We start from the raw sequence: 57,138 nt of genomic DNA on the forward strand, positions 1-57,138 counted from the left end.
GCCCCCCCCCCCCCATCACCGCGGGGGTTGGTGTCTGGGCGTTGTTTTCAACCCCCCCCCCCCCCCCCCCCCCCCGCCCCGCGGGGGGGGGGGGGGGGGGGGGGGGGGGGGCCCCCCCCCCCCCCCCCCCACGCTCGCGTGACCGGCGGCCACGCTCCACCCAGTGGGCGGCCTGGGCGTTCCTCGCCCCGGTGGCCACCTACCTGATCGCCTTCTACCTCTATCCGCTCTACCGCAACATCGACCTCAGCCTCCGCGACTACACGGTCCGCTCGTTCGTGCAGGGCGGGGCGGAGTTCAGCGGCCTGGACAACCTGCGCGAAGTGCTCGACGACCCGACCTTCGGGCCCGCACTGACCCACACCGTGGTGTTCACCCTGGTGTCGCTGGCCTTCCAGTTCGCCATCGGCCTGGCCCTGGCGGTGTTCTTCAGCCAGAACTTCAAGCTCTCGGCCACACTGCGCGCGCTGTTCCTGGTGCCGTGGCTGCTGCCCCTGATCGTGTCCGCCTCGACCTGGTCGTGGATGCTCAACAGCGACTCGGGCATCGTGAACGTGGCCCTGGGCTACGTGGGCCTGGGACCGGTCAACTGGCTCACCTCCCCCGACTGGTCGCTGGTCTCGGTGACCATCGCGAACATCTGGATCGGTATCCCCTTCAACCTGGTCGTGCTCTACAGCGGCCTGCAGGCGATCTCGCGCGACGTCCACGAGGCCGCCGAACTGGACGGAGCGGGCGGCTGGCAGAAGTTCTGGCGGGTGACCTTCCCTCTGCTGCGGCCGGTGTCGGCGATCACGCTGCTGCTGGGCCTGGTCTACACGCTGAAGGTGTTCGACATCATCTGGATCATGACCAAGGGAGGGCCGGCGGACTCCTCGACGACCTTCGCCACCTGGTCCTACCGGCTGGGGTTCGGCAACCTGCTGCCCGCCTTCGGGCCGGGCGCGGCGGTGGGCAACCTGCTCATCCTGATGGCCCTCGTCTTCGGCCTGATCTACATCCGCGTACAGCGAAGGCAGTCGCAATCATGACCGGCAAGAGGGTGTGGTGGAAGAGCGTCCTGGGAGTGGTCCTGACCGGGCTGATGCTGTTCCCGGTCTACTGGATGGTCAATGTCTCCTTCACCCAAGACCGGGACATGCGCAAGAGCCCGCCGCCCTGGTTCCCGTTCGACGGCACGCTGGACGGCTACCGGGCGGTCCTCGACCAGCAGATGCCCTACCTGGCGACCAGCCTGATCGTGGGCCTGGCCACGGTGGTGCTGACCGTGGCCATCGCCGCGCCCGCGGGCTACTCGCTGGCGAAGCTGCGTCCCAGGGGCGGCGGCGCGCTGAGCTTCGCGCTGCTGATCGCGCAGATGATCCCCGGAATCATCATGGCGATGGGCTTCTACGCGATCTATCTGAACCTGGGGGTCCTCAACTCGCTGCCCGGCCTCATCGTCGCCGACACCACGATCGCCGTCCCGTTCGCCGTGCTGGTCTTCACCGCGTTCATGTCCGGAATACCCCGGGAGATGCTCCAGGCGGCCACGGCCGACGGGGCGGGGCCGGTGCGTGTCTTCTGGTCGATCGTCCTGCCGGTCAGCCGCAACGCCGTCGTCACGGTCTCCCTGTTCGCCTTCCTCTGGGCGTGGTCGGACTTCGTGTTCGCCGGCACGCTCGACGGCGGTGGCACCCTGCGACCGATCACCCTGGGCATCTACCACTACATCGGTAACAACAACCAGCAGTGGAACGCCATCATGGCGACCGCGGTCGTGGCCTCCCTGCCCGCCACGGTGCTGTTGATCATCGCGCAACGCTATGTCGCCGCGGGCGTCACCGCCGGAGCGGTGAAGGACTGACCGCTCCTCGCCCTTTCCCGCAGGGACCACCAGACCCGGCCGACCGACACGGGCCGCAGGCGTCGCCGCCACGCGGAACCCACATCGAGAAAGAGAGCTGAGTTCATGACCGTCGCCGCACCGGGCCCGGAGTTCTCCGTCCAGGAGATCCCCTTCAGCTTCCGAGGGTCCTGGTTCAACTTCTCACCCGTTATAGCGGAGAAGACCTACGCGGATGACGTGCATCTCGTGTCGCACCAGACGGGACTGCACCCGATCCTGCGGCTGATACCGACCACCGGGGGAGTACGCGCCGAGACGACCGTCGTGGCCACACCGCACCGGCTCACCTGGGCCCATGACCGCGGGCAGATGGAACTCGCCTACGAGCGGCCGGACACGGCGCGGCTGCGCGGGCGAGGGCTCGGTCTGCGTCTCATCGCGGCGAATGCCGACCTGACCCCGTTCAGCGGGCCGTACCTCTATCGGGATCCGGTCGACGGGGCCCATGTCTTCACGGTCTACGAGACCGGGCGGCGCTACCGGGTCACCGTGTTGCGCGGTGACATGACCGACTGCCCGGGGGTGCAGGCGCTGGGCTCGGGGGAGCGCGGCGTCGTGCTGTCCGGTGACGGCGAGCCGTGGGAGGTCGCGATCGAGGAGTACGGGACCTCCCGTCCGCCGTACCTGTCGGCGGGCACCTTCGAGCAGGCGGTCAAGTCGGTGAGGGCCGATTTCGAGTCCTTCGCCGAGGCGCTCGCGCCGTGGCGCGGCGCCGAGACGCCCGCCGCGGATCTGGCGGCCTACGTGCTGTGGTCGGCCACGGTGCGGCCGACCGGGTTCATCACCCGTCCCGCGGTGTTGATGTCCAAGCACTGGATGGACAAGGTCTGGAGCTGGGACCACTGCTTCAACGCGATCGCGCTGGCCGAAGGGGTGCCCGACCTGGCGTGGGACCAGTTCCGGCTCGTTTTCGACCATCAGGACGAGGGCGGTGCGCTGCCCGACTCCATCACCCACTCCGAGGTGCTCTACAACTTCGTCAAGCCGCCCATCCACGGCTGGGCGCTGCGCCACCTGCGAGAGCGCATGCCCCGGCTGCCCGCGGCCGAGCTGGCCGAGACGTACCGGAAGCTGGAGAGCTGGACCGGGTTCTGGCTGACCGCGCGCCGTGTTCCCGGGCAGGAGTTGCCGCACTACCAGCACGGCAACGACAGCGGCTGGGACAACGCGACCACCTTCGACCCGGAGCGGGTCGTCGAGACCGCCGACCTGGCGGCCTTCCTCGTGCTCCAGATGCGGGAACTCGCCCACCTCGCGGGAGAACTCGGGCTCGCCGAGAAGTCCGCCATGTGGTCCCATGCCGCCGACCGGATCCGTGAGGCGCTCCTCGAAGAGCTCTGGGCCGGCGACCGGTTCGTCTCGCGTGGCGCGCACTCCAGGCGGACCTGGTCCAGCGGCAGCCTGCTGGACCTGATGCCGATCGTGCTGGGAGCGGAGCTGCCGGAGCCGGTGCGCGCCACGCTGGCCAGGAGGATCGAGACGCACCTCACCGCTTACGGGCCCGCCACCGAGCTGCCGACCTCCGAGCACTATCGAGACGACGGCTACTGGCGGGGACCGATCTGGGCGCCCTCGACCGTCCTGATCGAGGACGGCCTGCGCCGCGCCGGTTTCGCCGAACTGGCCGACAAGATCAGCACGCGGTTCCGCGCACTGTGCGAGAAGTCCGGCTTCGCGGAGAACTTCGACGCCCGAAGCGGTGCCGGGCTGCGCGACCGTGCCTACACCTGGACGGCGAGCGGCTACCTGATCCTGGCCGCCGCACACGAACGACGCCGGTCCGGCGCTCTGCTCCCGGACGTGCCCCCGGCCGTCGGGTAGCCCTGGGGCGGTTCGTGTTCCCGCAGTCCCACTCCGGCTGCCCACGGACGGTCGCTGGGGTCACAGGGCACGCAGGAAGCCTTCGAGGATCTCGTTGAAGACGTCGGGGCGCTCCATGTTGGGGTAGTGGGCGGTCCCTTCGACCGGGATCACCCGGCCGTTGGCGACGGTGTGGGCGAGGCGTTCGGCCATGCCGATGTGGTCGGGTGAGTCGACGGTGCCGTTCACCGCCAGCAGGGGAACGTCGATCGTGGCGGCGCGCTCCCAGGTGTCGCGTACCTGGACGAGCAGGTTGGGCTCGTCGGCGGTGTGCTTGGACATGGTGTCCCCGGTCATCCGGCGCAGACGGGCGACGACATCGGAGTCGAGGTCGTCGAGGGTGCGGTACGGACCGGCGGCGAAGAGCGTGAACGCCTCGATCGAGGCGTCCAGGTCGCCGGCCGCCATCGCCGAGTGCCACGCGGTCATGGTCTGGAGGGTCCAGGGGTCGGTGAAGTACGGCTCGCTGGTTCCGGCGCCGCTGACGACCACGGCGCTGACCAGTTCCGGGTGCTCAAGCGCTGTGTCGACCGCGATGCCCGCCCCCATGGAGACCCCCACCAGGATCGCGGGGCCGGTGCCCAGACGGCGCAGCAGGCCGGCCAGGTCGTCGGTGGGCCGGAACGGTTCGGTGGCGTTGGCGGACCGGCCGTGACCGCGGGCATCGGGTGCGATGACGCGGTAGCGAGAGGCGAGGAACGGAATCTGCTCCTCCCACATGCCGTGGTCCAGGAAGCCGCCGTGCAGCAGGACGAGGGGCCGGCCGGTGCCGGTGTCGAGCCAGAACAGGTCACTCATGACACCTAGGTTGTCATTATTGGTCAATAATGACAACCTAGGTGTCATGATGGTGGGGTGAAGGAAAAAGACCGCACCCCCGCGTCCGATGAACGGGCCGACCGGCTCGCCGAGGTGTTCGACCTGGTGGGGCCGTTGTACCGGCGCGCCCATCGAAAGGTGGAGCAGGACGCGCCCATCGAGGGGTTGTCCGTCGGAGTGCGGGCGGTGCTCACCATGCTCTGCGAGCACGGGCCGATGACCGTCCCCCAGATGGGCCGGGCTCAGGCGCTGAGCCGCCAGTTCGTACAGCGCATGATCAACGAGGCCGCCGCCCGGAACCTGGTTGAGTCCGTCCCCAACCCGGCGCACAAGAGGTCCTCTCTCATCCGGCTGACCGAGGAGGGGCGGGTCGCCGTCACCGCCCTGATCGACCGCGAGCGCGCGCTTCTCCGCCAGGCGGGCGGAGATCTGAGCGATGCCGAGGTCGCCGCCTGCATCCGGGTGCTCTCACACCTCCTCCGCTTCCTCGACCACGTCGAGGTGGACTAAGCCTGTACGAGATGCGGTCGCGTCGAAGCCGTCCGATCGAAGGTGCCGGTCACTTCGGCGGCCGGTTCGAAGCACTCGATTTTCCGTCCGCACGGTGCCCGTCGCGTCTAAGGGCGTACCGGAGCGGGGCCGGTGCTGGCCCGCAGCGAGATCGACGGCTGCAGCAGAACCTGGCGCGGGGGAGCGTCCGGTGACGAGATCCGTTCCACGAGAAGCTCCACGGCCTGGGTGGCCATGGTCGCGACAGGCACGTCGGCTGAGGTCAGCGGCGGGTGGAAGTCCTCCGCCCATTGCCGGGCCACCACGCCGGTGATCGAGAAGTCGTCGGGCACCGCGAGTCGCCTGCCTCGCAGAGCCCGATCCACACCTGGCAGGGCGGCTTCGTTGAGCGTGACGACGGCGCTGACGGCCGGATTCAGGCGAAGAAGGTCCTCGACGCGTTCCTCGCCGGTCGTCGCCTCGTCCGGGCAGCACACCGCGGTGGCGCTCAGGCCGCGTTCGGTCGCTGCCGCGGTGAAACCGTCAAGAGCCCGGCGGGCGGGACCATAACCGGCGGCCAGCAACTCCTGCGGCCGGTTGAGGAGCGCGACGGCGCGGTGTCCGAGGTCGGCCAGGTGGTGGACACAGCGGGAGGTCAACGCCTCGTAGTCCACGTCCACCCAGCAGTCGGCCTGGGAGTCCGCGGTATGGCCGATCGTCACGAACGGCAGGCCGGACCGGCGTAGCCGGTGCGCTCGCGGATCCTCCAGCCGGACCTCCATCAAGACGACACCGTCGACCCGGCGGCTGCTCACCATCCGTTCGAACGACCTGTCGTGCTCGTCACCACTGGGTGAGAGCAGCACGTCGAGTCCGTGACGGCCCGCGGCCTCCACCACGCTCGCGACGAAGCCCAACTGCATGAAGGTGAGGTTCCGGCCGGCGGGCGGGACCACCAGCCCGAGCGTACGAGTGCGCCCCTCCGCCAGTGCCCGGGCGCTGGCGTTGGGACGGTAGCGCGCCTCCGCGATCACTTGCTCGATCCGCCGACGGGTCGCCTCGGACACCGCCCGCTTGCCGCTCAGCGCGTACGAGACCGTGCTACGTGACACGCCGGCGCGCCTGGCGATCTCCCCGATGTTCACTGTGGCCTCCCCGTGGCACCGGATCGAGCCCGCGCCTTGTGACACCTGGTTCGAATCGATTCGATGCGAGGCTATGGGCCTAGAAGGGGGGTGTCAAAGCAGCTCAGCGTGCTGCGGCGAGGATGTGCCGCCTCTGGGAGGGAGGGGGAGTGGGGTAGTGCGTCGTCGGCGACCTGGGCTCTCCGTCAAACGCGTCTCGCCATTGGCCGGTCGGTCATCCAGCCTTGGGGTGCCACCTCCCGGAGGGGGCAGATGCCCACCCGGATCGATTTCTCGAGCCGGTCGACAGAGGACTTGCCCTCGGAGTCGGCGGGCGTCAACTCCTGTCGTGACGATGACGGCTTCCGAGACGATTATAAATCTACATTGTAAAGGGCGTGAGCTCGTTAAAAATCACTTCAAGATCAAAAATCCATCCCAGCTAGGAAGGAGCGCGGCGGGTTTCACCCCCGGCTCAGTCGTCGATACCTCTCATGATTGAAGGACGGCCGCCAGGTTCACCACGCGTATCGCGTCGCCCTGCTTCCGGAGGATGACACCACTGCCTGCCGCCGCCCGCCACCGGGGGTCCTCGACGGTCACGGTCGTCTTCGGATGGCCGGGTGGGTTCAGGTCGTCGGGGGAGGTCGGCCACGCAGGGCGGCAGGCCGTCGGGCTGGGGCGGTTGGGGGTCGTCATGCGCACTTGTCGAGGACGTCCGTCCGGTTCAGCAGGCCGAGTAGGCGGCGTATGCCGGATGGCCGAGAACAGTCCCGATCAGCCTTCGTCCTCTGGACTTTCCTGACCCATCACGCTCGGGTGCTGCTGGAGATCGCCCGCGACCCGCAGGTGCGGCTGCGTGACATCGCGGCCGTCATCGGTATCACCGAGCGCGCGGCACAGGGCATTGTGACCGATCTGCACAATGCGGGCTATCTGACCCGCTCCAAGGTGGGCCGCCGCAACCACTACACGATCAATCCCGACCGGCATTTCCGCTATCCCACCGAGGCTGATGTGCCCATCGGTGTGTTGCTGGACATCTTCGCCCGTCACGACCAGGCCCTGCAGGTGGGTCGGCACGGTTAGAGGGAAGATCGGATGTCGGCGTTGGGCCGGTCGGCTCCGGCGGGCTTCACTTGGTCGAGGGCGGGGACGGCCTGGTGTCGGTCCAGCCGGACTCCAGCACCACCCTGCCCCCGTCGCCTTTCTCCTTCGGCATGCCGATGGTGGCGACGGTCAGCACCTTGGAGGTGTCGGGGTCGATGATCAGCCTGGTCTGGGCGGGTTGACCCGCCTGTATCGGGAAGGTCACGGCGATGCCCGGCCGCCCCTGCGGGTCGGTGGTCGGGCCTTCGACCCGTACCGCGGGTAGCGTCGCCAGCGCCTGGTAGGCGGCGCTGCGAACCTGGGGGGAGGCGGGTAGTTCGTACAGGAGCGAGGCAAGGGTGTCCGGTAGGCCGGCCTCCACCGAACCGGTGAAGTCTCGATCTCTGCGGATCGCCTTGGCGGCCCGCTTCTTCAGTGCTTCAGGGTCGGCGGGTAGCGCCTCGATCTCCTTCAAGGTCATGGGCGTGGCGCTCCAGTAGAGTCTGTGCTTTTTCTTGTTCTGGAAGAACATGGGCTTGCCGGGCGAGGTGGAGTAGGCGCCGCCGTCCCTTCCTATCGGCCATTCGGTCGGCGAGCCGTCCCGGCGCCATGCCTTCGTGTCCAGGGGGCGTGTGGGCAGTTGCCTGTGGCCGATCCAGGTGCGGCCGTCCTTTGCCACCCATCTCTCCGAGAGTGTGGAGGTTTCCAGGCGGTAGGTGATGTTGTTCTCGCTGTAGGGCCAGAGCGGCTGATGGGTGTACAGCTCCTTGAGGTGCCAGTAGGCCCCGTGTGGGGCGGCTTCTGCCTTGGCGGCGGCGGCCAGCAGGATCGAGGCGCTTGACAGGGTGGTGCCGCTGGATGTGGCTGTGGGAGAGGGCGTCGCGCTGGGGGTGACCTGGCCGAGGAGGAATGTCGCCGCGACCACGCTTGCACCACCCAGTCCGGCGGCGCTGGCCAGCCATGGCAGGTGCCGCCGGACTGGGTGGTGCGGGCGTGTTCCTGTCTGGGGTGTCATGGTCTGGGTTGCCATGATCGCCTCACGCAGTTCGCGTGCGCCAGGCCCCTGATCCGGCGCGTGCGGTGCGGGGTCGATGGCCTTGATCAGGTTGTCGATGTCACTCATGCTTCCTCCATCGCGATTGTCAAGGACGCCTGTCGTTCCAGCGCCGCCGTCAGCCGCTTGCGCGCCCGACGTAGCCGGGTCCGGGCTGCGATGGCCGTACATCCCACGACTTTGGCGATTCGATCGCTGGTCAGATCCTCCCAGCAGGCCAGTGCCAACACCTCGCGGTCACGTTCGGGTAATCCGTTGAAGGCGAGGCGGACGTGATCCAGGTCGACCGGCTTGACCGGCCGGTCGGCAGCCAGTTCCGCACGCAGCCGTTCGGCGAGTACCGCCCTGCGGACCTCGCCTCGATGCTGGTTGGCCAGCACGCGGCGGGCCACCCCGTACAGCCACAGCAGCGCCTCCTCTCCTTCGGGCACGTCGTCGATGCGCCGCCACGCGGTGAGGAACGTCTCGGAGATGACGTCGGCCGTGTCGTCGGAGGAGCTGGTACGGCGGGTGGCGTACTGATGTATCACGGGGTAGTACGCGTCATAGATCGCTTCGAAGCGATCTCGGTCTGTCACGAAGTCTCCTCGCCGAAAGGTGCCGGACACCTGGTTAATGTCCGGCACCTTTTGGAATGTGACAGTGCGCCTTGGGCAGTTTGCGTTAGGGGCCAGATCGTCTGATCCGGCCGGTTCGTTGCGGGCCGCGTCGCCGGTGTCGGTGATCGCCCGTTTCGACTACGACTCCGTCGCGCTGGCCGGGATCGTCGGCGGGGAGGTTCGCAGTGTGAGCCGGTGGTCTCGCCCGGGTGGGGCATTGGGGCTGGGGGCGCGTTCGGCGGCCGGAAAATGTCGGTGCCGGGAGAGATGATGGGATCATGACCGACGCGCCCCCCAGCATTCTTCTCGCTGATCAGACCGCCTACGCCGAAGCCGTTCAGCTCGCTTTGGACGCCGCCGCGGCCTACTACGGTGACGGCACCTCCAGGTTGGACGATGACGCCTACGACCGGTTGGTCCGGGGCATCGAGGCTTATGAGGACGAGCATCCCGAGGAGGTGTTGCCGACTTCGCCGACGGGAAAGGTGGCCGGGGGTGCGGTGGTCGGTGATGTGCCGCACGCGGTGCCGATGCTCAGCTTGGACAACGTCTTCGGTGCCGGGCAGCTGGCCGACTGGGCCGCCTCGCTGGAGCGCAGGCTTGGGCGCCCGGTCGCGGCGTGGAGCGTCGAGCCCAAGCTCGACGGGCTGGCCATTTCGGCCCGTTATCGTCACGGCCGTCTGGTGCGGCTTGTGACCCGTGGCGACGGCGCCGCCGGTGAGGACGTCTCCCACGCGATCGGCACCGTCGTGGGGCTGCCTTCCAGGTTGGCCGAGCCGGTGACCGTTGAGTTGCGCGGTGAGGTGCTCATGACGGCGTCGCAGTTCGAGGAGGCGTGTGGCAAGCGGCGGGCGCATGACGGCACCACCTTCGCCAACCCGCGCAGCGCCGCCGCCGGCACACTGCGGGCCCAGGACCGGCCGTATGTGTGCGAGTTGACCTTCTTCGGCTATGGGGCGCTGCCGTATCCCGATGACGTCTCCGAGACGGCTGAGTGGTTGCGTGGGCTGCCGCACAGCGAGGTCATGGCGTGGGTCGCCGGGCAGGGGGTGCAGACCACCGCGGCCACCTCGGTGGCCGGGATCGTCGCTGAGACGTTGGAGGGGGTGCGGGGGCGGGTCGAGGAGATCGCCGCGGTGCGGCCGGAGTTGCCGTTCGGTATCGACGGGATCGTGATCAAGTGTGATCTCGCCGGTGACCAGGCGCAGGCCGGTTTCAGTTCGCGTGCTCCGCGGTGGGCCGTCGCCTACAAGCTGCCCGCGACCGAGAAGATCACCAAGTTGGTCGGTGTGGAGTGGAACACCGGCCGTACCGGAGTCATCGCCCCGCGCGCGGTGTTGGAGCCGGTCGAGCTCGACGGCAGTGTCGTCACCTATGCCACGCTTCACAACGCCTCCGACATTGCGCGTCGGGGTTTGATGCTGGGTGACAGTGTGACCGTCTACAAGGCGGGTGATGTGATTCCCCGGGTGGAGGCGCCGGTGGTGCATCTGCGCACCGGTGATGAGCGGCCGATCGAGATCCCGAAGGTCTGTCCTACCTGCGGTGATGCGATCGACGCCTCTCAGGAGCGGTGGAGGTGCGTGCGTGGTCGCGCCTGCCGGATGATCGCCTCCATCGGCTATGCCGTGGGCCGTGACCAGCTCGACATCGAGGGGCTGGCGGAGAGCCGCATTCTGCAGTTGCTGGACGCGGGGTTGATCGCCGACTTCGCCGATCTGTTCTTTTTGACCCGTGAGCAGGTGCTGGGTCTGGAGCGGATGGGGGAGACGAGCACCGACAATCTGCTGGCCGCGATCGAGCGGGCCAAGGCACAGCCGCTCAGCAGGGTGTTCTGCGCGCTGGGTGTGCGTGGCACCGGCCGGTCCATGAGTCGTCGCATCGCCCGGCATTTCGGCAGTATGGACGCCATTCGTGCGGCCGACGCCGGGGCGATCGAGGCGGTCGAGGGCATCGGCCCGAAGAAGTCGCCGGCGGTGGTGGCCGAGCTCGCCGAGCTCGCGCCGTTGATCGACAAGCTGGTGGCGGCCGGGGTCACCATGACTGAGCCCGGCTGGACGCCTCCTGCCGCCCCCGTCGTCACCGGGGGCGACGGGGGCGAGGCCCCCGCGCAGCCGGGTGACGCGTCCGGGTTGCCGCTGGCCGGGATGTCGGTCGTGGTGACCGGTTCGATGAGCGGGGCTTTGGAGTCCTTGACCCGTAACCAGATGAACGAGCTGATCGAGCGTGCCGGGGGCAGGTCCTCTTCTGGTGTCTCGGCGAAGACGTCCTTGTTGGTGGCCGGGGAGAAGGCGGGTTCCAAGCGGGCCAAGGCCGAGAGTTTGGGGGTGCGGATCGTCGGCCCCGAGGAGTTCGCCGGTCTCGTCGGCCCGTTCCTTTGATCGGGATCGGAACGGGGTGGTGACGTCGTCATGCGATCGCGGGCGATCTCCTGGTTCACCGTCCTCTCCTGATCTGTGCGGCCGCGGTCACGAGTTGTTCGGTGTCGTGTTTTTCGGTGCAGGACTTGGTGTGCCGGGCGAAGGGTCGGCTATCGGGCGTCGCGCATTTTGAGGACGTAGGCCGCGGTGAGCGCGACGGCGCGATCTTCGTCGTGTGATAGATCGACGAGGGCGCGGGAGGCGATGGTTGCCGGGATGTCCGCGAGTGCCTGCGCGAGGCGTCGGCGTGCCGGTGGTTCGGTGGTGCCGGGGGCGAGGCGGTCGACGAGGCCGGTGGCGATCTGGTCGGCCAGGGCGGGGGTGCTCGCCAGGGTGCTCAGCGCGTCGGCCGCGTCGACGTCGTTCGTTCCCTCGACGACCATGTCGATGAGGGTCGGGATCGCCTCGGTCGCGCCGCGTGCCCCCAGTGCCAGGGCCGCGTATCTGCGGACGACGAGGTCGGGGTGGGCGAGGGCGTCGCGCAGCAGTTCGGTCGCCTGGGCGTCCGGGATTTCGGCGATGGATTGGACGGCACGTTCGCGCACTTCGGCCACGGGTGAGCCGAGGCCTTTGGCCAGCAGTAGGGCCGATTCGCTGTCGCCCGATCGCGCCAGGGCCCATCGAAGGGCTCCGGCGACGTTCGGGTCCTTTTCGCTGAGTGCCGCCTCGACCAGTGCTTCCACCGGCATCGAGGCATCTTCGGTCCAGGACAGGGCCGCGTGCTGGCGCTTGCCTGCGTTCTTTGATCCCAGTGCCTGCAGGAGTTCGACGGTGTGGAGGACCTCCTTCCAGTCGGTGGGTTGCGCGGCGCCGATGCGGCGAAGTCGCGTGAGTAGTTCGGTCTGCCGCGCGATGCGTTCCTGGGTTTGGTCGATGAGGTGTTCGACGAGTTGTGCCGGGGTGAAGGCGGGGTCTTCGAGGGCGCGCCCGACGTCGTGCAGTGACAGTCCGAGCGACCGCAGGCTCTCGATGTGGAAGATCCGCTGGATGTCTTCCGCGGAGTATTCGCGGTAGCCGGCGTCGGTGCGGCCCGTTGGCCGCACCAGGCCGAGTGCGTCGTAGTGCCTGAGCATGCGGGCGCTGACTCCGGAGCGTCGTGCCACCTCACCGATCAACACCGTCTCATCATCCCTGCCTTTCGGTTTCGCCGAGGGCCACGACGCGCTTGGCCTGCTCGATCGCGAACTCGAATCCGGCTTCTGGGTCGCGCAACAGTCGCTCGGTGGCGATCGCGTGCGCGCGTACGCGGGGGTCTGCTCGTGTCTGGGCGGCGTGCAGGATCGGCGAGATCACTTCGCCGAGCGCGATGAGCGCCCGGCTGAGGCTGAGTTGGGTCTCACGTTCGCCGCGACCGAGTTGTGTCGACAGTGCAGCGGCGAGTTCGGGTTTCTCGCCTTCGGGTACGAGCACGACGGCCGCCCGCCAGGCGCTGCGGGCGACCTCGTCGTCGGTGTCGGCCAGGAGCGCCTGGGTGATCGCCGGCCACGCCCGCCGATCCCCGATCTTGGACAGGGTGTGCAGCGCCTGGCTTCGTGCCTGGGCGCGTGGTGAGCGGACCTCGTCGAGGAGTCTGGGGAGTGTCATCGACGCGGGGTGGCGGGTGAGTGCCCAGGTGAGCGTGTCGCGTACCGGGAATTCGCCTTCGATCGCGCATCGTTCGATGAGCTTGTCGATGAAGCGCGGGTCGGGGTTCGTGCCGAGCGTCAGCGCCGCTCGTAGCCGCACCGACGGGTCGTCGTCCTGCAGTGCTTGGAGGGCTGGGATCGGGTTGGTGTCCTGTTTCGGCATGGTCATGGGGCCACCTCCTGGCCCTCAGTGAAGACCTTGTCACTGTGTCAAGGTCAAGCTGGATCATGCCGTGAGGTCATCAGGGGTCTTCGTCCGCCGGAGTCCGGCATTGGTGGGCTCAGGGGGACGCAGGGCTCGGGTGCAGAGGGTGAGGCCCTCCATCAGTGTGGTGCGGGTGTGGTCGTCGACGTCGGCGAGCATGTCTTTTTCGATGCGGTCGAGTGCGCGGTCGCAGTGTCGTAGGGCGGCCTGTCCTTCGCGGGTGAGGTGGGTGCGAAGCACCCGGCCGCCGTCGGGGTGTGCGTCGCGGTGGATCAGGCCGCGTTGTTCCAGGTCGCGTACGACCAGGTTCATGGCCTGTGGGGTGACGAAGGCGATGCGGGCGAGTTCGGCCGAGGACAGTCCGGTGCGCATGCGCAGTTCGCTGAGTGCCATGTATTCGGTCGTGGTGACGCCGTAGTGCACGAGTGCCTCGTCGAGTCGGGCGCGGATGCGACGCTCCAGCCGGTAGACCAGGTAGCTCAGGTGAGGTGCCGGTTTGGGCGGTTGGTCGGCTGTGGGGTCGCGGCGTGAGGTCACCGGATGACGATAACGGGCGATGTAAGTTTCGCGCCTCAAATATCAAGCTACTTGATAACAAATCGCTTGATAACCAGCGCAAGCAGCTTTTTTCATCGTTTGTGGACCATGATCCGGTACGGGGGAAGCTCGACCGGCTGGCGACGCGCCCCTATACCGGCTGATGTCAGGGCGAGTCGGCGGCGCTGCGGCTCGTGCACCGAGCGAACATCAAGCGAAGGAGAGCCGATGAGGCAATGGAGTGCTGTGCTCGCGGCCGTCAGTGCCGCGATGCTGTACGCCGCCACGATCCTGGTGGGCGTTCATGGGGGTGCCGTTCGCCTGCTTCCCGAACGAGGCCGACTACGTTCCCTCGCCCGGCGTGAGCAACTGCGCCTCCGGGCGGATCAGCAAGACGCCCCAGCAGTGGGGAGACCTGGTGCGCGCCGCCTATCCCGGCTACAGCGGTCCCCGGCCGCGTGTCCAGCTCTGGCACGGCACCAACGACAACCTGGTGTACTACGCCACCCACCAGCAGGCGATCGACCAGTGGACCAATGTCTTCGGCCTGAGTCAGACGCCCACCAGTTCCGACACCCCGCAGGCGAACTGGAACCGCCGCCGCTACGCCGACGCCTCCGGAACGGTGCAGGTCGAGGCCTACACCATCCAGGGGGCCGGTCACAGCCTGCCGTCGAGCGGGATGGCCGCCGCCGCGATCCAGTTCTTCGGCCTCACCGGCGGGCCGGGCCCGTCGCCGACCCCGACCCCGACCCCAACCCCCTCACCGTCTCCCACTCCCACTCCCACCCCGTCGCCGACTCCGACCCCCGGCCCGGGGGGCGGGTGCAGGGTCACCTACCTTCCCAACACCTGGAACAACGGCTTCACCGCCGATGTCACCGTGACCAACACCGGGTCGGCCCCCGTCAACGGCTGGACCGTGACCTGGACGTGGCCGGGTAACCAGCAGGTCACCAGTGCCTGGAACGCCACGGTGACCCAGTCGGGCTCCCAGGTCAGCGCGCGTAACGTCTCCTGCAACGCCACCATCGCCCCGCAGGCCCGCAGCAGTTTCGGGTTCCAGGGCACCTACAGCGGCACGAACTCGGCTCCGGCGGCGTTCGCGCTGAACGGGACCGCCTGCGTCATAGGGTGAGTTCGTCCAGCAGGCCGCCGGCCACCTTCAGCGCGGGCCGTTCGTACTGTTCGGCCCGCGCGCGGAAGACCTGCTCGGCCCGGATCGCCGGCCAGTCGCCGGGCAGGTGCTCGGCCGGCAGGTGAGGGTCCTGGCGGACGAGTTGCAGCCAGTCGGTGTGCAGCACCAGTTGCCGTACGAGGTCGTCCGGCGCGTCGGGCAGCGGCCGGGTGAGGTCCCACCTGGTGAGGAAGGCCCGATAGCGCCGGGCGATCTGCTCGATGTCGAAGGCCTTGGCCACCAGGTCGGCGGCCTCGGTGGGTTTGAACGCCCTCGCGGTCAGCACCGTGACGTGATCGTCGACCTCCAGCGACTCCAGCACCCCGCAGACCTCCCTCGCGCCGGGAGCGATCCACAGTCCGCTCTGCAGCGGGCCGAATCCGGCCCAGATGAGCCGGGAGCGCAGGTCGTGGCGGGTGCTGCGGCGGCTGTCGGGCAGGGAGAACCCGACGACCGTCCAGGTGCCGTCCCAGTCGCGGTTCACCGCGCCGGTCTCCCAGATCCGCCGGCGGCCGTCGCGCAGCACCGCCTCGGCGTGCGGGGTGAGCCCGACATAGACCCTGCGCCCCACCCGGTGGCGGGTCAGCAGGTCGCGTTTGACCATGCGGGCGAGCGTGGAGCGGACGGCCTCCTCCGAGACGCCGAGGCGGGCGAACACCTCGATGATGCTGCCCGTGGAGATGGCGGTGCCGCGGTCCAGGGCGTGGATGCCGAGGAAGCTGAAAATCAGGGACTGCGGGCGCGCGGACGGCGCCGCCGGTTCGTCTTCGCCGCCGATGCTCACACCGAAAGCGTAGACGGGCCAGATGTCAGGCACATAATTGACGGAAGTCAAATATGTGCACAAGGAGAGTTCATGAACGTCGACGAACTGGTCGCCATCGACGTGCACACGCACGCGGAGGTCTCCGCGGACGGGCACGCCTCGCTCGGCGACGAGCTGGCCGCAGCCTCGGCGAAGTACTTCAAGGGGCGCTCTCGGCCCACCGTCGCCGAGATGGCCGCCTACTACCGTGAGCGCAGGATGGCGGCGGTGGTGTTCACCGTCGACGCCGAGCACGCCACCGGGCATCGGCGCATCTCGAACGAGGAGGTCGCGGCGAGTTGCGCCGCCCACGCCGACGTGCTGATCCCCTTCGCCAGCGTCGATCCGTGGAAGGGCAGGGCCGGGGTCCGCGAGGCGCGCCGGCTGGTGGCCGAGCACGGGGTGCGCGGCTTCAAGTTCCATCCGAGTGTCCAGGGCATCGCGCCCGACGACCGGGTGGCCTACCCGCTTTACGAGGCGATCGAGGAGATGGGGGTGCCGGCGCTGTTTCACACCGGGCAGACCGGTATCGGTGCCGGTCTGCCCGGCGGGGGCGGGATCCGGCTGAAGTACTCCAACCCCATGCTGGTCGACGACGTCGCCGTGGACTTCCCCGAGTTGCGGATCATCCTGGCCCATCCGTCCTTTCCCTGGCAGGACGAGGCTCTGGCGGTGGCCACGCACAAGCCGCAGGTCTACATCGACCTGTCGGGGTGGTCGCCGAAGTACTTTCCGCCGCAGCTCGTCCGGTACGCCAACACGCTGCTGAAGGACAAGGTGCTCTTCGGGTCCGACTACCCGATGATCACGCCGGATCGGTGGCTCGCCGACTTCGACGCCCTCGACATCAAGCCCGAGGTCCGCCCGAAGATCCTCAAGGACAACGCCGTGCGCCTGCTCGGGCTCGGCACCGTTTAATGCTGGGCAAAGGATTGACGTCCGTCACAAAAATGCCTAACCTCCGGGCAAGCAAGCGCAGTAGCTCGCTCTCGGACTGAGGAGCTCAGTCATGACGAACCCGTCGGTCTTTCCCCCCAACCAGGTTCAGCTACGCCGCGCGGTGGCCTCCAGCTTCCTGGGCAGCGTGATCGAGTACTACGACTTCCTGCTGTACGCCACGGCCTCGGCGGTGGTCTTCAGCAAGATCTTCTTCTCCTCGCTCGACCCGCTCACGGCCACGGTCGCCAGTTTCGGCACCTTCGCCACGGGGTACCTCGCCAGGCCGCTCGGCGGAGTGATCTTCGGCCACTTCGGCGACCGGCTCGGCCGCAAGCGCATGCTGGTCTTGACCATGACCCTGATGGGTGTCGCCAGCTTCCTCATCGGCGTGCTGCCCACCTACGAGCAGATCGGCGCCCTGGCCCCCATCACCCTGGTCCTCCTTCGCGTCCTGCAGGGCGTGGCCATCGGCGGCGAATGGGGAGGCGCCGTACTGATGTCGGCGGAACACGCCAGCAGCCGCCGCGGCCTGTGGGCGAGCTTCACCAACGCCGGAGCCCCGTTCGGCATGGTGCTGTCCACCGGCGTACTCAGCGGCACCGCGGCCGTCGTGGGCGAGCAGGCCTTCCTGAGCTGGGGCTGGCGGGTGCCGTTCCTGCTCAGCATCCTCCTGCTGGGAGTCGGCCTGTTCGTCCGGCTGCGGGTGGAGGAGACGCCGGTGTTCGAGGCGGCCGGCGCCGGCGGCCGCGCCACCCGGATGCCGCTGCTGGAGGTGTTGCGCAACCACCCCAGGACCCTGCTTCTGGGGGTGGGGGTCGGCCTGTCGGCGTTCGTGGCCCAGGGCACGCTGACCACCTATCTCATCGCCTACGGCGTCCGGACCGGTTTCACCCGCCAGGCCGTGCTGAACGGCCTCACGCTCTCCTCCGCGCTCGCCGTGGTGAGCATCATCGCCTGGTCGGCGCTCTCGGACCGGGTCGGACGCCGCCCGATCGTGCTGGCGGGCGCGCTGCTCATGGCCGGGTTCGGCTTCGCGCTGTTCCCGATGGTGAACGCCGGCAGCGTCGCGCTGCTCGTCATCGCGCTGGTGCTGGGCCAGGCGCTCATCCACCCGATGATGTACGGCCCGCTGGGGGCGCTGTACGCCGAGTTGTTCCCCACCAGGAACCGCTACACCGGCGCCTCGCTCGGCTACCAGCTCGCCGGACTCGGCGCCGGCCTGGGCCCGCTGCTGTTCGCCCAGCTGGACGCCTCCTCCGGGGGCGGCAGCACGACGACGATCTCGGTGATCATCGCTGTCTGCTGCCTGCTGACCGTGGTCTGCGTGCTGGCCCTGCGGGAGACCAGCGGCGACGACCTCACCTCCGGCGCCCCGGCGATCCGTGCCGCCACCGATGCGTAACGCCGGGCTCGGCGGCTGGCCCGCCCGCCGAGCCCAGATGAGTCCTCAGCGCACCGCGTTCGTCTTCGCGGGCCGATCGGTCAGCTACGCCGACGTCTGCGAGCGGGCGACCCGCCTGGCCTCACGGATGCGCCAGGCGGGGATCGGGGCGGGGGAGCGGGTCGCCTACCTCGGCCCCAACCACGTCGCCTTCGCCGAGACCATGTTCGCCACCCACATGCTGGGGGCCGTCTTCGTCCCGCTGAACTTCCGGCTGACCGCGCCCGAGATCGGCTACATGCTTGGCCACTCGGGCGCCGCACTGCTGGTGTACGACCCTGGCTGCGCGCAGACCGTACACGCCCTGTCCGGACAGTACACGCTCGTGGCCCTGGAATCGCCCGCGCCGGGGGAGCACGACTTCGAGACCTGGGTGGCGCGGGGCGATCCCGGCCCCATCGACGTGCCGGTGGCGCTCGACGACCTCGCCCTCATCCTCTACACCTCCGGCACGACCGGCGCTCCCAAGGGGGCGATGCTCAGCCACGCCAACCTGGTGTGGAACTGCTTCAACATGATGGTCGGCGTGGATGTGACGAGTTCGGAGGTGACGCTGATCAGCGCGCCGCTCTTCCACGTCGCGGCGCTGAACCAGACGCTGCTGCCGACCTTCCTCAAGGGCGGCACCTCGGTGATCATGCCGTCCTGGGACGCGGAGGTGTGCTACGACCTCATCGAGGAACACCGGGTGACGTGGATGTTCGGCGTCACCACGATGTTCGCCGACTTCGCCAGGTCGCCGCGCTGGGCCGAGGCCGACCTGTCGTCGCTGCGTACCCTCATGGCCGGCGGCGCGGCCATCCCCGTGGCGCTGATCCGCACCTACCAGGAAAGAGGCCTGGTCTTCTGCCAGGGCTACGGACTGACCGAGACCGCCCCCGGCGCGACCTTCCTGGAGGCGGGCGAGAGCGTGCGCAAGGTGGGCTCGGCCGGGGTGCCGGTCTTCTTCACCAGGGTGCGGGTGGCGCGCCCCGACCTCACGACGGCACCGGCCGGGGAGCCGGGCGAGGTGCTCATCCAGGGACCGAACGTCACCCCCGGCTACTGGCGGGACCCGCAGGCCAGTGCCGCAGCGCTGACCGAGGACGGCTGGTTCCGCTCCGGCGACATCGCGATCATGGATGAGGAGGGTCATCTGAGCGTCGTCGACCGCATCAAGGACATGTACATCTCCGGCGGGGAGAACGTCTACCCGGCGGAGGTCGAGGAGGCGCTCTTCGCGCATCCGGCCGTGGCGGAGGCCGCCGTGGTGGGGATGGCCGACCGCCGGTGGGGCGAGGTGGGCCGCGCTTTCGTCGTGCTTCGTCCCGGCGCCGGCGTCGCCCCCGGCGAACTGGCGGACTTCCTGCGTTCCCGGCTCGCCAAGTACAAGATCCCCGTCCGTTTCGAGATCGTCGGCGCGCTGCCGAAGACGGGCTCGGGCAAGATCCGCAAATCCGAGCTCCGCGACCGCCCCCTGCCCGAATGAGCCGATGACGCGCTGTTGCTGTTCGACGTGCTGACGGCGATGAAGCCGCCGTCGCGGGCGGGCCGCAACGACAAGAGGCGCTGTGGTCGGCGCTGCGCCGCCGCGACGTGCATGCGATCGGCGTCGAGCCGAAGCGATGACGTTGCCCCGCGAGCCTGCACGGCTGCGCTCTAACCTCCGGCCTCGAGGTAGCGCGTCCAGCCCGCATCCAGGAGTCGGAATCCTGCGTCGATGGTCCGTTCCGGATCGGCCTCGCGGGTGGCGCTGAGCTGGATGTGCAGGGCGAACCGGACGTAGAAGCGGATCTCGTCGCTCGGCTCGGAGAGCCCGAACTCCTCGGTGATCGTGGCGACGAGGGCGTCTTCGTGGCGGAACCACATTTTCTCCGCGTAGTCCACGAGGGCCGGGGTCTGCTCCATGAGGGCGAGGATCTGGCGCTGGGGTTCGGATGTGAGTGCGGCGATTTCGAGGAGGTAGTGGGCTTTCAGCGCGTCGGAGATCGTGGTGCCGGGCGCCCGGGCGCTGACCGCGGCCAAGAGGTGTTCATGTCGGTCGTCCTCGTCGCTGAAGACGAGTGCCTCCTTGTGGGGGAAGTGCGTGAAGACCGTCTTGGGTGACACGTCCGCCTTGTCCGCGATCTCGCGAACAGTGACCGCATCGAAGCCACGTTGGAGGAAGAGCGTCGTCGCCGCGTCCAGGATCGCCGCCCGCGTCGCAGCCTTCTTGCGCTCTCGTCGCCCCACGGCCGTTCCATTCACCATGGCTCGATCTTACTGGTACCGGCCTCTAAGTATATTGACAATAAAAGTAATCTCGATGTACTTAGTGTGTGAGTGAAGTAAGGTCGGCGGCGGAAGACGAGGCGGGCGGCAGGACCGAACCCGTGAGAACCTCCACCGGCCCTGGTGTCAGCGCCGCAGCAACGCCTGAAAGGACTACAGCCATGACCGGGTACACCCACTCGCGTTCCGGCATCGAGCAAGAAAAGCCCGGGAACGACTCGCGACCTGACACGCCCGGCCCCGATGTGCTTCGGCTTTCGCGGCGACGAGCCGCGGGAGCGTTGCTCATCGCCGGCCCTGTGATCTTCCTGCTCGCGGAGTTCGTCGCTGCCGCAGCGTGGACGGATCCGCCCTACAGCTACACGTACCACTTCATCAGCAATCTCGGAGTCCACGGACCTTCGACCCTGTTCGGGCAGTACATGTACTCACCTCTTGCCTGGGTGATGAACACCGGTTTCATCCTGTTCGGGATCACGATCCTCGCCGGTATCGCGCTGCTGCGTGGCCTGTCGGGCTGGCGCCGCTGGACGACGCTCGTGCCCGCGACACTGCTGGCCGTCGGCGGTGTTCTGCTCGGCTTGTTCCCGGGATCCGGCGAGGCTTTGGAAGACGGCACCGGCGCTTACCACAGCATGGGAGCCTTCGCGGGCTTTATCGGCGCGAACATACTCGCGGTCGTGCTCGGGAGGATGCGCCGGCGTGTCGGGTTCTCGCCCGGAATCGGGAGGGCGCTGGTCACGACCGGAGTGGTCGGCCTGCTCTCGACGACGGCCTACCTCCTGATGATCCTCTCTTCCGCCGGCGACTCCGCGAGCGACGTCATCGGCCTCGTCGAACGCGGTGCCACCCATCCGTTCCTGATCGGGCTTCTCTGCGCGGGAGCATCGGTCTGGAGTCGCCGAACCCTCGACATGCCGGACGCGCACCCCGCCGCCGAGGTCAAGGCCGGGTGACGCAGAACCCCGCGATCACCACCAGCCGCCAGGCCCTCCGCTCGGGCCCGTGCGAGGCCGGCGGCGTCGTCGAGGCCGGCCTCGCACGGTGTGCAAGATGCTCACCGGCAGATCGACCCCGGAAAATCCCTCGATCACAGGTTCCACAGCCCTTTGCCCAGCGTGGTGAGTCCGCCGGCCAGCGCGAGCAGCAGCACCACCAGCCGGGCCGGCCTTTCCGGAACCCGCCGCGCCAGTGCCGCGCCGATCGCCGAGCCCGCCGCGATGGAGGCCGCGACCAGCAGCCAGACCGGCGCGGGCAGCTGCGGCACGCCCTTGGCCGTCACGGAGAAGACGTTCACCACCACCCCGTAGAACTGGGCGTTCGGCACGAACTCCCGTACCGTCCAGCCCGCGTTCACCGCGTACAGGGAGACCGCGGGGCCGCCCACCCCGGCCGAGGAGTTCATGAACCCGCTCGCGGCGCCGGCGGCCACCGCGCCTTTGACGCCGCGCAGGGCCGGCACCCGAGCACCCCACATCACCAGCGCCACGGCCACGCTCACCAGCGCCCCCATACCGGCCAGCAGCACCGGCTCGGGCAGGCGGGCGGCCACCCAGGCCCCGGCCGGTACCGTGCAGGCGGCCGCGGCGACCAGCGGGACCATCGCGGCCAGGCGCACCTGGCGCCAGGTGACGGCGAGGCCGACCGCGCTGATGGCGCCGGCCGCGCAGTTGGCGAGCACCACGCCCTCGGCCGGGCCCAGCAGCAGCACCAGGGCGGGCACCGACACGAGCGCGAACCCGATTCCCGCCAGCCGCTGCACCGAGGCTCCCGCCACCATGATCACGCCCAGCACGAGGACGATCCCCCACTCACTCGCCACGGACGGCTCCTCGCGGATGCTTTTCACCGGTGATTCGCCACAGCCTTCCCTCGCGCGGCGAGGGTGATCAACAGCTTTTCTCCGTCCCCGCCGGCCTCGGCGCGATCCGTGCCCCGCTCACCCCCGCCGGTGGTGTGCGAGCAGTTCGGTGAGCAGGCGGGTCAGGGCCTGGCGGTCCTCGGCCGTGAGCGGTTCGAGCAGGTCCTCCTGTGCCTTGTCGAGCGCCCGGTCCAGGCGCCGCAGCTGCCGATCACCGGCCGGGGTGAGGGCCACCAGGTTGCGCCTTCGGTCCTCGGGGTCCGGCGTCCGCTCGACCAGGCCCTGCCCGGCCAGCTCGTTGATCGCCGCCACGACGTCACTGCGGTCCATGTTGCACCGGCGGCCGAGCTCGGCCTGACTGGCCACCCCGAACTCCTCCAGTGCGGCCAGGATCCGGTAGTGGTATCCACGCGCCCCCACCTGCCCGAAGCCGTCGGAGGCCAGGCGGTGGGCGTGCACCGCCAGCTGGGTGAGCAGCCAACTCGGCTTCGCGGTCAGACGTGCGGGTGTTTTTTCCACACCAGCCACCATACATCGTTGGTATGACCAATAAATCTGTATATAGTGGGCGACGCCAACGTTGGTTCGGCCAACAAAACGATGCGGGCCTCGACCGCCTGAACATGCGAGAACCGCTCGCTTTCCGGAACGCCGCGGACACCCGCGCGAGCGTGGTTCGAATCCGGCACCCGCTGCCCCGTCGCCGTTCGCACCGACCTCATCGACACCGGCCCGTCCGAACATCCGGGCGCCGGACGAATCCCCTGGAGTCAAGACTATGATCAAGCCGTTTCGCATCGACATCCCCCAGGCAGACCTCGACGACCTCACCGACCGGCTCTCGCGCACCCGCTGGCCCAACGAGGTCGCCGGCGCCGGATGGGACTACGGCTTCCCGCTGGCGCGGCTGAAGGAGCTCGCCGAACACTGGCGCACCGGCTACGACTGGCGGGCGCACGAGGCCAGGCTGAACGAGCTCGCGCACTTCACCACCGAGATCGACGGGCAGAACATCCACTTCGTCCACGTCCGCTCTCCAAGACCGGACGCACTCGCGCTCGTCCTCACCCACGGCTGGCCAGGGTCGTTCCTGGAGTTCCTCGACGTGATCGAGCCCCTGTCGCGCGACTTCCACCTGGTGATCCCCTCCATCCCGGGCTTCGGTTTTTCCGGGCCGACCCACGAGCGCGGCTGGGACATCGTCCGGGTCGCCCGGGCCTGGGCCGAGCTGATGCGCCGCCTGGGGTATGAGCGCTACGGCGCGCACGGCGGCGACTTCGGCTCGGGCATCTCGTTGGCACTCGGCGCGGTGGCCCCCGCGCAGGTCGCCGGGGTGCACGTCAACTACCTGCCGACCCGGCCGGACCCCGACGCCGGCCTCGAGCTGTCACAAACCGACGAGGCCCGGCTGGAGAAGGTCAGGCGGCTGATGGCGAACCGCCCGCCGTACCAGGCTCTGCAGGCCACCACCCCGCAGACCCTCGGATACGCGCTCACCGACTCGCCGGTCGGCCAGCTGGCCTGGATCGCCGAGCGCTTCGCGCAGTGGACGGACCCGCGCTCGCAGATCGACGACGAGCGGATGCTCACCGACATCTCGCTGTACTGGCTGACCGCCACCGCGGCCTCCTCGGCGCGGCTGGCACGTGAGGCTCCGCGGCGGGTCGAGCCGTGCCCGGTACCGGTCGGCGTGGCGGTGTTCGCGCACGACATCACGCAGTCGGTGCGGCCGCTGGCCGAGCGGCTGTACGACATCAGGCACTGGTCGGAGTTCGAGCGCGGCGGCCACTTCGCCGCGATGGAGGTGCCGGAGCTGCTCGCCGGGGACGTCCGGGACTTCTTCCTCCCTCATATCGAGCAGGAGGGGCCGACGAGCCGAGTCCGGCGTCACACCCCTTGAATGTTCCGGATCGCGATCGCGTCATTTCGCGAGCGGAAAGGTGGCCGGATCGCTCCGGGCGCGGTGATCGGAGGGGGCGGGCCTCCCGCGGCCACGGCGGGAGGCCCCGAACGGGGGAACGACAGGCTCGGACGCGGGCCACGAGCTCGCCTCGCGGGTGTCCGCACTCGGCGCACGCGTGCGCCTCCGCGATCCGTCCGATCGCGGTCACCGATGCCGGACCGGTACCGGCGACCTCAGGTGCGAGCGGGCGTGATGACTCCGAACCACCGCCGCAAGGCCGCCTGGAGTGCCGCGATCTCCGTTGGATCGGGCCGGGGTGACGAAGACGCCCAGGCCACGTAGCAGTCCGGTCGAAGGAGCAGGGCGGTGGGCGCGGCGGCCTGGGAGCGCGCCGTGACGACATCGACCTGGTCGTGCCGCAGGGCGAGGGTCTTCGCCAGTGACGCCTCCTCGGTCAGGTCGAGCAGCAAAGGACGTGCGGTCCTGGTCAGCTCGGCCAGCCGGACCGGACCGGCCGGGGTGCGCAGGTCCAGGTCCGGGGCGAACCGGCCGGTCAGCGGATGCGCCTCGCCCGCACCCATGTCGTAGCGGACGTCGGCGCCCGCGGTGAGCTCGGCCAGGCGCCGCACGGTGCCGGGGTCGCGGAGCAGTTCGGCGAACACCTCGCGCAGTCCGGTGACATCGTCGCCGGGGGCGATCAGGGCCGCCTGTGCCTGCGCGTTCAGCACCATGCGCCGGGCGGCCGACCGCCGCTCCGTCTCGTAGGTGTCCAGCAGCCCGGACGGGGCTCCTGCCCGGATCTCGGCGGCGAGTTTCCAGCCGAGATTGACCGCGTCCTGCAGGCCGAGGTTGAGCCCTGGACCGCCCCCCGTGGCGGCGTACACATGAGCGGCGTCACCGATCAGGAACACCCGGCCGTCGGCGAACCGTTCGGCGACCCGGGTGTTACCGCCACTCAGCCGGCGCAGCACGTGCGGTCCCTGGCCGTCGGGCGGGCCGATCGGCACCTCGACGCCGAGCACGCGGCGGACGCTCGCCCGTAACTCCTCCAGGCTCATCACCGCGTCGGTCGCGGGCTGGTCCCACTCCGTGGTGCTGACCAGCGGCGGGTGGCCGGGCATCGGCGCGTAGGAGAACCCCCCGTGCTCGGTGCGGTGGGGCAGGAACGGCGAAACGGCACCGTAGCCGGGCACGTTCAGCGCACCGGTCGCAGGATCGACCCGGTCCGCCGGGACCGTCACATGCGCCGAGCGCACGGTCATCCGGTCGTAGGTGACTCCGGGGAATCCGATGCCGGAGAGTTTGCGGGTGACGCTGTGGGCTCCATCGGCGCCGACAAGGTACCGGGCCCGCAGGTGGTAGGCCCCGCCCGGGCTCGCGACGTCGACGGTGACCGCCTCGTCGTCCTGCGACAGGCCCACGACCTCATGTCCGCGCCGGATCTCCACGCCCAGTTCGACGGCGCGCTCCTGCAGAACCTGCACGATGCGCCGCTGCGGCACCGGCAGGGCGTAGACGGGGCTGTCGTCCAGCAGACTCAGGTCCAGGCCCATCGCGCCGAACATGAAGTAGGCGGAGTTCGGCCGCGGCGGCTCCGGGCTGCCACTGAGACGTTCGTGCAGCCCCCGGCGGTCGAGCAGCTTGACGACCTGACCGAGCAGCCCGTTCGCCTTCGGTTCCTCGCTCGGCTCCGGCAGCCGCTCCAGCACGAGTGGCCGGACCCCCGCCAGGCTCAGCTCGCAGGCCAGCATCAGCCCGTTCGGGCCGCCGCCGACGATGACGACATCTGTGATCATGTGCGTTCCCTTGTTCGCCTGAGGTGAGAGGACGCCCAGGCTAGGAAAAAAGTTGCGTGTAGGCAAGTTTGCGTACGCGCATTGAATCTGGGAGGCTGAGACGGTGACGACGAGACCGGCAGGGCTGCGCGAGCAGAAGAAGCAGGCCACCCGAGAGGCCCTGCGCACGGCGGCCCTGCGGCTGGCTCTTGAGCGTGGACCCGACAACGTGCGCGTCGACGACATCGCCGAGGCCGCCGGCGTCTCACCCAGGACGTACAACAACTACTTCTCCAGCCGCGAACAGGCGATCGTCGCCGCCGTCGCCGGCGAACGGGAGGCGCGGGTCGCGGCGGCGGTGGCCGACCGGCCCCGCGGCGTCGGCCTCGCCGACGCCGTCATCGAGGCGATCGTGGATCAGTACACCGCCCCGGACGAATCCGCCCGGGACGCGCTACTGCTGATCGTCACCCGCCCGGCGCTGCGTGAGGCGTTCGTCGAAACCACCACCGCGATCGAGCACCCCCTCACCGATGCGATCGCCGGACGTCTCGGCGACGGCGACCCGCACACCGCACGGGTGCTCGCGGCGAGCGTGGCCGCCGCGGTTCGCGTGGCGCTCGAGCAATGGCTGCAGGCGACCGTCTCGTCCGCCACGGCCGGCGGGCTCGTCGTGCCGTCCGGCTCGCTACCGGACCTCCTTCGCGCCGCGCTCGCGCCCCTCGCACCCGCACTCGACGCCGCCGAGCAACGAGCACTCCGCCACCGGCGTCAGTGAACCGCCTGCCGAAGGAAACGGCGCCCCGGCATCTGCCGCTGAATCGTCGCCGGCGTGGGAGGCGGCCGAACACCACCGGCAGGAGGGGGCCTTTCGGGCCGCAGGCGCGGAACGCGATCCGCACCTGGCCGAAAGGCCCCCTCTTCGTCAGGACTCCGGCTGCCGCTCACCCAGGCCCTGGAACCGGCTCTCGATGAAGTCGCCCCAGGTCGCGTCGAGCGTCACCATCTCACCGTCGACCATCTTCCACTGGGGCGCCTTGTGCGGCGGGTAGGCGAACAGCACCGACGACAGGCGTTCGTAGCCGGGCGGCATGGGTTTGGTGTGCACCCGGTGCGTCGACGGCCGGAAACGCCCGTCGGAGGCGCTTGTGAGCATCCGGCCGATGTTGCACAGGACCACGTCGGTGCCGGCGATCACCGGCTCCACCCAGGTGCCGTCGTGCAGCACGTACTGCAGCCCCTGGTCGGAAGGCGGCAACTGCAGGCCGAGCATCTGGATGCCCGAGTGCTCGTGCGCCAGCACCTCGCGATCGCCCACGTCCCGGTAGCGGATCACCCGCAGGTTCGTGGCCTCCCGCGACAGGTCCAGCTCGGGTGTGCCGGGCGCCATCATGCCGCGGACGACCTCTCCGAACAGGGAGATCAGCCGGAACGCGGTGTCGAACACACCGGCCGCCGCCGCCCCGAACGCCGGGAAGGCGCGCAGCACGTCACCGGCGCCGGGCGGCTGGTCGGCCAGCAGCGCCCCGCTGATGTGAATGAACTCCTTGGGGTCGGGCACGCCGTTGGCCAGGCGCGGGATCTCGGAGTTGTAGGGGAAGAACCCGTGCGTGCCGCCGACCGACAGCTGGGGCACCGACGACTGCGCGTAGTCGGCCAGCCGCGGCTCCGGCGATCGGCACGCCGAGGCGAACTCCTCCATCATGGTGCGGACGCGTACGCCGATGCCGGGGACCTCGGCGGCCATGAAGCCCCAGTCGGTCAGCTGGGTCCTGATGGCTTGCGTCGCCTTCTCCATGTCGGCGTCGAGATCGTCGGCGCGCACGAGGGGAACGCGACCACTGAGTTCCATGGGGGGGACGTCCATTGTCGCTCCACTTCTCTTCGGTCACTACGGGGTGCGGGCGATATGCGAATCCGTGAAGGGCGGCGGTGCCGCCCTTCACCTGACCGCCGGGTTGACGCGGGGGCCGCCGGTGGCGGAGCTGAGTCCCAGCCGCTGCGCGACCAGCGCCACCTCCGTCCGGTTGGAGCAGTCGAATTTCACCAGCAGGTTCGAGACGTGCCGTTTGACGCCGTGGATCGAGATGCCCATGGCGCGGGCGATCTGGTTGTTGCTCATTCCGCGCAGCAGCAGGGCGAGCGCCGTGTGCTCGCGCTCGGTCAGCCGGTCGGTCAGCTCGGCGCCGGCGCTTTGGGGGGAGGCCGCGGCCGGCGACACGGACGGTGACACGGACGGCGCGACCGGCAGGGTGGGCAGGTCGCCGCTGAGCAGGTGCGCGAAGGCGTCGGACAATCCGGCGACGTTGACCACGTCCCACAGCAGGCAGCCGTCGACACCGTGATCGCCGGCGACAGGGGACAGGTGGCGCGCCTCCTCGGTTCGCATCAGTGCCAGCACCCTGGTGCGGCCACAGGGCGTACCGGCGGCGGCCACCACCTGCGGCACCGTCGCGACCGGCAGCACCACCACGTCGAAATCCCCTCCGCCCAGCGCCTGGCCGGCCTCCGCCACGCTTCGGCCGACCGTCGCCCTGACCACGTGCGGTACCCGGCACAGCAGCAGCGGCAGCCCGTAGAAGGAGATCTCGTCCTCGGCCAGCCAGAAGACGGACAGGATCCGGCGGCGGCCGAAAAGAGGCGCGGCGATCCGCTCGCCCGCATCCATCGTTCTCGTGCTCATCGCATGATCCTTTCTGTCGTTGAGGTCATCGCCCGCGCGGGGCGAGGGTGGTGACGAAGTGCCGGTAGAACCGGTCGGCGTCGACCGACCGGGCACAGCGGACCGCGCGCCCGCCGGCACTTCGCACGATTCGTCCCTGGCTCGCGCTCCGGGTCACGACATCGCAGCGCACCGTCTCGAAGGTGCAGATGTCCTGGTCGGCGAGGTAGGAGGTGGTGAGGCTGTCCCAGCAGCAGTAGGGCAGCCCGGTGGTCTCCAGCGTGCCGAAGGTGAGCGCGAGCAGCGACCCGGCCAGGTCGCTCACGTGCTCGCCGTACGCACGGCCGAAGATCTCCACGAAGTCGGCGGTCACCGGCACCCGGTTGGTCACATCCAGCGGGAACATGGTGATCGGCACATCGGAGTCGAACACGCACTTGACGGCGTCGGGATCCCAGTAGACGTTCCACTCGCCGGTGCCGTCGTGGCCCGGCTGGTGGACGTTGCCCGCCACATCCAGGGCGCCGCCCATGAACACGATCTCCTCGATGCGTGCCGCGAGCCGAGGATGGTGCTTCAGGCACCAGGCGATGTTGGTCAGCGGGCCGGTGGCCAGCACGGTGACCGGTCCCGGCGCCTGCGCCAGCCAGGTGGCGAACTGCTCGTGCGCCGGGGGCGCCTGAGCGGCGGGGACGGTGCGGCCGCGCTGGTTGAGCACGGGCAGCGCGTCCGCCCGCAGGGCGTCGATCCGCCAGGCGAGCGGAAAAGGGTTGCGGCCGGGCAGCACGCCCAGCGCCGTCGGTACGTCCCGGCCCACCAAGGCGAGGATCTTGCGGGTGGCCGACAGGCCGGGCGCGGGCAGGCAGTCGGCCGGGGTGACGGCGACACCGCGCAGATCGACGTTCTCGTAGCGGGTCAGCAGCAGCAGCGCCAGCAGGTCGTCGGGCGCGCCGTCGTGGTCGAACACGACGTGGCGGCGGCGCGCACCGGGTGCGGTGCCGGTCGCGGTGCCGGTCGCGGTGCCGGTTGTCGGGGGGTCAGTCACGGCGCCTCACCAGGTGGAAGGAGAAGTCGGTGCCGCGGTGGTAGTCCTGCGAGAACAGCAGGGGCCGCCCCGCGCTGTCGTGGTGGGTCTGGATGAGCAGCAGCCACGCGCCGCCGGCCTCGGCGCCGCCGATGCGCTCGGCCTGCGCCGAATCCAGGGTGACGGCACGGACCTGGGTGACCGCGTACGCGATCGTGTGACCGTGCTCGGTGAGGAGCTGAAACAGCGACCCGGACCAGTCGACCTCGTCCAGCGGGAGACGGACGAGCCGGCGCGGGAACAGGTCGATCGAGTAGAGCAACGCGTCGTCCCGGTGCCGGCGCAGCCGCTCCAGGCGCACGATCGTCTCACCGGGCGCCAGCCGCAACACCTCGCGCTGGTGGCGGTCCGGCTCGACCGAGGCGACGTCCAAGACGGTGTCATCGGCGGTGAAACCGCGGCTGGCGAGCATCTCCGTCACGCCTTCGAGGCGGGTGAGCGGACGATCCAGGCTCGGCTGCGCGGTGAGGTAGCGGCCGTCACCGTGACGCGCCTGGATGACGCCCTCCTGCTCCAGGAGCTTGAACGCCTCGCGGATGCTGGTGCGGCCCGCGTCGAAGAGGTTCATCAGCTCGTTCTCCGACGGCAGCTTGTCGCCCGGGCGCAGGCCCTGCTCGACGATGAGGAGGCGGAGCCGGTCGCGGATCCTGACGGCCAGGGTGTGCGGTCGTGGTGTCATGCGGATATCTCCTGCGCCGGTGGACCGTGGAGAGGGGCGAGACCGAGCTCTCCGGCGGACGGGTAACTGGGCACGCAGAAACGGCGCGTGACCGAGACTGCGGCCACCCTGCAGGCGAGTCGGACCCCGGCCGCCAGGCTCAGCCCGGCGCGCAGGGTGGCGGCCAGCGTACCGGTGAAGGCGTCGCCCGCTCCGGTCGTGTCGACAGCGTCCACGCGGGGTGCGTCGACCAGCATAGTGCCGTGATCGTCGCTCACCTCGGCCCCCCGCTCGCCCCGGGTGACGACCACGGCCCCTCCTTTGGTACGAAGGCCCAGAGACCGCGAGGAGTCCGCGGTGCGGCCACCGGTCAGCACGCTCAGTTCTGCCTCGTTGAGCACCACCACGTCGGCCCTGCTCAGCAGGTCCGCCCCGTCGGCCCCCAGGAACGCCTCGGCCGGGCTGGGGTTGACCAGGAGGCGCACTCCCGGCGAGACGGCCGCCGCGGCCGCGCACGAGGTGGCCACCGGGATCTCGCCCTGCAGGACGAGAACCGACCCGGCCGGCAGACGCGCGGCCGCCGCGGCCGCCCGCTCCGGGGCCAGAAGGCCGGCCGCCCCCGGCCAGGTCATCACGATCTGCCGCCCCTGGTCGTCGACGTAGACGAAGCTGCGCCCGGTGGCCACGCCCTTGGCGATCGCGCAGTCGCCCACCTCGACGCCGTCGGCCCGCAACGCCGCCAGCGCCGCCGAACGGTCGGCGTCCTCGCCCAGGCAGCCGGCGAAACGCGCGGGCGCGCCGAGCCTGGCCGCCGCGACCGCCACGTTCGCCGCCTTGCCGCCGTGCGCGGTGGCGTACTCGGCGGCGTTGACGCTCTCGCCGGCGGACGGCAGGCGGCCGCCGAACATGTAGAGGTCCAGGGTGTAGGCGCCGAGCGCGAGCACGGTCACCGGGGCACCGCCTTTCTCGGGGGCGCCGGTGCTTGGTGAGGGGAGCGGGCCAAAGGCGGGGTCATGCGCCCAGCCCCACCGCGCACGGGGCGATGCTGTCGGCGTCCACCGAGACGCGCACGTCGGGGTGCCGGTACGCCAGCGTGACCGGGAGCGACACCTCCGGTTCGGTCGTCAGCAGCAGCACGCGGACGATGTACCGCTTCCACGCGCCGCCGTCGGTGATGAGGTGCAGCCGCCGGGCGGAAAGGATCTCCGCCATGCCCAGCGTGATGGCCATCGGCGGGATGGGCTGGGTGTAGCCGCCGGTCAGCCGGTGCGAAAGGGCCACGAGCGTGTCGTCGAGCAGGGTGACGATCCGCGTGGTGGAGGCGGCGAACTCCTCGACGGTGTACCGGTGCCAGCGGCTCGAGGGCGGCTCGTTGAAGGCGAGGTGCCCCCGGTAGCCGAAGCCCGCGAAACACGTGTCGGCCCCGCCGACCTCGCGCAGGCGGGCGCCGTAGGCGTCGGGATCGAGGACGTCGGGGTAGACGACGTTGCCGGGGTGAGGGCGCAGCGCGGGGTCCAGCAGCTGGTAGAGGTTGCGGTCGCAGTAGCCGCGGAAGCTGAACGGGTGTGACGGCTCGACGGGGCGGCCCTGCCAGTCGAGGAACTCGTCCATGTGGAAGGCGTGCACCTCGGCCCAGCTGATGCGCTCCTGGTTGCAGATGCGCGCCAGCAGCGGATAGTGCGCCTTGGGGCCCACGGGCAGGATCCAGCGGGTGGGCTCGCCACGCAGGTTGTTGTCGCGCAGCTCGTCGGCCATCTCACGGGCCAGCCGGTGGTAGAGGGCGCCTGTGTCGGGATACACGGTCACCGGGTGCCGCGCGATCGCCGTGAGCGTCGCGGTGGGCATACTCAGGTGCTCCTCGGTGAGCTCGCCGGAGGTGCGGGGATAGGGGTAGGCGTGCGCCTTTGTCCTGACGAAGGTCACGTCACTCCTTTGAAGGGTTTCGGGATAAGGAACCGGGACAGGACGTTTCGAGTGACGCGCCGGACGTCGCCGTCGCAGCAGGCGAGGCTGGCCACCCAGTTGACGGATCCGGTGGCGAAGACGGCGCCGCCCGCCCCGGTCAGGCGCAGCGTCATGTCGGCGCGGACGGCGTCCGCGCCGAGACGGGCCTCCTCCGGCGCGTTCTGGTAGTGGCCGCTGTGCCCGCCCGCGGACGTGGCGAGCAACAAGGTGCCCGGCGGGGTGCCGAGGCCGGGGTCGGCGCGGTCGATCTCGTCTCCGGCGGCGCCGCCGAGAGCGAGCCCGTGGCGGCCGATGACCGGATCGGAGATCCCGGCGAACACCCAGGCCGCCTCGGCACGGTAACCGTCGGGCAGGCGGGTGAAGCCGGGCGCCGGGCCCCAGCCCTGGGCGGTGAAGCCGACGCCCAGCAACTCCTGGGGCGCCAGGCCGCGCTCGCGCCACAGTCCGCCGGGCTCCCCGGTCGAGGTGAGGACGTCCTCTCCTGGCTCGTTGTCCCACCAGGCGCCGGTGTGGCCGCGGCGTACCTCGATCGCGTTCGGGTGGCGCGAATCGACGCCGGTCACCCAGTAGAAGCCGTTGCCGCCCAGGTACATGAGCCGTCCGCCGCCGGACACGTACGCCGCGACGGCCTCGCGCTCCGGTGCGCTGACGTACTCGGGGTGGCTGCCGGTCAGCACGACGCGGTAGCGCGCCAGCAGGGCGGCCCCGCCGGTGTGCACGTCCTCGTCGGCCAGGACGTCGAAGGCGAAGCCCTCGGCGTGCAGCCAGCGCAGCAGCAGCAGGTCGGCGGCGAAGTGCCGGGGCGCCCCGGTCATCCACCACCGGTAGTCCGGCGTGTGGTTGAGCACCGGGCGCCGACCGCAGGAGTGGTAGACGGGGCCGCCCTCGCGTCGCTGGTCGTACAGGGACAGGCCCAGGTCGCGGTGGGCGTTGAGGTGGACGTCGGTGTCCGACAGCTCGATGCGCCGGTCGGTCACGTGCGAGTAGTCGCCGAAGTACTCGGCCTCGCTGGACTGGCGGTGGTTGGCGTAGGCCAGGTAGGTGAACGTCGGCAGGACGACCGCGATCGGGCGCGCCGGGCCGGCCGGGGGGACGACGAGCGGGACAACGTGGCAGTCACCGTGGGAGTCACCGTGGGAGTCACCGTGGGAGTCACCGCCGGCGCGCACTCGCACGCCGAGCACGGTCGAGCCGGCGTCGGCGGGTACGGTCACCGAGCAGGTTCGCGGCCAGCGGGCGTCGTCCAGGTCTTCGGGGCTGAGCTGCAGGGCGGTGCGGGTGCCGTCCTCGCCGGGGCCGACGAGCCCGGCGAGCGGCCGGTTGATGGCGCGGGCGTGCCGGGCGTTTCCGCTGATGTCCAGGACGACGGGGCCGCCCGGATCGGCGGCCGGGTCCCACAGGGCGAGAAGGCCGGCGCCCAGGTGCCCGGCCAGGGCCGGGCCGCCGGTCAGGCCCGTCATGGTGTCGCAGTCGCCGGAGGTGAGCGCGTCGCCGGTCAGCAGGGGCAGCGCCAGGCGCCCGGCGTACGGGTCGCGGTGGCCGGAGCCCGCGCCGAAGCGCAGGGTCGCGGTCGCCGGCTCCAGCGGCAGGTCCGCCCGGTGCGCGGCGGCGTCGTCGCGCATCGCCCCTCGGACGGTGAGACGCAGCCGGGTGCCGGACGGCTCCGCCGTCCAGGCGGCCACCAGCAACGACCACGCCCCCTGCGGGAGGGCCGAACCCGCTCCCGCGCGCAGGACGCCGGATCCGGTCTCGATGACGGTCTCGGGACGTCCGGCCTCGTCCAGGGTGATCAGCAGCCGCCGGTCGCCGGTGTCCAGCTCCGCCACGACCTGCCGGGCGCCGGCCCCGTGCGGGCGCAGCCACAGCGCGACGCTGCCCCGGGCGGGGGCCGGCACGCCGGTGGCCTCCAGGTGGGAGCCGGTCAGCAGGCGCCGCGGCTCGACGACGACCGGCATCGCCTGGCCGAGCACGGTCTGGCTCACCAGGTCGACCACCTCGACCCGCGCGGCTCCGGCGGGCCCGCTCGCGTGCACGTTCACGCGCTGTCCGGGGGAGGCGGACCAGCGGTCCAGGTAGGCCAGCATCCGGGGTCGCGGCACGTGTGTCATGGTCAGGCATCTCCCCGCCGGTAGGGCAGGCCGACGTAGGCGGGCATGCGCAGCCGCTGGGCGACCGTGGCCAGCACCAGCAGCGTGGTCAGGTACGGCGTGACGTAGATGAGCTGGGTGGGCACCGAGCCGGTGCTCTGGAAGAGCGCGAAGGCGGCCGCGCCGAGCAGGGCCGCGCCCGCCGCCAGGCGGGGCCGCCGCCGCGCGACGACGATCGCCGCCGCCCACGCCAGCATCGCGCCCAAAAGCAGCAGGGTGTGCACCGCGCTCGCCTGGCGCAGCTGCACGGCGTCGGCGTAGCCGAACAGCAGCGCCCCGCCCGCCGTGCCGACCGGCCGCCAGTTACCGAAGATCATTGCGGCGAGGCCGATGAAGCCGCGCCCGCCGGTCTGGCCCTCCTGGTAGAGGCCGGAGGAGACGGTGACGAGGTAGGCGCCGGCCAGACCGGCCAGAGCGCCGGAGACCAGCACGCCGCAGTAGCGCATCCGCTGGACCGGCACGCCGAGCGAGTCGGCCGCGGCCGGGTGCTCCCCGGCCGAGCGCAGCCGCAGCCCGAACGCGGTGTGCCACAGGAGCACGACGCTGACCGGGACGAGCACGACGGCGGCCACGGTGAGCCACGACACCTCGTGCAGCAGCCCTCGCAGCAGGCCGGCGGCGTCCGCGAGGAGGAAGACGCCGCCGCGTTCCAGGTCGCCCAGCAGGTCGCCGCCGCCCGCGCCGCCCGCCAGCAGCGGCACGCTCACGGTGCCGACCTCGCCCGTGACAGGAGGCGACTGGGTGGCCCCGGCGCCGGGCAGGCCGGCGAACACGACGACGCACAGAAAACGCGCCACCCCCGCCGCCAGGATGTTGACGGCGATGCCGCACACCACCTGGTCGACGCCGAAGGTGACGGTGACGACGGCGTGCAGCAGTCCGGCAGCGGCGCCGCCCAGCACTCCGGCCACCACCCCGGCCCAGACGCCGTGGAAGTGGCCCGCCCACGCCCCGCACACCGTCCCGATGATCATCATGCCCTCGATGCCGAGGTTGGCGACGCCCGCGCGTTCGCTCCACAACCCGCTCAGGGCGGCCAGCCCGATCGGCACCGCGAGGCGCAGTGCGGCGCCGACCATGCCGGAGTCGGTGAGCGCCTCGCCGGTGAGGACGCGGACGCCCGCCACCGCGAGCAGCACGAGCAGGACGATCAGCAGCGGCCGCCGCGTCAGCGCGTTCACGAGACCCCGCCCGGCGCCGGGGCCGGGGTGGCCTCGGGCTCGGTGCGTGCCCGCACCAGCCGTGCGGCGCGCCGGCGTTCGGCACGACGCACCACCTCGTGCGCGACCACGACACTGATCACGATGACGCCCTGCATGATCGTGACGATCTCCTTGGGCACGCCCTCGATGTCGAGGATGAGCGCCGAGCGCTCCAGGAAGCCGAAGAGCAGGGCGGCGAGCGCGATGCCGAGCGGGCTGTTGCGGCCGAGCAGGGCCACCGCGATGCCGGTGAAGCCCGCCCCGGCGGGAAAGTCCAGGCCGAAGTGGTAGGCGGTGCCCAGCAGGTGGGGCAGCCCGGCCAGTCCGGCGATCGCGCCCGAGACGAGCATCGTCACGACGATCATGCGGCGGGGATCGACGCCGTGGACGCGGGTCGCCGCGGCGTTCAGCCCGCTCATCCGCAGGTCGTGCCCGAACAGCGTCCGGGTGAGCAGCAGGTGCAGGGCCACCCCCAGGAGCGCGGCACCGAGCACGGCCCCGCCCAGGCTCGCACCGCCCGGGAGCGTTACCCCGGCCGCGGCGAGCAGGCCGTTCAGCTCGGGCAGGCGGGCCGAGGGCGGCAGGTCCGCGGTCGACCCCGTCGTGCTGCCGGCGGCGAACACCTCGGCCAGCAGGTACGCCACGACCCCGGTGGCGACATAGTTCAGCAGCAGCGTCGACAACACCTCCGACACACCGCGCCAGACCTTGAGCAGCGCGGCGAGCGCGGCCCACGCGGCCCCGGCGAGCATGGCGACCGCGCACATGACGGCCACGTGCAGGGGCGCCGGCAGGTCCAGGTGCGCGCCGGTGGCCGCGGCCAGCAGCGCGGCGAGGCGGTACTGGCCCTCCACGCCGATGTTGAACAGGTTCATGCGGAACGTGACGGCCACCGCGAGGCCCGCGAGGAAGTAGACGACCGAGCGGTTCACGGCCGAGACGAGCGAGTCCGGCCGCGCGCCGAACTCCAGCATCGTCACATATGTCCTGCCCGGCGACGCGCCCGCCGCGGTCAGCAGTGCCGTGGCCACGACGAGGGCCAGCAGCAGCGCGAGCGCCGGCGCGGCGAGCACGCGCGGCACCTTCCCGGCCCGGGTGATGATCGCGTTCATCCGGTGCCCGTCATCAGCCGGACCAGGCGCGGCCGGGTGAGTTCCGCGACCGGCAGGGCGGGCGTCAGCCGGCCGCGCAACATCACCTGTACGCGGTCGCTCAGGCCGAGCACCTCGTCGAGGTCGGCGCTGACCAGCAGGACGGCCAGGCCGGCGTCGCGGGCCTCGCGCAGCAGATCCCAGATGACGGCCTGGGCGCCGACGTCCACGCCGAGGGTGGGGTGGGCGGCGAGCAGCACCTGGGGACGGCCGCGCAGCACCCGGCCGACGACGAGTTTTTGCTGGTTGCCGCCCGACAGCGCGGCGGCGGGGACGTCGGGGGAGGGTGCGCCGACGCCGAGGCGGGCGCCGATCTGCCCGGCGGCCTCCCGGGCGGCCGCGCGGTCCAGGCGCCACCGGCTGCGGCGGCGCAGGTCCTCGCTGCCCAGCATGACGTTCTCCCACAGCGTGGCGGGCAGCGCCAGCGCGTGGCGGTGGCGGTCCTCGGGGATGCACGCCAGTCCCAGGCGGCGGCGCCCGCGCACGCCCAGCCGGGTGACGTCACGGTCGCCGAGGCGCACAGTGCCGGCCGTGATCTGGCGGGTGCCCACCAGCGCGTCGATCAGCTCGGACTGCCCGTTGCCCTGGACGCCGGCGATGCCCAGGATCTCGCCCTCGGCCAGCTCCAGGGTGGCCGCCTGGACGGCGTCGGTGCGCACGCCGTCCAGACGCAGCACGACGGGGCCCTTTTCCGTGCGCCCGCCGCGGACGGTGGGCGGCAGGTCGCCGCCGGCGATGAGCCGGGTGAGGACGCCCGGGTCGGCGTCGCCGGCGGCGAACTCGCCCACCGCGGTTCCGGCGCGGATGACGGTGATGTGATCGGAGACGCTGAGCACCTCGTCGAGCTTGTGCGAGATGAACAGCACGGCCAGGCCCTGGGCGCGCAGTTCGGCGAGGCTGGTGAACAGGCGCCCCACCTCGCCGGGCGCCAGCACCGTGGTGGGCTCGTCGAGGATGAGCAGACGCGCGCCCCGGTACAGGGCCTTGAGGATCTCCACCCGCTGCCGTTCGCCCAGGCCCAGGTGCTCGATCCGGGCGCCGGGGTCGACGGCCAGGCCGTAGCGCTCGCCGAGGTCGCGCAGCGCGCGGGCGCTCGTGCGGCGGTCGAGCAGCCCGCGGCGCGAGGTCTCGGCGCCCAGGATCACGTTCTCCAGCACGGTCAGGTTCTCGGCGAGCAGGAAGTGCTGGTGCACCATGCCGATGCCGGCCGCGATGGCGTCGGCGGGCGACCGGAACCGCACGGGGACGCCGTCGAGCAGCAGGTCGCCGGAGTCGGGGCGCTCCTCGCCGTACAGGACGCGCATGAGGGTCGACTTGCCGGCGCCGTTCTCGCCGACCACGGCGTGCACCTGGCCCGGCCGCACCAGGAGGTTCATGTCGCGGTTGGCGGTGACGCCGGGGTAGCGCTTGGTGATGCGGCGAAGCTCGACGAGCGGCACCCCCGGGGAGGTCGTCGAAGGCCGCCTCACGGGGTGACCGGCACGTCGATCTCGCCGGCGATGATCCGCTTTCTGATCTCGTCCAGCCGGGGGCGGATGTCGGCGAGGTCGGAGCCGGTGGTGGCGTAGCCGACACCGTCCTCGTCCAGGCCGAACTCGCGCAGCCCGTAGACCGCCTTGCCCGCCGCCTGCTCCTCGATGACGCGCCGCACCGCGACGTCGATCTGCTTGGTGGCGCTGGTGAGGATCACCTCCGACAGGTCGGGGGCGACGGTGCGGCGCTGGTCGACGTCGACGCCGATGGCCCACTTGTGTGCCGCCTTGGCCGCCTGGAAGACGCCGAGCCCTGAGGCGCCGGCCGCGTGGTAGACGATGTCGGCGCCGCCGTCGTACATGCCGCGGGCGGCCTCCCGCGCCTTGTCGGGGGAGGAGAATCCACTGAAGTCGGGCGGCTGCGTCATGAAGACGCTCGACAGCCGGATCTTCGGGTCGATCGCGCGGGCGCCGGCCGCGTACCCGGCCAGGAACTTCTCCTGGGGCGGCGTCTGCACGCCGCCGACGAAACCGATCCGCCCGGTGGCGGACTTCAGCGCCGCCGCGGCCCCGACCAGGTAGCTGGCCTGCTCCTCGCGGAACACCACGTTGGTGACGTTGGGCAGCTTCACCGTCGCGTCGTCGATGATGACGAAGTGCGTTCCCGGGTAGGCGGGCGCGACCTTCGTGAGCGGCTGGGCGTAGAAGAAGCCGACGGCCAGGACGGGGTTGTGGCCCGTCTCGGCGAGGAGGCGCAGGATCTCCTCCAGGTCGGAGCCGGCCGCGTTCGGGCTCAGCTCCTTGACCTCGATGCCCAACGAGGCCTTGGCCTGATCGACGCCCGCCCCTGCGGAGTCGTTGAAGGACTTGTCGCCGCGCCCGCCTCGGCTGTAGGCGACCCCCACGCGCAGGCCGGCGGCACCTGCAGCCGAGGCGGCCTCGTTCGCCCCCGCGTTCTGGGCGGTGCCCTGCGAGCCTCCGCAGGCGACGAGGGCGAACAGGAAGCAAAGGGCGATTGACGACCGGGTGAACAGGCGGGACACAAGTACCTCCCAAACCGGGGCTTTGACCAGAATGAGTACTCATCAGACAAGTGTCAATGCTTCTCTGATAACTGCTCCAGCCATACGGCGACGCCGTCCTCGTCGTTGGACGCGGTCATCTCATGGGCCGCGGCGAGCACCGCCGGATGGGCGTTGGCGACCGCGACCGCCGTCCCCGACCAGGTCAGCATCGGCAGGTCGTTGGGCATGTCGCCAAAGGCGATCACCCCCGCGCGGCCGAAGCCGAGCCGGTCGGCCATCGCCTCCAGGGCGGCCGCCTTCGTCACTCCGGCGCGGGTCACCTCGCAGAACACGTCCGCCGACACGGTGACCTCGCACCCGGGCAGCAGCGTGCCCACGCTCTCGTAGTATCCGCGGGCCGCCCCCTCCAGCTGGACCACGATCTTGCCGACGCCGTGCCAGTCGATCGCCTCCTCCAGCCTCGCCACCCGGCGGGCGTCGCGGGCCAGCGCGGGGGCCAGCTCGAAGGCGTCCTCCAGCAACAGCTCCAGATGACACTCGGCGCCCAGCCGGATGCCGGGAAAGCGGTCGCGCAGCGCCGTCAGCGCCCTCACCACGTCCGCCTCGGCGAACGGGTGGTGATCGACCACCTCGTCCCGGGCGAAGTCGTAGACGACGGAGCCGTTGCCGCAGACCGCGCTGTTCGCGTCGCCTGCGTTGCCTGCGTTGCCTGCGTTGCCGGTGTCGTTGAGGGCCGCGGCCACGTGCCGGGTGTCTCGGACCGGTCGCGCCGTCGCGATGACGAACACATGCCCGGCCGCCCGGACGCGGCGCACGGCCGCCCGGGTGCGCTCGGACAGCTCGCCGCGCGAGTCGAGCAGCGTGCCGTCCAGGTCACAGACGATCATTCGGCGTTCCACGGGCGGCACGCTGCTCACGGCCGGCACGGCTCCCGCGACGAAGACCGCTGCCGATGGGTCACGACCCGGCCGACCGCGGACACCACGACGTCGGCCGCGCCCGCGGCCAGGATGGCGTCGATGGTCTCGGCCACGCCACGCCGTGCCGCCAGCCCCTGCACCACCACCGCCCCCTCCTCGGACAGGTCACCGACGCGCCATGAGCGCGGCGGCAGCGCGGGCGCGACGCGCGGCAACTCGCGCGCCGACGTGCGCACCGTCAGCAGCACGTGCGCCGCCCCCGCCCGCACCGAGGCCAGCAGCAGCGCCACCTTCTCGATCCGGGCGCGTTTGCCGGCGTCCCGCCACGCGTGCGGCCCGGCGATGAGCCGCGGCGCGCAGGTGCGCACCGTGTCGAGGACCCGCAGGCCCGGCGCGAGGGACGCGCCCGGTTCGAGCACCTCGATGACGGCGTCCGCGAGCTCGGGGATCTTGGCCTGGCTGGCGCCGTAGGAGTGCACCACCTCGGCCGCCGACCCCCGGCCGCGCAGATAGCGCCGGCCGATGCCGGGGAACTCGGTGGCCACCCGGGCGCCGGGGGACAGGCCCGCGGGCCCCTCGGCCGGTACGGCCAGCACCATGCGCCACGGACGGCCCGCCGCCACCGCCTCGACGACCTCGACCTTGGCGCCGGTCTCCTCGATCCAGTCGGTGCCGGTGACGCCGACGTCGAAGGCTCCGTCCTGCAGGACCAGCGGGATCTCCCGCGGCTTGAAGAAGACGACCTGGATCGGGCCGCCGTACTCGATGCTCGCCCGATAGCTGCGTCCAGACGTCCGGCGCACGCCGAGCCCGGCCGCGGTGAACAGGTCCAGGACCGGCCGCTCCAGAGCGGACCCCTTGGGCAGCGCGAGCGAGATCATGTGATCAGCGTCTCCAGGTAGGCGGGGTGTTGCCAGCGGGGGAGCGCATGGCGAGGGCGCGCAGAGCCAGATCGACCATGCCGGTCTCCTCGCCGCCGGCGGCCAGGACGCGCAGCCGCGCCGCGTCCAGCCAGCCGGCCTCGACGAATTTGTCGTGTTCGACGCGGGGCCGTTCCAGGTCTCCGGTGACGGTGGCGAGCACGTCGATCTCGCGCCGCCGGGTGCCGTCGCCGCCCTCCCAGTCGAACACCTTGACCAGGTCGCCGACCCGCTCAAGATGCCAGCCGGTCTCCTCGGCGATCTCGCGGGCGAGCGCCGCGCACAGCGTCTCGCCGGCCTCCACGTGCCCGCCGACGATGTCCCAGCAGCCGGGGAACAGCCGCACATGCGGGGCGCGGCGCTGCAGGAACACCTCGCCGCGCGGGTTGACCAGGACGGCTCCCACCACACAGCGCACGCCCTCGGCCGAGGCCCGCCGCTGGATCGTGTCGAACTCCCGCGGGTGCGGCGCGCAGCGCTCCGGCGGCGGGCTGCTCATGCCGTCTCCTGGTGGGCGTAGTAGGTGGCGTACAAGGCGGCGAACGGCCCGTCACGGCGCAGCAGCTCGTCGAAGGAGCCGTCCTCGACGATCCTGCCCTCGTCCAGGACGAGGATCCGGTCGGCCCGCCGGATGGTCGACAGCCGGTGCGCGATGACCAGGACGGTCCGGCCGGCGAACAGCCGCGCCAGCGCGTTCTGGATGCCCCTCTCGGTGAGGGGGTCGACACTGGCGGTCGGCTCGTCCAGGAGCACGATGTCGGGCTCGCGCACGAACATCCGCGCCACGGCGATGAGCTGCCGCTGCCCGACCGACACCCCCCGGCCGCCGTCGGCGAGCCGCTCGTGCGGCGCCATCGGCATGCTGCGCCTCCACACCCGGCGCCCGATCCGGTCGACGGCGCGCTCGACGTCGGCCGGACCGGCTCCGGGACGGCCGTAGGCGATGTTCTCCGCCAGCGTGCCGGCGAACACGAACGGGTGCTGCGGGACGACGCCGACGCGCCGCCGGTAGGCCGTCAGGTCCAGGGCGCGGACGTCGCGGCCGTCGACGAGCAGCTCGCCGCCCTGGAAGTCGTACGCACGGGCGATGATCTTGACGAGGGTGGACTTGCCGCCCCCGGTGCGCCCGACGATCGCCACCGTCTCGCGCGCGGCGATCCGCAGGTCCAGCCCGTCGAAGACGGGGCCGCCGGAGCCGTAGCCGAAACGCAGGCCGCGCGCCTCGATCTCACCGTTCAGGCGCGACACCGGCTCGCTCCCTCCCCGCACGACCGATCCCCGGTCGTCGATCAGCGCGAACACCCGTTCCGCGGCGGCCAGCCCCTGCTGGAACAGGCTCCAGAACGCCGCCGCCTGGGTGACCGGCTGCCACAGCATGCCGAGCGCCTGCAGCGCGAAGTACCACTCGCCGGGCGAGAGCCGGCCGAGCATCGCGAAACGCCCGCCCTGGTAGAGCACGACGGCCGTCGCCAGTCCCGCCAGCAGGGTCAGCACCGGCAGGATGACCGCGTAGATGAGCCCCTGGCGCACGTACACCCGGTACGACAGCCGGTTGACGTCGTCGAAGTCGTCGTAGACGGTCTGTTCGCGGCCGAAGCTCTTGGCGACGGCGATGCCCATCATCGACTCGTGGACGTTGGCGTTGACCTTCGCCATCACCCGCCGGGTGGCGGCCGCCGCCGTGCGGGCGATCCGGCGGAAGGCCAGCGCCGCCCCCAGCAGGAACGGCAACGCGGCCACGATGATCAGACCCAGGCCCGGGTCGGTCCAGAACACCACGCCGCCGAGCAGCAAGACCAGCAGCGACTGGCTGAGCAGGTTCAAGGTGAGCGTCATCACCGAGCCGAAGCCCTCGGTGTCGCCGGTGACCCGGCTGAGCACCCGCCCGACGGAGTTGTCGTCGTGGAAGACGACGTCCTTGTCCAGCGCGGCGTCGGCGGCCTCGCACTGCAGCCGGTAGACCACGTCGCCGACCAGCCGGGCGGTGACGGCCTGGCGCGCCCAGTTCATCGCCCACGCCAGCACCGCGGCGGCGACGACGAACAGGCCCAGCCACAGGCCCAGCCCCGCCCCGCCGCCGACCTCGTCGATCAGCCGCGCGATGACGACGGGCACCGAGGCGGTCAGCAGGGCCGACCCCACGACAAGGACCGCGCAGCCCAGCATCGTGCCGCGCCGGGCGCGCAGATAGGCCAGGATACGCACCAGGAGCCGGCGGTTGCCGTACACGCGGTCGTAGGTGTCGGCGTGCAGGCCCGCGAACAGGTCAGTCACTGTAGATCTCCCGGTAGAGCGCGCAGCGTGCCATCAGCTCGTCGTGCCCGCCGAGGTCGACGACGCGCCCGGCGTCCAGCAGCACGATGAGGTCCGCGCGCCGGATCTGGCCCGGACGGTGCGAGACCAGCACGGTGGTGCGGCCGGCGGTCGCCCGCTCGATCGCCTCGGTGATGGTCGCCTCCGTACGCGCGTCGATCGCGCTCGTCGCGTCGTCCAGGGTGAGGACACGCGGGTCGGTGAGCAGCGCCCGGGCGATGGCCAGCCTTTGCCGCTGACCACCGGACAGCGTCGTGCCGCCCTCGTTCAGGACGGTGGCGTAGCCGTGCTCCATCTCCTGGACGAAGTCGTCGGCGCAGGCCAGTTTGGCGACGCGCTTGACGTCCTCTTCCGCGGCCCCCGCGGGTGCGCCGAAGGCGACGTTGTCCAGCACGCTCTTGGAGAACAGGAAGATCTCCTGGTCCACGTGGCCGATCTGACGGCGCAGCGCGCCCGGCTCCCAGTCGCGTACGTCCCGGCCGTCGATCAGCACCCGCCCCTCGTCGGCGTCGTACATGCGCGCGACGAGTTTCAGCAGCATGCTCTTGCCGCTGCCGGTGGGTCCGACGACGGCGAGCGTGCGCCCGGCGGGCAGGTGGAAGGACACCTCGCTCAGGACGTCCTTGCCGTCGTGGCGCAGGGTCACCCGGTCGAAGGTGATCGCGCCCTCGACGGCCGTCGTGACGCCGGTGGTCTCCTCGAGGTCGCCGGGCCCGTCGATGATCTGCCGCATCCGGGCGGCGGCGGCCAGCCCCTCCTGGACGACCGGCACGGCCTGCTCCGACAACGTGACCGGCTGCGCCAGCGCCACCAGCCAGCCCAGGTAGGTGACGACCTGCGCGAGCGCCAGCTCGCCCTGGCCGTACAGGTACAGGGAGTGCAGGGCGCCGACGGCCATCGCGACGGCGAAGCTGAGCGCGGGCAGGTAGACGGCCTGCGCCCGGCCGCGCCGCACGAAGGCGTCCCGGTAGGCGGCGGCGGCCCGCCGGAACGCGAGCCGCTCGTGCTCCTCCTGGGTGGCCGCCTTCACGGTGGCGATGCCGGTCAACGTGGTGGAGAAACGCTCGTTCAGGTCGGCGAACGTCTCCCGGATTCGCATCGTCAGCGGTTGCAGCCGCCGCAGGTGCCGGCGCAGTGCGACCGCGAACACCACGACCAGCGCGCCGGGGGCGAGCAGGAGCTGGGGATTCAGCGAGGCGATGAACACGATCGGCACCACCAGGGCGAGCAGCGCGTTGAACGCGGTGGACACCCCTGGGCTGAACATGTAGTCGACGAGCCGCGCGTCGTTGATGGCGCGGGCCAGGATGTCGCCGATGCGCTGCTGGTCGTGAAAGGACATGCGCTTGGCCAGCAGACTGCGGTACAGCTCGTCGCGCACGTCGCGTTTGACCCGCTGGGCGAGAATCTCCATCGAGCCGTGCGAGAGCAGGTCGGCGGCGAACCGGCCGGCCGCCAGCAGCGCGGTGGCGACCGCCGCGGCGGCCAGCACGCCGGGGTCGGCACGCTCGCCGGTCGCCTCGGCGAACGCCGCACCGATCTGGACCGGCACCAGCGTCGTGCACACGTTCGCCGCCACCGCCGCCACGGTGAACACCACCAGCAGCGGCCGGTGCACGCGCAGCCGGGTGGCGATCCACCCGAGCACGGCCGGCGACGCGACCTGCCGTGCTCGCCCGGCCCGGCCCGCCGGTCGCGTCCGGTCCATGGCCCCCTCCCTGGTCAACGGCTCACCTACACCGAGGCGCGGGCCGCGTCCGGCAGGTGTCCCAGGCCGTTCTTACCGTCCCGGTTGATCTCCTCCATCACCTGGTCGGCCAGTACGGAGGCGGCGAGCGCGTCGGCGATCGACGGCGTGTCACCCGCACAGGGGGCGTCGTTCCCGCAGGATGCCACGAACGCCTCCAGTTCCGGCCCGAAGCCGCTCCGGTCCCAGCCGTGATCGAGGTTCTTCGTGCCGTACAGCTCCTGGCCCAGCGGCAGGCCGTCGGCCAGATCGAGGGTCACCCGCTCCAGGGACGGCGCGCTGTAGCGGCTGCCGTCCATCCCCTGCACCATGACGCCCACCAGGAACCGCTTGACGTGGTTGCCCATCCGCAACGTCGACAGGGACCCGTCGCGGTGCCGGAGGAACACGTTCACCTGGAAGCGGTCGTCCTCACCCGGGATGACGTGCGCGTTCACCTGGACGACGGGGGAGGGGGTGAACCAGCGGGCCAGGTCAAGGGCGTGCACCCCGTTGTGCCGGATCCACGCCTCCAGCGTGGTGTCCACCCCCCACTGCGGGGCCGAGGGATGGCGGCTGTAGAAGTCGATCGTCACCGAGCACGAGGTCGCCCGGGCGTCGCGGCTCAGTTCGTGCAGCCGCCGCAGCGTCTCGGCGTAGCGGAAGTTGAAGCCCACCTGGACGTTGCGGCCGCTGCGGTCCACGACGTGGTGCAGATCCTGCAACGCGGGCGTCGAGGGCCCGGCGGGCTTCTCCACGAAGCAGTCGACGCCGCCCTCCACCAGCCGGCGGGTCAGCCGGTACGACGGCTCGGGCGGCACCGCGATGACGGCCGCGTCCACGATGTCCAGGTCGAGCGCCTCGATCGAGTCGGCGCAGAGCGCCGCCCCGGACTCCTGCTGCAGTTCCTTGGCCAAGGACAGGTCGGGGTCGACGCAGGCCACGATCCGGTGACCGCGTACGCGCTGGAGGAACGGCAGGAGATTCTGGCTCATCTGCCGGCCGCAGCCGACCAGGGCGAGGCGCGGGCGGTCAGTCACGGCCGGCCTCCACGCTCGTGCTCCACCGCTCGAAGGCTCGGCGCGCCCGGCCGCGCAGCTCATCGGGGTCGATCTGCCGGTGTGCCAGGCTGACGAACGACGGGTGCCCTTCGAGGAGCAGGATGCCGGCGCCGGTGAGCGCGGCGAGCAGCGCCTCACGCCGCACCTTGTCACCCAGCAGTGCCTCATCGTGGTAGACCAGCTCGAACATCCCGCCGCCGAGAACGGGGCGGGCACCGACCAGGGCCGCCACACCGGCGTCCTCGGCCGCCGCGGTCAGGACGGCCGCCACCCGTGTGCCGATCCGGCCGATCTCGGCCCAGCCGTCCGGCGCGTCACCGATGGGCTTGTCCAAGATGTCGCGGGTCGCCAGCGCCGCGTACACGGCGATCATCTCCTTGGAGAACGTACCGCTGAGCCGGGCCCGTTCGGCGTCGGCCAGCAGTTCGGCCTCACCCACCACCAGGCTCAGCGGCGCCCCGTTGGCCAGCGCCTTGCCGATCACGATGAGGTCCGAGCCGATGGCGTGGTCGTGGTCGTAGCCGAGCGGCGAGATACGGCCACCGGTCTTGGTCTCGTCGAAGACGGTGAGCAGACCGGCGTCCCGGCACATCGCGACGGCCTGCCGCAGCACCTCGGGAGTGGTGAACGAGGCCAGGTAGGCGTCGAAGACGAAACAGCCCAGCCGGTCCCGATAGCGCTCCAGGATCTCCGCCAGCGACTCCAGCCGCAAGTCCACCCAGTTCACCGCGGGCTCGCTCTCGCCGATGCCGCGCATCGCCTCGGTGTAGCGCGGTTTCCCGCGCAGCGGCGAGTGCAGCGGCTCGTGCCACTTCAGGGAGTTGGCGATCTGCGCGTCATGCCAGCCGATGTAACCGCTGCGCAGCACTCCCAGCCGGCCGTTGCGCATCGCGGCCAGCCGCAGAGTCGCGGTGACGGCCTCGGAGGCGGTTTTGAAGAACGCGCCGCGGTCCCCGGTCCGCTCGCCGAGCAGCCGTTCCAAGTACTCCGCGTGGAAGGTCGTGTAGCCCGGCATCATCACGCCGTTACCGAGATAGCCGCACAGAATTTCATTGAAGAGTTCGTCCGAGTGGCCGATTATCACCGGTCCGTATCCCATGACGAAGTCGATGTACGTCATCCCGTTCGCATCCGAAACCTCACCGCCCTGCCCCTGCGTGAACAGGAGTTGGCGTCCTTCGGACCGAAACTTACGAGTGATCTTCGAGTGAGCTATTCGCTCGTTTTTCGACAAGATCTTCCTCCTCTCCGGAAACCGTGAATAAGATCGAGAGCTTAATTTCCGAGACCGTAGCGGCGGCCTGCGAGCAGGGTCAAGTGAACCTTCTTCTAGGTTTACAACGCCTGGATAAGGGTGCGACGGTCGAAGCGGTGGGTCGAGCCGAACTCCGATATGGAGGCGATGTGGACCACGGATCGAGTCGGCGAATTCCGATCTCCGAAATACCCGGAACGGTACAGCCGGATATCGTCGGGCGCAGTAAACGGCTGTGGCGACTGCCCGAGGGCCGATGTCTGGTGCAGATAGTCCCCAGCCTGCGCAGTTTCACATACCAGCGCGACGAAATGGTGGAGCGTACCGGGCCGTTACGGCTGGCTTTTTATGAAAAAGCTGCGGCCCGGATCGAGGCGGCGGGGGTGGCGTGCGCGTTCCGTGAGCGGGTCGGCCCCGACTCCTACCTCGCCGACTACTGCCCGGCCCCGCCCTTCGAGGTCATCGTGAAGAACCGGGCCACCGGGTCGACCACCCGCAAGTACCCCGGCCTGTTCGAGGACGGTGCGCCACTGCCGCGCCCGGTCGTGAAGTTCGACTACCGAATCGACCCCGAGGACCAGCCGATCGGCGAGGACTACCTGCGCGTCCTCGGACTGCCCGTCGAGGAGATGCGCGAGCGCGCCCTGGCCGTCAACGAGACACTGCGCTCCTGGCTGCACCCCGTGGACCTCTGGGACATGTGCCTCATCTTCGGCGTCACCGCCGAAGGCGGCCTCACCGTCATCTCCGAGATCTCACAGGACTGCATGCGCCTGCGGCACGAGGACGGGTCCCCGCTGGACAAGGACCTGTTCCGTGACGGCGTCGACGCCGACGAGATCGTCAACCAGTGGAGTCGCATCCTCGATGTCATCAGATGACGGCCGGGTGGCGCTGATCACCGGTACCAACCGGGGCAGCGGCCGGGCCATCGCCGAGGAGTTGCGCGGGCGCGGGTTTCGCGTCTTCTCCCTGAACCGCTCCCTCGCCGGCGCGGACTGGCTCGGCGAACGGCGCTGCGACGTGTCGCGGCCCGCGGAGATCAGATGGGCCGTCGCCGACGTCCTGGCCGCGACCGGACGGCTGGACGTCTGCGTGTCCAACGCCGTCGACCGGGTCCTGGACCCGATCGCCGACCTGCGCGAGGCCGACTGGGAACGCCTGGTGGCGATCAACCTCAGCGCCTGCTTCCACCTCGTTCAGGCCGCGCTGCCGGCGCTGCGAGCCAGCCGCGGCGTCTTCGTCGCGATGGGCAGCCACGCGGGCACCCGCTACTTCGAGGGCGGGGCCGCCTACAGCGCCACCAAGGCCGGCCTGAAGGCGCTGGTGGAGACGCTGCTGCTGGAGGAGCGGCGCAACGGCGTACGCGCCTGTCTCGTCTCGCCCGGCGCCATCGCCAACCTCGACGGCGACACCGACCCCTACAAGATGAGCACCCGCTCGATCGCCCGCTGCGTCGGCAGCATCGTCGACTCCTGGCCCACCGACCTCGTCGTCGGTGAGATCGAGGTGCGCCCCGCCGACCTGGCGACGCCGCCGATCACCGGTATCGACCGGCTGTTACACATCTGACGCGCGGAGGAGGAAGCATGATCTCGCTCGCTCTGCCGACGGGATCCCTGGAACGGCGGGCGCTGGAACTCTTCGCGGCCGCCGGTCTCGACGTACGACGGCCCTTTGAGCGCTCCTACCGGGGCACCATCGAGTACGCGGGCACCGCGCAGGTCGCCTTCTACAAGCCGCGCGAGATCCCGCTCGTCGTCCAGAACGGCTCGTTCGACGTGGGGCTCACCGGCGCGGACTGGGTCGAGGAGACCGGCGCCGAGGTCGAGGTGGTCGAGTCGTTCGACTACTCCCGCAACACCGAGAGGCCATGGCGGCTCGTCCTCGCCGTGCCCGCCGACCACCCGGCGACCAGCGTGGCCGACCTCGCCGACGGTGTCCGCGTCGCCACCGAGTACCCCAACATCGGCCGCCGCTTCTTCCAGGACGCCGGACGGCGCGCCGAGGTGGTCGTCTCCTACGGCGCCACCGAGGCCAAGATCCCCGAGTTGGCCGACGTGATGGTCGACGTCGTGGAGACGGGACACTCCCTGCGGCAGAACAACCTGCGCGTCATCGAGACGATCCGCACCTGCGGCGCCCAGCTCATCGCCAACCCCGCCGCCTACGCCGACGGCAGGCGACGCGCCGTCATCGGGAAGGTCGCCCGGCTGCTGCGCGGCGCCTGGGTCGGCCCGGCGAACGTGCTGCTCACCGTCCGCGCCCCCGCCGAGTGTCTGCCGCAGGTCACCTCGGCCATGCCGGGGCGCTCGTGGCGGGCCGGCGCGGAGCTGGGCGACGAGAACATGGTCGTCCTGCAGGGCGTGCTGCCGAGCCGGGACGTGCCCGAGACGATCGACGTCCTGCTGTCGGCCGGCGCCGTCACCGTCACCGAGACCGGAATCGGTATCCTCGCCACGAACGCGACGCGGCCATGACGCCGGCCCGCGCCGCGTCGCCGTACAGGCCGCGCCGAGTTGACCGGCACACGAGGGCACGACGAGCATTGAGCCGCCGCGACGTCGTGTGAAGGAGAGAGCGTGAAGTCTGAGCCGGCCCCGGACGCGCCCGTGCAGCCCGGGCGGCGCTCGACGTGGGCGACCATCGGCGTCGTCTACCTCGGCGGCGTCGTCGCCGCGATGAGCCTGGGCAAGTTCGCCCCCGTCGGGCCGGCGGTGACCGGCCAGCTGTCGCTGTCGTTGTCCCAGCTGGGCTGGGTCATCTCGGCGGTCGTCGGCGTCGGCGCAGCCTTCGGCCTGCCCGGCGGCTACCTGATGCGCCGTGTCGGCGCGCGGGGGGCGCTGGTGTACGGCCTTGCCCTGATCGCCGTGGCGGGCGCGGCGAGCGTCCTGGCCGACGACTTCGCCTGGCTGCTCGTCGCCCGCGTCGCCGAGGGCTTCGGCTACCTGATGGTCACCATCGCCGGGCCGGTGCTCGTCCTGCGCCTGGCCGACGAACGCGACCGCAGCGCCGCCCTGTCGGTCTGGGCCACGTTCGTGTCCGTGGGCCTGTTCGCCAGCACGCTCGTCGGCGGCGCGGCCGGCGACGCCTTCGGCTGGCGCGGCTGGATCGGCCTGCTCGCCGCTCTCACCCTTCTCATGGCGGTGGTCCTGCAACTGCGGCTGCCCCGCACCGGGGCGGGTCCGCGAGCCGCCGCCGGGCCCGTCCCCCGGTTGCGTGCGCTGCGATGGCCGGGCGTGCTGGCCTTCTCGTTCTGCCTGACCGCGCTGGTGACCATACCGGTGATCGTGCTGCTTCCCACGCTCCTCATCGAGCAGCACGACAACTCGGCCGCCGCCGCCGGCGCGAGCACCTCGGTGATCTCGCTGCTCAGCGCGGTCGGCGGGCTGCTCGTCGGCATGCTGCTGCGTCGCGGCACCCGGGTCGGCGTCCTCGCGCTGTTCGGCCTGCTCGCCGTGCCCGCCGCCTGGCTCGTCTACGGCGGCGGCCCGCTCGCCGGCGTGCTCGCGGGCGCCGGGACGCTCTCGCTCGCCAACGGGTTCCTCGCCGCCCTCGTCTTCGCCGCCCTGCCACTGATCCTGGAGCGGCTCGACCACGCCGACGTCGGCAGCGGCCTGGTCGCCCAGGCGGGCAGCCTCGGCTCGCTGCTCGGCCCGCCGATGTTCGGCGAGGTCGCGGCCGCCTTCGGCTTCGCGGCGCTCGCGCCGGTCATCGCCGTCGGGCTCGTCGCCGCCGTCGCCGCACTGCTGCTGGCCGGCGGCCGCGCCGCGGGGCGTCAACGGTGGGTGGCCGGAGCAGGGGAGAAAGGCGTCGCGGGCTGAAGGTCGATCGTCAGGAACGCCGGGCGGGTGGTCTGGAAGGCTGCCACAGGTCAAGCCTGTGCACCTGGTCCGTCACGGCTGTCAGGAGGGCGCTGAGTGCGGGAGCGGGGGGCGTGTCTCGGGTGGCGGCGACCAGGCGGCGTTTGAGGGTGGTTTCTGCGATGTCCCTGAACGCGAGCGCGGGGTCGTCGCCGGGCAGGGTCAGGGCCGGCAGCAGGGCGACGGCCGCCGCGGCACGGACGAGTTCGAGTTGGACGTCGGCGTCGTTGGAGCGGTGGCGCAGGTCCGGTTCGTAGCCACCAAGGGTGCGGCAGGTCCCGATGACCATGGCGTGGTGGCCGGTGCCTTCGGCGGAGGCGGTCCAGATGTCGGATCGCAGGCCGGTGACCGGGACGGGTCCGCCGGTCCTGGCGAGTGGATGCGCGGCCGGGAGCACGATTTTCAGCGGCTCTTCGAGCAGGGGCGTGAAGCGCAGGCCGGCCGGGCGCGGGCGGGGGTGGCTGTCGTACTCGTCGCCGATGACGAGGTCGACCGTGCCGAGGCGCAGGCCCGGCAGGGACTGTTCGAGTTCCAGCTCGAAGATCTCCACACGGACTCGCGGGTGGTCGGCCTTCATACGGGCCAGTGCCGGGATGAGGAGACGGCGGGCGGCCGACTGCAGGCCGCCGGCGCGGACGGTGCCCCGGATGTCGCCGCCGAGGCCGGCCAGGTCCGCTTCCGCCGCCTCGGCGGCCGACAGCAGCACCCGTGCGTGCTGAACGAGCAGCTGTCCGGCGTCGGTGAGCCGCACACCCCGACCGGCTTTGTCGAGCAGCCGGGCACCGACCTCCTTCTCCAGCAGGGCGAGCTGCTGGGAGACCGTGGACGGGCTGTAGCCCAGAGCCGCCGCGACCGCGGCCAGGGTGCCGCGCTCCTCGAACTCCCGCAGGAAGCGCAACCGCCGAAGATCCAGCTCGATCATGCGAGAATCCTAACGATTCACCTCCAGAAATCATCGCTGGACCCAATGAGTCGGGACCTCGATCCTGGTACGCATGGGTGCAGCACTATGTCTTCTGTCCGCGGCCTGCTTCGGCGCGATGGCGATTTTCGGCAAACTCGCCTACGACGCCGGCGTCTCGCCCGAGGCGCTGCTGCTGGTGCGCTTCACCCTCGCCGCCGTCCTGCTCGGGATCGTCGTGCTGGTGCGACCGGGACTGCGCCGCGCCGCCTCCGGTCCTCCCCGGCAGGGGGCGACCGGCCGGCCGGCGATGACGCGCGGCCGAGTGCTCGCCATCGCCGTCGGCCTGGGCGCCATCGGGTACGCCACGCAGGCGAGCCTGTTCTTCTCCGCGCTGCGGCTGATGGACGCCTCGCTGCTGGCCCTGATCCTCTACACCTACCCGGTCATGGTCACCGTGACGGCGGTGCTGCTCGGCCGTGACCGGCTCACCCTCGCGCGCGCAGCCGCGCTGGCGGCCGCCTCGGGCGGAACACTGCTGGTCCTGCTCGGCGCCGGCGGCATGAGCTTCCACCCGCTCGGGGCGCTGCTCGCCTTCGCCTCCGCGGTCACGTACACCGTCTACATCCTCGTCGCCGACACCGTTGTGCACCGGCTGGCGCCCGTGGTGCTGTCCGCGCTGGTGATGACCGGCGCGGCCGGCACCCTCGCCGCCCGTACCCTGCTCACCGGCGGCGTCGACCTCGGCTTCGGGGTGTCGGGATGGTTCTGGCTCGCCGCCATCGCCGTGGTCTCCACCGTCGTGGCGATGCTGACCTTCTTCGCCGGGCTCAAGCGCATCGGCCCGTCGGCCGCCGCCATCCTGTCCACCTTCGAGCCCGTGGTCACCGCCGCACTGGCCGCGCTCGTCCTCGGCGAGTCCCTGACCCCGGTGCAGCTCGCGGGTGGCGCGCTTGTGCTGTCCTGCGTCGTCGTCCTGCAACTCCGACGCCAGGACCGGGGCCCGCGCCCGGCGCCCGACCGGCCCGAGCCGGAAAACCGCCAGGGCTTGGATTCCGCACGAGAGGACCGCACCGAGCCGGTCGGCCTGGCGCCGTGAAGCGTGACCTCATGGGTTCACGGCGCTGAATCCTCGTCGGCAGGTGGCGGCTGGGCCGGGACGGGGCGGCGCGAAAAATCGCCACTCGCATCCCGGCCCCTTCAGGCGAGGATGCGGACCGGATTCTCGATCAGGGACAGGAATTCGCCCATCCAACGGGCCGCGACCGTGCCGTCGATCGGGCGATGGTCGATCGAGAGCACGAAACGGATCGTGGCTCCGGGGACGACCACGTCGTTCTCCACGACGGGCTCGGTGCGGACGGCACCGACCGACAGGATCGAGGAGTGCGGCGGGTTGATGATCGCGGTGAACTCCTCGGTGCCGTACATGCCCAGGTTGGTGACGGCGACGGTGCCGCCTTCCAGGTCACCCTGGCGCAGGCGGCCGGTACGGGCGCTGTCGGCGTGGCGGCGGGTGGTCTCCGCGACCACGCTGATCGGCATGGTGTCGACCGCGCGGAGCACCGGGGTCACCAGGCCGGTGTCGGTGGCCACGGCGACCGCCACGTCCACCTGGGTGAAGCGGCGGACGGCCTCCGGGGTCCAGATCACGTTCATCTCGGGGACGAGCCTGTGGGCACGGGCGACCGCCTTGACCACCAGGTCGTTGACCGAGATCTTGGGTGATCCCGGCTGGTTGAGCTGCGCCCGGACGGCCAGCAGCCCTTCGGCGCGGGCGGTTCCCCTGACGTAGAAGTGCGGGGTGGTCTGCTTGCTCTCCACCAGGCGGGTGGCGATGGCGCGGCGGATCCTGCTGTGCGGGATGTCCTCGTGGTCCCCGGCCGCCGGAGCCGCGACAGGCGCGGGGGCGGGGGTGGGGGTGGGCTCGCTCGCGCGGGCCAGTGCCTCCTCGACGTCTCGCCGCAGGATCCGGCCGGCCGGTCCGGTTCCGGGAATCCGGTCGATCGCCAGACCGCCCTGGCGGGCCAGCCGTCGGGCGAGCGGGCTGGCGTAGACCCGCTGCGGCGTGCCCGGTTCCTCGGGTACGGGATGCCCGTTCACGGCGGTGGGCTGCGCCGGGGAGGCGTCCGGTTCTGCGGCGGATTTCGTGTCGGACTCTGTGGTGGGCTCTGCGGTGGGTTTGGTGACGCCGAGTCCGGCGAGGAGGTCCTCGATGTTCTCCGGCGGTTCCCCGGGCGCGCCGAGCAGGGCGATGGGCGTGCCGACGTCGACCTCGGTCCCGGCGGGGACGAGTCGCTTGAGCAGGACGCCGTCGCTCTCCGCCTCGATCTCGATGGACGCTTTCGCCGTCTCGATGACGACGATGGCGGTGCTGACGGAGTAGGGGGAGTTCTCGGCGATCGGCCATTCCGACACGACGGCGCTGGTTGCACCGGCCGCCGGTTCTGGCATGCGAAGAAGAGTGGCCATTGGTCCTGGTCCCTGGTTCGTGGTGCGGGAGATCGGAAGGTGGGCTCAGTGCCGGGGCGCGAGCGTGCCGTCGGTGGTCATGCGGCGGAAGGCGGCGGCGACCTCCTCGGTGCGGGCGATGGCCGCCCGTTCGAGGACCTTGCTGATGCTCGGCGACGCCTCGCCGCCGGTCACCCGCTGTACCGGGTGGTCGAGCCAGTCGAAGTAGCGGCGCTGGATCTCGTCGGCGAGCCAGCCCCCGTAGGAGGTGCCGACTGCCCCCTGCTCGACGATGAGCACGGTGCCGGTCTTCATCACGCTGGCGCCGATGGTGTCCCAGTCGATGCTGGCCCGGTCCAGCCAGCGCAGGTCGATGATCTCGGGGTCGATCTCACCGACCTGCTCGGCCGCCTCCAGGCAGTGGGCGACCATCGACAGGTAGGAGAGCACGGTCACGTCCCGGCCCGCCCGGCGCACCGCGGCGCGGCCGACCGGGATGTGGTAGTCGAGGTCGTCCATCGGCCCGGTGCCGGTGCTGGTGTACAGGTCGACGTGCTCGATGACCACCACGGGGTCGTCGCAGCGGAGCGCGGTGTTCATCAGGCCCACGTAGTCGAAGGGGGTGCTGGGCGCGACGATCCGCCACCCCGGCGCGGTGGCGAAGATTCCGGCCGGGTCCATCGAGTGCTGCGAGCCGTAGCCGGTGCCGGTGCCCACCTTGCTGCGCAGCACCAGCGGTACCGGGTGGTCGCCGCCGAACATGTGCCTGGCCTTGCCGATCTGGTTGAACAGCTGGTCGGCCGCCACCCAGAGGAAGTCGGCGTACATGAACTCCACGACCGGGCGGTAGCGGCCGTCCATGGCCAGTCCGCCGGCCAGTCCGGCGAACGCGTTCTCGCTGATCGGGGTGCCGAGAACCCGGTCGGGGAAGGCGTCGGCCAGTCCCTTGGTGGCCCCGTTGGTACCGCCCTTGAGGCGGTGCACGTCCTCGCCCATGACGACGACGGCGGGGTCGGTCTCCATCCGGCGGGCCATCACCTCGGCGACCACGTCGACGAACTCGCGCTCGTCGAGCCGGCCAGAGAATGTGGCCTCCTCCTCGTAGCGCACCTCGGAGCCGAACTCCGACAGGTCGCCGCGTACGCCGACATCACGAAAACCGGGCTCGGGCCACTCCGACGGGCGGATACGGCGCTGGCCGGGCTTGCCGCCGGGGAGAGGCTCGAGCAGCCGGTCGCCGATCACCCGCATCATGGCGGCGGCCTGGTCGACGGCCCTGCTCGCCTCCTGCTCGGTGAGCGCGCCGCGCCGGAGCAGGTGGCCGGTCATCAGCGTGATGGGGTCGCGCTGCCGCCACTGCCGCTCCTCCTCCTTGGAGCGGTAGCCGAACGCGCTGCCGGGGAAGGGGCCGTTCTGGTGGTAGTACCGGTACAGGTCGGCCTCGATGATGACCGGCCCGTTGCCCGCCCGCATGTGGGCCAGCGCCTCGCCCATCGCCAGGTGGACGGCGAGTGGATCCATGCCGTCCACCCGCCAGCTGGGGATGGCGAAGCCGAGACCGCGCACCGAGAGCCGAGGTTCCGCGGTGACCTCGCGGACATGGGTGGAGACCGCGTACTGGTTGTTCTCGATGAAGAAGCAGATCGGCAGGGACCAGGCGGCGGCGAGGTTGAAGCTCTCCAGCACCGAGCCGATGTTGGCGGCGCCGTCACCGAAGTAGGCGACCGAGACCGCGTCGGTGCCCGCCCGCCGGTGTGCCCACGCGAAGCCGGCCGCCTGCGGGACGCCGCCGCCGACGATGGCGTTGGTGCCCATCGCTCCGGCTTCCGGCCACTGCAGGTGCATGGATCCGCCCCGGCCCCGGCAAAAACCGCGGGCCAGCCCGCAGATCTCGGCCAGCGTCCGGGTGAGCAGGTCGGTGACCGGGGCGGGCAGGTCGCCGCGCGGGTCCCAGCCGCCGGGCAGCACATGTCCCAGCGCCTTGGACAGGAACTGGTGGTGGCCCCGGTGGGATCCGGTGATGGTGTCGGCCGAGGTGAGGGAGAGGATCGACCCGACCGCCCCGGCCTCCTGACCGACGCTGGAGTGGGCGGGCCCGTGGACCAGTCCGGACCCGGCGAGTTCGAGGACGTACTCCTCGAAGGCGCGGATCAGCACGAGTTGCCCGAACATCGCGCGCAGCAGGTCGGGGTCGGCCGCGTCCCAGTCCGCCTCCGTGGTGGTCAACTCCAGCCAGGGGGTGGGCGCGGCGAGGTCCTGGTGTTTGGTCATGTGTGTTCTCTTCCAGGTGGACAAGCCAGAGGCCGGGCAGGTTCCGGCGCGGGGGCGCCGGCGCTCTGCCGGGCGACCGGGACCGGTCGGCCGCACCCCCTCCGCGATCCGCGGTTGTTACCGACCATCGCACAGATTGGATCCGATCTCACACTACCGTTATGTCTTCGTAACGGAAGAATGTGCTCTCAACATTGACTTTCCATACTTTGGGCGACCAAGCTACCGATC

51 protein-coding genes are annotated in these 57,138 nt (G+C 70.8%); 18 read left to right on the forward strand and 33 right to left on the reverse strand.

Annotated features, from left to right (window positions below):
• Nucleotides 1–191 precede the first annotated feature (191 nt).
• The 3 genes from ACFY3V_RS30880 (at nt 192) to ACFY3V_RS30890 (ending at nt 3,709) form a co-directional block, all read left to right on the forward strand.
• Complete coding sequence (locus ACFY3V_RS30880) at nt 192–1,031, forward strand: carbohydrate ABC transporter permease (RefSeq protein ID WP_389778364.1); 840 nt, start codon at nt 192–194, stop codon at nt 1,029–1,031.
• Entirely contained in the window at nt 1,028–1,846 is an 819-nt protein-coding gene (locus ACFY3V_RS30885; RefSeq protein ID WP_389778366.1) for a carbohydrate ABC transporter permease, read from the forward strand. Before ACFY3V_RS30880 ends, ACFY3V_RS30885 begins: the two co-directional genes overlap by 4 nt.
• 105 nt (nt 1,847–1,951) lie before the next feature.
• Nucleotides 1,952–3,709 carry an amylo-alpha-1,6-glucosidase gene (locus ACFY3V_RS30890; protein WP_389778368.1) on the forward strand — a complete coding sequence of 586 codons (1,758 nt, stop codon included), beginning with the start codon at nt 1,952–1,954 and terminating at the stop codon, nt 3,707–3,709.
• Nucleotides 3,710–3,769: 60 nt separating this feature from the next.
• On the opposite strand, the gene ACFY3V_RS30895 is transcribed toward ACFY3V_RS30890, so the two are convergent.
• On the reverse strand, nt 3,770–4,546 hold the full coding sequence (locus ACFY3V_RS30895; protein ID WP_362904407.1) for an alpha/beta hydrolase: 777 nt from the start codon (nt 4,544–4,546) through the stop codon (nt 3,770–3,772).
• Between the two features lie 57 nt (nt 4,547–4,603).
• Here ACFY3V_RS30895 and ACFY3V_RS30900 point away from each other — a divergent pair, with 57 nt between their 5' ends.
• A complete protein-coding gene (locus tag ACFY3V_RS30900; RefSeq protein WP_389778370.1) occupies nt 4,604–5,077 on the forward strand; it encodes a MarR family winged helix-turn-helix transcriptional regulator in 474 nt (157 codons plus the stop codon).
• 107 nt (nt 5,078–5,184) lie between these two features.
• On the opposite strand, the gene ACFY3V_RS30905 is transcribed toward ACFY3V_RS30900, so the two are convergent.
• On the reverse strand, nt 5,185–6,201 hold the full coding sequence (locus tag ACFY3V_RS30905) for a LacI family DNA-binding transcriptional regulator (protein WP_350949600.1): 1,017 nt from the start codon (nt 6,199–6,201) through the stop codon (nt 5,185–5,187).
• Nucleotides 6,202–6,999: 798 nt separating this feature from the next.
• Between ACFY3V_RS30905 and ACFY3V_RS30910 the strand changes: the two genes are divergently transcribed.
• Nucleotides 7,000–7,269, forward strand: a complete 270-nt coding sequence (locus ACFY3V_RS30910) for a MarR family transcriptional regulator (protein WP_362904415.1) — start codon at nt 7,000–7,002, stop codon at nt 7,267–7,269.
• Between the two features lie 46 nt (nt 7,270–7,315).
• Here ACFY3V_RS30910 and ACFY3V_RS30915 read toward each other — a convergent pair whose 3' ends face one another.
• Together ACFY3V_RS30915 and ACFY3V_RS30920 are read right to left on the reverse strand one after the other, a co-directional pair.
• On the reverse strand, nt 7,316–8,392 hold the full coding sequence (locus ACFY3V_RS30915) for a CU044_5270 family protein (RefSeq protein WP_389778373.1): 1,077 nt from the start codon (nt 8,390–8,392) through the stop codon (nt 7,316–7,318).
• Nucleotides 8,389–8,901 carry an RNA polymerase sigma factor gene (locus ACFY3V_RS30920; protein WP_389778375.1) on the reverse strand — a complete coding sequence of 171 codons (513 nt, stop codon included), beginning with the start codon at nt 8,899–8,901 and terminating at the stop codon, nt 8,389–8,391. Before ACFY3V_RS30920 ends, ACFY3V_RS30915 begins: the two co-directional genes overlap by 4 nt.
• A gap of 299 nt (nt 8,902–9,200) precedes the next feature.
• On the opposite strand from ACFY3V_RS30920, the gene ligA reads away from it, so the two are divergent.
• Entirely contained in the window at nt 9,201–11,303 is a 2,103-nt protein-coding gene (ligA, locus tag ACFY3V_RS30925; RefSeq protein WP_389778377.1) for an NAD-dependent DNA ligase LigA, read from the forward strand.
• Between the two features lie 149 nt (nt 11,304–11,452).
• Here ligA and ACFY3V_RS30930 read toward each other — a convergent pair whose 3' ends face one another.
• The 3 genes from ACFY3V_RS30930 to ACFY3V_RS30940 are packed head-to-tail and all read right to left on the reverse strand — an operon-like array spanning nt 11,453 to nt 13,709.
• Nucleotides 11,453–12,460, reverse strand: a complete 1,008-nt coding sequence (locus tag ACFY3V_RS30930; RefSeq protein ID WP_389778379.1) for a HEAT repeat domain-containing protein — start codon at nt 12,458–12,460, stop codon at nt 11,453–11,455.
• Between the two features lie 7 nt (nt 12,461–12,467).
• Complete coding sequence (locus ACFY3V_RS30935) at nt 12,468–13,136, reverse strand: HEAT repeat domain-containing protein (protein WP_389778381.1); 669 nt, start codon at nt 13,134–13,136, stop codon at nt 12,468–12,470.
• A gap of 57 nt (nt 13,137–13,193) precedes the next feature.
• A complete protein-coding gene (locus ACFY3V_RS30940; RefSeq protein WP_350949604.1) occupies nt 13,194–13,709 on the reverse strand; it encodes a MarR family transcriptional regulator in 516 nt (171 codons plus the stop codon).
• Between the two features lie 304 nt (nt 13,710–14,013).
• Here ACFY3V_RS30940 and ACFY3V_RS30945 point away from each other — a divergent pair, with 304 nt between their 5' ends.
• Nucleotides 14,014–14,847: a cellulose binding domain-containing protein gene (locus ACFY3V_RS30945; RefSeq protein ID WP_389778383.1), complete on the forward strand. Its 834-nt coding sequence runs from the start codon at nt 14,014–14,016 to the stop codon at nt 14,845–14,847.
• Here ACFY3V_RS30945 and ACFY3V_RS30950 read toward each other — a convergent pair.
• Nucleotides 14,837–15,703 (reverse strand): PaaX family transcriptional regulator C-terminal domain-containing protein, encoded by an 867-nt coding sequence (locus ACFY3V_RS30950; RefSeq protein WP_389778385.1) that lies wholly within the window; start codon nt 15,701–15,703, stop codon nt 14,837–14,839. The two genes, ACFY3V_RS30945 and ACFY3V_RS30950, sit on opposite strands and share 11 nt — an antisense overlap.
• A 39-nt stretch (nt 15,704–15,742) precedes the next feature.
• Between ACFY3V_RS30950 and ACFY3V_RS30955 the strand changes: the two genes are divergently transcribed.
• The 3 genes from ACFY3V_RS30955 to ACFY3V_RS30965 all read left to right on the forward strand — a co-directional run bounded on the left by ACFY3V_RS30955 (nt 15,743) and on the right by ACFY3V_RS30965 (nt 19,539).
• Nucleotides 15,743–16,609, forward strand: a complete 867-nt coding sequence (locus ACFY3V_RS30955; RefSeq protein WP_350949607.1) for an amidohydrolase family protein — start codon at nt 15,743–15,745, stop codon at nt 16,607–16,609.
• A 91-nt stretch (nt 16,610–16,700) separates the two neighbouring features.
• Entirely contained in the window at nt 16,701–18,032 is a 1,332-nt protein-coding gene (locus tag ACFY3V_RS30960; RefSeq protein WP_362904430.1) for an MFS transporter, read from the forward strand.
• Between the two features lie 37 nt (nt 18,033–18,069).
• Complete coding sequence (locus ACFY3V_RS30965) at nt 18,070–19,539, forward strand: long-chain fatty acid--CoA ligase (RefSeq protein ID WP_389778388.1); 1,470 nt, start codon at nt 18,070–18,072, stop codon at nt 19,537–19,539.
• A gap of 170 nt (nt 19,540–19,709) precedes the next feature.
• Here ACFY3V_RS30965 and ACFY3V_RS30970 read toward each other — a convergent pair whose 3' ends face one another.
• Nucleotides 19,710–20,300 (reverse strand): helix-turn-helix domain-containing protein, encoded by a 591-nt coding sequence (locus ACFY3V_RS30970; protein ID WP_350949610.1) that lies wholly within the window; start codon nt 20,298–20,300, stop codon nt 19,710–19,712.
• A 320-nt stretch (nt 20,301–20,620) separates the two neighbouring features.
• Between ACFY3V_RS30970 and ACFY3V_RS30975 the strand changes: the two genes are divergently transcribed.
• Nucleotides 20,621–21,277, forward strand: a complete 657-nt coding sequence (locus tag ACFY3V_RS30975; protein WP_389778390.1) for a DUF998 domain-containing protein — start codon at nt 20,621–20,623, stop codon at nt 21,275–21,277.
• 134 nt (nt 21,278–21,411) lie between these two features.
• Here ACFY3V_RS30975 and ACFY3V_RS30980 read toward each other — a convergent pair whose 3' ends face one another.
• Entirely contained in the window at nt 21,412–22,143 is a 732-nt protein-coding gene (locus ACFY3V_RS30980; RefSeq protein ID WP_389778392.1) for a TSUP family transporter, read from the reverse strand.
• Between the two features lie 117 nt (nt 22,144–22,260).
• The gene (locus ACFY3V_RS30985; protein WP_362904440.1) at nt 22,261–22,701 is read right to left on the reverse strand and encodes a MarR family transcriptional regulator; all 441 of its coding nucleotides are present in this window, start codon (nt 22,699–22,701) and stop codon (nt 22,261–22,263) included.
• Between the two features lie 259 nt (nt 22,702–22,960).
• Here ACFY3V_RS30985 and ACFY3V_RS30990 point away from each other — a divergent pair, with 259 nt between their 5' ends.
• Nucleotides 22,961–24,082, forward strand: coding sequence for an epoxide hydrolase family protein (locus ACFY3V_RS30990; protein ID WP_389778394.1), 1,122 nt, complete (start codon nt 22,961–22,963; stop codon nt 24,080–24,082).
• A 236-nt stretch (nt 24,083–24,318) separates the two neighbouring features.
• On the opposite strand, the gene ACFY3V_RS30995 is transcribed toward ACFY3V_RS30990, so the two are convergent.
• Nucleotides 24,319–25,881, reverse strand: a complete 1,563-nt coding sequence (locus tag ACFY3V_RS30995) for an FAD-dependent oxidoreductase (protein ID WP_389778396.1) — start codon at nt 25,879–25,881, stop codon at nt 24,319–24,321.
• A 103-nt stretch (nt 25,882–25,984) separates the two neighbouring features.
• On the opposite strand from ACFY3V_RS30995, the gene ACFY3V_RS31000 reads away from it, so the two are divergent.
• Nucleotides 25,985–26,638: a TetR/AcrR family transcriptional regulator gene (locus tag ACFY3V_RS31000; protein ID WP_362904446.1), complete on the forward strand. Its 654-nt coding sequence runs from the start codon at nt 25,985–25,987 to the stop codon at nt 26,636–26,638.
• A 147-nt stretch (nt 26,639–26,785) separates the two neighbouring features.
• Here ACFY3V_RS31000 and ACFY3V_RS31005 read toward each other — a convergent pair whose 3' ends face one another.
• The 18 genes from ACFY3V_RS31005 to ACFY3V_RS31090 form a co-directional block, all read right to left on the reverse strand.
• Nucleotides 26,786–27,727, reverse strand: coding sequence for a hypothetical protein (locus ACFY3V_RS31005; protein ID WP_389778398.1), 942 nt, complete (start codon nt 27,725–27,727; stop codon nt 26,786–26,788).
• Nucleotides 27,728–27,802: 75 nt separating this feature from the next.
• Nucleotides 27,803–28,543, reverse strand: coding sequence for a LuxR C-terminal-related transcriptional regulator (locus ACFY3V_RS31010; protein WP_362904448.1), 741 nt, complete (start codon nt 28,541–28,543; stop codon nt 27,803–27,805).
• Between the two features lie 25 nt (nt 28,544–28,568).
• Entirely contained in the window at nt 28,569–29,567 is a 999-nt protein-coding gene (locus tag ACFY3V_RS31015; RefSeq protein WP_389778401.1) for a nucleoside hydrolase, read from the reverse strand.
• Nucleotides 29,560–30,285, reverse strand: coding sequence for a GntR family transcriptional regulator (locus ACFY3V_RS31020; protein WP_350949620.1), 726 nt, complete (start codon nt 30,283–30,285; stop codon nt 29,560–29,562). The genes ACFY3V_RS31015 and ACFY3V_RS31020 overlap by 8 nt, the downstream gene beginning before the upstream one ends.
• A complete protein-coding gene (locus ACFY3V_RS31025) occupies nt 30,282–31,214 on the reverse strand; it encodes a PfkB family carbohydrate kinase (RefSeq protein ID WP_362904453.1) in 933 nt (310 codons plus the stop codon). Before ACFY3V_RS31025 ends, ACFY3V_RS31020 begins: the two co-directional genes overlap by 4 nt.
• A 61-nt stretch (nt 31,215–31,275) precedes the next feature.
• The gene (locus ACFY3V_RS31030; RefSeq protein ID WP_362904455.1) at nt 31,276–32,187 is read right to left on the reverse strand and encodes a hypothetical protein; all 912 of its coding nucleotides are present in this window, start codon (nt 32,185–32,187) and stop codon (nt 31,276–31,278) included.
• Nucleotides 32,184–34,328 (reverse strand): N,N-dimethylformamidase beta subunit family domain-containing protein, encoded by a 2,145-nt coding sequence (locus ACFY3V_RS31035; RefSeq protein ID WP_389778404.1) that lies wholly within the window; start codon nt 34,326–34,328, stop codon nt 32,184–32,186. Before ACFY3V_RS31035 ends, ACFY3V_RS31030 begins: the two co-directional genes overlap by 4 nt.
• A gap of 11 nt (nt 34,329–34,339) precedes the next feature.
• Nucleotides 34,340–35,557: an ABC transporter permease gene (locus ACFY3V_RS31040; RefSeq protein ID WP_389778406.1), complete on the reverse strand. Its 1,218-nt coding sequence runs from the start codon at nt 35,555–35,557 to the stop codon at nt 34,340–34,342.
• Nucleotides 35,554–36,690 carry an ABC transporter permease gene (locus tag ACFY3V_RS31045; protein WP_389778408.1) on the reverse strand — a complete coding sequence of 379 codons (1,137 nt, stop codon included), beginning with the start codon at nt 36,688–36,690 and terminating at the stop codon, nt 35,554–35,556. The genes ACFY3V_RS31040 and ACFY3V_RS31045 overlap by 4 nt, the downstream gene beginning before the upstream one ends.
• Nucleotides 36,687–38,198 (reverse strand): ABC transporter ATP-binding protein, encoded by a 1,512-nt coding sequence (locus tag ACFY3V_RS31050; protein WP_362904463.1) that lies wholly within the window; start codon nt 38,196–38,198, stop codon nt 36,687–36,689. The genes ACFY3V_RS31045 and ACFY3V_RS31050 overlap by 4 nt, the downstream gene beginning before the upstream one ends.
• Nucleotides 38,195–39,244: a BMP family ABC transporter substrate-binding protein gene (locus tag ACFY3V_RS31055; protein ID WP_362904465.1), complete on the reverse strand. Its 1,050-nt coding sequence runs from the start codon at nt 39,242–39,244 to the stop codon at nt 38,195–38,197. Before ACFY3V_RS31055 ends, ACFY3V_RS31050 begins: the two co-directional genes overlap by 4 nt.
• A 53-nt stretch (nt 39,245–39,297) precedes the next feature.
• Complete coding sequence (locus ACFY3V_RS31060) at nt 39,298–40,125, reverse strand: HAD family hydrolase (RefSeq protein WP_389778411.1); 828 nt, start codon at nt 40,123–40,125, stop codon at nt 39,298–39,300.
• Nucleotides 40,126–40,139: 14 nt separating this feature from the next.
• Nucleotides 40,140–41,027, reverse strand: coding sequence for an ATP phosphoribosyltransferase (gene hisG / locus ACFY3V_RS31065; protein ID WP_362904469.1), 888 nt, complete (start codon nt 41,025–41,027; stop codon nt 40,140–40,142).
• 4 nt (nt 41,028–41,031) lie between these two features.
• Entirely contained in the window at nt 41,032–41,565 is a 534-nt protein-coding gene (locus ACFY3V_RS31070; protein ID WP_350949630.1) for an NUDIX domain-containing protein, read from the reverse strand.
• On the reverse strand, nt 41,562–43,340 hold the full coding sequence (locus ACFY3V_RS31075) for an ABC transporter ATP-binding protein (protein ID WP_389778413.1): 1,779 nt from the start codon (nt 43,338–43,340) through the stop codon (nt 41,562–41,564). Before ACFY3V_RS31075 ends, ACFY3V_RS31070 begins: the two co-directional genes overlap by 4 nt.
• Nucleotides 43,333–45,087 (reverse strand): ABC transporter ATP-binding protein, encoded by a 1,755-nt coding sequence (locus ACFY3V_RS31080; protein WP_389778414.1) that lies wholly within the window; start codon nt 45,085–45,087, stop codon nt 43,333–43,335. The genes ACFY3V_RS31075 and ACFY3V_RS31080 overlap by 8 nt, the downstream gene beginning before the upstream one ends.
• A 26-nt stretch (nt 45,088–45,113) precedes the next feature.
• Nucleotides 45,114–46,145, reverse strand: coding sequence for a Gfo/Idh/MocA family protein (locus ACFY3V_RS31085; RefSeq protein ID WP_389778415.1), 1,032 nt, complete (start codon nt 46,143–46,145; stop codon nt 45,114–45,116).
• On the reverse strand, nt 46,138–47,400 hold the full coding sequence (locus ACFY3V_RS31090) for an aminotransferase class III-fold pyridoxal phosphate-dependent enzyme (RefSeq protein ID WP_362904478.1): 1,263 nt from the start codon (nt 47,398–47,400) through the stop codon (nt 46,138–46,140). Before ACFY3V_RS31090 ends, ACFY3V_RS31085 begins: the two co-directional genes overlap by 8 nt.
• 170 nt (nt 47,401–47,570) lie before the next feature.
• On the opposite strand from ACFY3V_RS31090, the gene ACFY3V_RS31095 reads away from it, so the two are divergent.
• The 4 genes from ACFY3V_RS31095 (at nt 47,571) to ACFY3V_RS31110 (ending at nt 51,245) form a co-directional block, all read left to right on the forward strand.
• Nucleotides 47,571–48,302: a phosphoribosylaminoimidazolesuccinocarboxamide synthase gene (locus tag ACFY3V_RS31095; protein WP_362904480.1), complete on the forward strand. Its 732-nt coding sequence runs from the start codon at nt 47,571–47,573 to the stop codon at nt 48,300–48,302.
• Nucleotides 48,289–48,993, forward strand: coding sequence for an SDR family NAD(P)-dependent oxidoreductase (locus ACFY3V_RS31100; protein ID WP_362904482.1), 705 nt, complete (start codon nt 48,289–48,291; stop codon nt 48,991–48,993). The genes ACFY3V_RS31095 and ACFY3V_RS31100 overlap by 14 nt, the downstream gene beginning before the upstream one ends.
• Before the next feature lie 17 nt (nt 48,994–49,010).
• Entirely contained in the window at nt 49,011–49,901 is an 891-nt protein-coding gene (hisG, locus tag ACFY3V_RS31105; protein ID WP_389778419.1) for an ATP phosphoribosyltransferase, read from the forward strand.
• 102 nt (nt 49,902–50,003) lie between these two features.
• The gene (locus ACFY3V_RS31110; RefSeq protein ID WP_389778421.1) at nt 50,004–51,245 is read left to right on the forward strand and encodes a CynX/NimT family MFS transporter; all 1,242 of its coding nucleotides are present in this window, start codon (nt 50,004–50,006) and stop codon (nt 51,243–51,245) included.
• Nucleotides 51,246–51,255: 10 nt separating this feature from the next.
• Here ACFY3V_RS31110 and ACFY3V_RS31115 read toward each other — a convergent pair whose 3' ends face one another.
• A complete protein-coding gene (locus ACFY3V_RS31115) occupies nt 51,256–52,206 on the reverse strand; it encodes a LysR substrate-binding domain-containing protein (RefSeq protein ID WP_362904487.1) in 951 nt (316 codons plus the stop codon).
• 73 nt (nt 52,207–52,279) lie between these two features.
• Between ACFY3V_RS31115 and ACFY3V_RS31120 the strand changes: the two genes are divergently transcribed.
• Nucleotides 52,280–53,284: a DMT family transporter gene (locus tag ACFY3V_RS31120; RefSeq protein ID WP_389778424.1), complete on the forward strand. Its 1,005-nt coding sequence runs from the start codon at nt 52,280–52,282 to the stop codon at nt 53,282–53,284.
• 101 nt (nt 53,285–53,385) lie between these two features.
• Here the strand turns inward: ACFY3V_RS31120 and ACFY3V_RS31125 are convergent, their stop codons facing one another.
• Entirely contained in the window at nt 53,386–54,639 is a 1,254-nt protein-coding gene (locus tag ACFY3V_RS31125; RefSeq protein ID WP_389778426.1) for a dihydrolipoamide acetyltransferase family protein, read from the reverse strand.
• 63 nt (nt 54,640–54,702) lie between these two features.
• Nucleotides 54,703–56,907 carry a thiamine pyrophosphate-dependent enzyme gene (locus tag ACFY3V_RS31130; RefSeq protein ID WP_362904493.1) on the reverse strand — a complete coding sequence of 735 codons (2,205 nt, stop codon included), beginning with the start codon at nt 56,905–56,907 and terminating at the stop codon, nt 54,703–54,705.
• Nucleotides 56,908–57,138: the final 231 nt, after the last annotated feature.

Source organism: Streptosporangium sp. NPDC000095, assembly GCF_042899335.1.
Classification (GTDB): domain Bacteria; phylum Actinomycetota; class Actinomycetes; order Streptosporangiales; family Streptosporangiaceae; genus Streptosporangium.

Bases quoted from the DNA above. Each gene is read 5' to 3' on its own strand.
- ACFY3V_RS30885 (WP_389778366.1), top strand. From the start codon at position 1,028: ATGACCGGCAAGAGGGTGTGGTGGAAGAGCGTCCTGGGAGTGGTCCTG.
- ACFY3V_RS30890 (WP_389778368.1), top strand. From the start codon at position 1,952: ATGACCGTCGCCGCACCGGGCCCGGAGTTCTCCGTCCAGGAGATCCCC.
- ACFY3V_RS30895 (WP_362904407.1), bottom strand. From the start codon at position 4,546: ATGAGTGACCTGTTCTGGCTCGACACCGGCACCGGCCGGCCCCTCGTC.
- ACFY3V_RS30915 (WP_389778373.1), bottom strand. From the start codon at position 8,392: ATGAGTGACATCGACAACCTGATCAAGGCCATCGACCCCGCACCGCAC.
- ligA (WP_389778377.1), top strand. From the start codon at position 9,201: ATGACCGACGCGCCCCCCAGCATTCTTCTCGCTGATCAGACCGCCTAC.
- ACFY3V_RS30935 (WP_389778381.1), bottom strand. From the start codon at position 13,136: ATGACCATGCCGAAACAGGACACCAACCCGATCCCAGCCCTCCAAGCA.
- ACFY3V_RS30945 (WP_389778383.1), top strand. From the start codon at position 14,014: ATGGGGGTGCCGTTCGCCTGCTTCCCGAACGAGGCCGACTACGTTCCC.
- ACFY3V_RS30955 (WP_350949607.1), top strand. From the start codon at position 15,743: ATGAACGTCGACGAACTGGTCGCCATCGACGTGCACACGCACGCGGAG.
- ACFY3V_RS30960 (WP_362904430.1), top strand. From the start codon at position 16,701: ATGACGAACCCGTCGGTCTTTCCCCCCAACCAGGTTCAGCTACGCCGC.
- ACFY3V_RS30965 (WP_389778388.1), top strand. From the start codon at position 18,070: ATGAGTCCTCAGCGCACCGCGTTCGTCTTCGCGGGCCGATCGGTCAGC.
- ACFY3V_RS30970 (WP_350949610.1), bottom strand. From the start codon at position 20,300: ATGGTGAATGGAACGGCCGTGGGGCGACGAGAGCGCAAGAAGGCTGCG.
- ACFY3V_RS30990 (WP_389778394.1), top strand. From the start codon at position 22,961: ATGATCAAGCCGTTTCGCATCGACATCCCCCAGGCAGACCTCGACGAC.
- ACFY3V_RS30995 (WP_389778396.1), bottom strand. From the start codon at position 25,881: ATGATCACAGATGTCGTCATCGTCGGCGGCGGCCCGAACGGGCTGATG.
- ACFY3V_RS31005 (WP_389778398.1), bottom strand. From the start codon at position 27,727: ATGGACGTCCCCCCCATGGAACTCAGTGGTCGCGTTCCCCTCGTGCGC.
- ACFY3V_RS31010 (WP_362904448.1), bottom strand. From the start codon at position 28,543: ATGAGCACGAGAACGATGGATGCGGGCGAGCGGATCGCCGCGCCTCTT.
- ACFY3V_RS31020 (WP_350949620.1), bottom strand. From the start codon at position 30,285: ATGACACCACGACCGCACACCCTGGCCGTCAGGATCCGCGACCGGCTC.
- ACFY3V_RS31045 (WP_389778408.1), bottom strand. From the start codon at position 36,690: ATGAACGCGATCATCACCCGGGCCGGGAAGGTGCCGCGCGTGCTCGCC.
- hisG (WP_362904469.1), bottom strand. From the start codon at position 41,027: ATGATCTCGCTCGCGCTGCCCAAGGGGTCCGCTCTGGAGCGGCCGGTC.
- ACFY3V_RS31070 (WP_350949630.1), bottom strand. From the start codon at position 41,565: ATGAGCAGCCCGCCGCCGGAGCGCTGCGCGCCGCACCCGCGGGAGTTC.
- ACFY3V_RS31080 (WP_389778414.1), bottom strand. From the start codon at position 45,087: ATGGACCGGACGCGACCGGCGGGCCGGGCCGGGCGAGCACGGCAGGTC.
- ACFY3V_RS31100 (WP_362904482.1), top strand. From the start codon at position 48,289: ATGTCATCAGATGACGGCCGGGTGGCGCTGATCACCGGTACCAACCGG.
- hisG (WP_389778419.1), top strand. From the start codon at position 49,011: ATGATCTCGCTCGCTCTGCCGACGGGATCCCTGGAACGGCGGGCGCTG.
- ACFY3V_RS31115 (WP_362904487.1), bottom strand. From the start codon at position 52,206: ATGATCGAGCTGGATCTTCGGCGGTTGCGCTTCCTGCGGGAGTTCGAG.
- ACFY3V_RS31120 (WP_389778424.1), top strand. From the start codon at position 52,280: ATGGGTGCAGCACTATGTCTTCTGTCCGCGGCCTGCTTCGGCGCGATG.
- ACFY3V_RS31125 (WP_389778426.1), bottom strand. From the start codon at position 54,639: ATGCCAGAACCGGCGGCCGGTGCAACCAGCGCCGTCGTGTCGGAATGG.
- ACFY3V_RS31130 (WP_362904493.1), bottom strand. From the start codon at position 56,907: ATGACCAAACACCAGGACCTCGCCGCGCCCACCCCCTGGCTGGAGTTG.